The following is a 56,605-nucleotide window of genomic DNA, read 5'->3' on the forward strand; positions in this document are numbered from 1 at the left end:
CCTCGATTTGCCCGGCGATCTTGATCCACCAGAAGTCCAGGCCCATGGACAGGTTGCGCACTGGCTGGTAGACGAAGCCCAGGGTGACGTTGCGCGCGGTCTCGGGCTTGAGGTCCTGGTTGCCGCCGGTGCTGTTGAGGAATTGCTGGTTGCAGTCGCGGCCACCGTTGCCGCCCGGGCGCACCACGCCGCCGGCGCACAGGGTCGGGTCGTTGTAGTTGCCTTGGGTGAAGGTGGTGTAGGTGGGGTTGTTCAGCTCATACAGCGATGGGGCACGGAAGCCTTCGCTGTAGGCGCCGCGCATCACCAGTTCCTTGAACGGCTGGAAGCGGAAGGTGTACTTGGGGTTGGTGGTGCTGCCGAAGTCGCTGTACTTGTCGTGGCGGATCGCGGCACCCAGTTCCAGGCTGTCGATCACCGGCACGTTGATCTCGGCGTATTCGGCGCTGATGCTGCGCTCGCCCGACACCGAGCTGTTGGGGTCCACGCCCAGGCTGGACAGGTCACCGGCCCAGTCGGCCACCGACTCGTGGTATTTCTCCTTGCGGTACTCGCCGCCCAGGGCCAGGCCCACGGGGCCGGCGCCGAACCAGTCGCCGATCTCGCGGGTGACCTTGCCGTCCAGCGAGGCCACGCGGCCGGTGGAGACGGCGTAGGCGCCGTGGTAGGCGTTGTCGTCGATGTACTGCTGGCCGGCCGCGCTCTGGGCGCCAAACGGGTTGAGCAGGCCGCTGTCGAGGCCGGCGGTCAGCGCCGAGTCGCTGACGTAGCCGCCGGTGACGCTGTTGACCACCCGGTTCTGGTTGTAGCCGGCGCCGACGTTGTAGTCCCAGCCGCCGACGCTGCCGTCGAAACTCAGCAGCAGGCGCTGGCTGGTGTTCTGGTCTTTCGATTCGCGGTCGCCGGCGGCGGTTTCACGCCAGTTCACGCCCACCGGTTGCGTGGGGTCGAGGGCGAAGCCGGTGGGCAGCGGGGTGATGCCGTTGCCGGGGTAGTAGGGCGAGCTGGGCGCAAGGCTCAAGCCGGTGAGCGGCGCCGGAGCCACGGTGGTGCTGTTGTCGTTGCGGCTCCAGAAGTATTCGAGGTTGACGTTGTGGTCGTCGGCCAGCTTGCCGGTGGCCTTGCCGAAGAACGAGGTGGATTCGGTCTGCGGCAGCAGGTCGATGGAGTTGCGCGTGCTGTAGCGGCATACGCCGTTGCTGGCGATCAGGTTGGCGCCGCTGCAGGCGCTGCCCAGCGGGTTGGCGGCGTTGCCGTTCTGGCTGTAGTTGGCCGGGAAGGCGGTGCCCGAGGTGTTGTCCAGGCCGCGGCCGGGCACGTAGTCCTGGTCGAAGCTGCGGTCCTTGGCTTCCAGGTTCTGCTGGGTGCGGTAGTTGAACACGCCCATGACGTTGAAGCGGTCCTTGTCCAGGTCGCCGTAGCCCCAGCTGCCGCTCATGTCCTTGCTGCCGCCGCCACCGCTGTTGGTGGGGTCTTCGCCGCCCAGGGTGAGGGTGCCGTCGGTGAGCGATTTCTTGGTGATGAAGTTGATCACCCCGCCAATGGCGTCGGTGCCGTACAGCGCCGAGGCGCCGTCGCGCAGCACTTCCACGCGGTCGATGGCGGCGAACGGAATCATGTTCAGGTCCACCGCGCCGCCTTGGCTGTTGGTGCCGGACATGGCGTTGTTGGCCAGCCGGCGGCCGTTGAGCAGCACCAGGGTCTTGTTGGCGCCGATGCCACGCATGTCGGCGAAGCTGGCACCGCCGGTGGCGGCGCCCACGGAGCCGGCGGAGTTGCCGATGGAGTTGTTGCCCGTCACCCGCTGCATCAGCTCGGCGGTGGTGGTCACGCCCTGCTTCTCGAGGTCGGCGGCGCGCAGGATGGTCACCGGCACGGCCGTCTCGGCGTCGACCCGGCGGATGGCCGAGCCGGTCACTTCGACCTTCTGCAACTGGGTGGTGGCCGGCGCGACCACGGCGGCGGTACCGGCGTCATCGGTGGTTTCGGCTGCCTGCACGGTGCTCATGCCCATGGCCATCACGCACAGCGGCACCATGCTGCGTCGTTGCAGGGTGGCCGCCAGTGGTTTGAGGGTAAAACGTTGCAAACTCATCAACATGGTAATTTCCGACTTTTTCAGACGTTTAGTGAAATGGCCTTGTGAGCCCTCTTGTTCCGGATGGGTTATGCCGGCCCCGGACGAAACTCCTCTGCTTCAAGCCAGCCGCTCCCCTGCAGCGCCCAAAGGGGCACCGCACAGGTGTGGAACGACCGTTTACCGCAACGCCTGGCCGGGCTGTCTCATCCCCCGCCCGGCCGGCGTGTCACCGCGAGGTCATCACCGAGATTTTGGTGATGCCCGAGCGCTCGATGGAGGCCATGGCCTTGGCCACTTGCCCGTAGTTGACGCTGGTGTCGGCCTGCAACTGCACCCGGACTTCCGGGTCCTTGGCCTTCACGTCCGAGAGGCTTTTTTCCAGCAGCTCGGGGGCGATTTCGCTCTTGGCCAGGAAGAACTTGCCGTCCTGGTCGACGCTGACCACCACCGGGTCCTTTTTCTCGGCGGGGGCCACGGCGTCGGTCTTCGGCAGGTTGACCTTGATGGCGTTGGTCATCAGCGGCGCGGTGACGATGAACACCACCAGCAGCACCAGCATCACGTCCACCAGCGGCGTGACGTTCATTTCGCTGAGCACTTCGTCGCTGTCTTGGGTAGAGAAGGCCATGTCAGCTCGCCTCCTGCACGCGGGCGGCGTGCTTGTGGGCGATGGGCTCGCGGCTCACGGCGAAGGCGCTGCGCTGGGCCAGGCTGTCGAAGTCATGGGCGAAGTCGTCCATGTCGGCCATGGCCAGCTTCAGGCGGCGCAGGAAAAAGTTGTAGATCAGCACCGCCGGCACGGCGACGGCGATGCCTACGCCGGTGGCGATCAGCGCGTGGCCGATGGGCCCGGCAACGGTTTCCAGGCTGGCGGAACCGCTGGCACCGATGCTCTGCAGCGCTTCCATGATGCCCCACACGGTGCCGAACAGGCCGATGAAGGGCGCGGTGCTGCCGATACTGGCCAGAATCGCCTGGCCGGCTTCCAGGGTGCGGCGTTCCTTCTGGATCTGCTGGCGCAGGTTGCGCTCCAGGCGGTCCTGGCGGTTGATGGTGTGCGCCAGTTGCTGGGCGTTGCGCGGGTTGTCATCGCTGGCCATGGCTTCGAAGCCGCTGTTGGCGATGCGCGCCAGGGCGCCGGGGTACTGGGTGGAGTGCTCGGCGGCGGTGAGCAGGTCGGGGGCGGCCCAGAAGGCGCGGGTGAACTGCTTGTTCTGCGATTTCAGGCGCAGGTACTGGGCCGACTTGATCAGCAGCAGGCCCCAGCTGAGCACGGAGAACAACACCAGGGCCCAGAGCACGCCCGGGACGATCATTGCGGACATTGAAGCATTCATGATTTCTACCTCGCACAACGTGAATAGGGTTGAGTTCGTTTACTGCGGCAACTTGAAGTCGATGGTCTGGGTGGCGAAGCCTTCGATTGGCGTGTCGCCGCGCTTGGCCGGAATGAACTTCCAGTTGCGCACCGCTTCCACCGCCGCTTCATCGAGCTGCGGCTTGCCGCTGGATTTGGTGACCTCGACGCTGCCGGCGCGGCCGTTGGCCAGCACCTTGATGCGCAGCACCACCGTGCCTTCCCAGTTGCGGCGCAGGGCCAGCGACGGGTATTCGGGCGGCGGGTTGCCCAGGCTGGCCAGGCCGGAAATGGCCGCCGACTCTTTCACCGGGCCGGGCGCTGCCGCAGGCGCCGCCGGTGCCGGGGTGGGGCTGGGCGGCGCGCTCTGCGCAGGCGTCGGCGCCGGGGCCGGCGGGGTCGGTGGCGCAGGCTTTTTCAGCGGCTGCGGCTTGGGCACCGGCTTGGGCTTCTCGACCTTCTTCTCCACCGGCTTGGGCGGCGGTTTCACCGCGTCCGGGTCTTCCTCGGGCGCCGGTGGCGGCGGAGGGGGCGGCGGTGGTGGTGGTTCCGGCGGTGGCGGCTCGGGCGTGGGGGGCGTCGGGCTGGTGAGCTCCACGGTCATTTCCGGTACTTGCGGGGCAACTTCCGGCACGGGCGCCTTGGCCTGTTGCATCAACCACCAGGCGCCACCGTGCAACAGCACGGACACCGCCACCAGTATCAGCACCTGTTGTTTCTTCAATATGCCCGGGCGCGACGAATTGGGCCGGAATGGAATACCGGGCCACGGCGTGGCGGGAACTATTGAAGTGGGCACCTGGGGTGGCTTCTTTTTTACCGCGTCATTCATCAAGTCTCCCTCGAATAAAAAGAAGGGCAAAGCGGTACCGCTCAAACATTTAATTAATGTTCGACTGTGGGCGGCGCAAGTAGGCGGTCATACTGAAGTCTGCCAGTACGTGTCAGAATTCAGTCTTCTGCAATTAAGTAGAGGTGGCTGTGTACGGTTTCATGACGCCTTCCTTTTTATCGTATGTACAAGGTTGTACGGGAATGTGGCTGAGCTAATACAGAGCAACCGCTGTGCCAGAACCTGCGCTGTAGAGCGTTTGGCGCCAATTTACACACACCATGTCGCATTCTTGTACGTTTGTTCCAGCACCAGGCCGCACGGGGTCCTGACGGGCAATCGAGCGGCCATCACTGGGCAAGTTTCGGGCTGCACGAGGCCGTGATCACGATGTGGGTTAAACATCGAATCGGCACGGTGCAGGGTATTAGTTGGGTGTGCACCAAACCGGCAAGTGCGGTTTTATTTGGTGCGTGCTTGAGGTGTTTATTTATTCAATAGTTAGGTCCCGGGTGGTGCTGAAGTGAAGTTGTAAAAAATAAAAGCCTGCGACCGTTAGTGAAAACAGTCTTTCAAGTTGGCGTCAGGCACACAGGCGAATAACAGTAATAAAAAGCCCCTGGGGCCAGGCCTGGCCCCGGGGTCTACCGCACGGTCTACAGCGTGAGGGTGAAACGCTCGATCAACGCGCCCGGCAGCAGCAGGGTCTGGGCGTCGCGTTGCGAGTAGGTGCTGGTGCTGATGCGCAGGCTCTGCTCGCGGGTCAGGGCCAGCAGGTTGGCGCCGAACAGGTCGTAGACGCTGTCATCGAAACGCATGGTGTCGATGGGCGCGACGATCTTGCCGTCTTCCACCCAGAAACTGGCGAAGCGGGTCATGCCGGTCATGCGCGCCAGGCCAATGTCGGAGTAGTTCAGGTACCACAGGTTGCCGATGTACAGGCCGGTGCCCAGCGCTTGTAGCACCTCGGCGCTGGGCAGGTCGCCGCCGGCCATCACCAGCGAGGAAGGCTTTTCATAGGTGTCGGCGCCGTTGGCTTCCAGGTGGTATTCCTGGGCCGAGCGCGAGCTGACCATTTGGCCCACCAGGTGGCCGTGCTCGATCAGCGCCTGGTCCTGGCGCAGGCTGCCTTCGCTGTTGAACAGCGGCTCAAGGCCGGTGGAGGCCATCTCACTGATGCTGACCTGGGGCGACAGGCTGGCGGTTTTCAGCTGCAGGGCCTGCAGCGGGCTGTGGCGGGTGGCCAGGGCGCGGGCGGAGAAGCCGTCCCATTGCAGCATGCCGATGATTTCTTCCACGGCGGCCGGCGCCAGGTAGGCGCGGTACTGGCCGGGCGCCAGGGTCTTGCGTGGCTTGCCCAGGTGCGCCAGTTGCTCGCGGCCTTGGGCGAATTGCGCGGCCAGTTCGTCGGCGTCCCATTCGCTGGCAGCGTAGGTGATCTTCACCGCCTCGCCGTTCTCATGGAACAGGCTGAAGTCCAGGCTGGCGCTGATCGCCACGTGCCAACCGCGGCCGCCCCAGGAACTGGCGAAGCCCCGGTACATCGGGCCGCCGGCGTAGATGCCGACCATGTCCAGGCCCTGGCTGAGCGCACCCACTTGCTCGATCAGCGCGTCGGCGCTGGGCAGGCTGCCCTCGGGCACGCGGTCGCTGGCGAACACCTGGTTGTCCAGTTGCAGGTACGGGTCGGGCGGCAGCACTTGCAGCAGCGTGCGCAGGCCAGCCAGGGCTTCGCCCAGGCGCTCGCGGTCGGTGGCCACGTCGCCGGTCAGGTTGAGCGTGTCGCTGGCATGGCGCTCGTTGTGGATCAGGCGCAAGGTGGCGTCGATCTGCAGCACCTGGCTGGCCTGGCGCACCTGGCCGTGGTTGAAGCGAATGAACTGCGAGTCCTCGGCGCTGAACCACAGCGAGAAATGCTCGCCCGCGGCCAGTTGGGTGTGCAGCCATTGTTCCAGCATGTCGAAGGAGCGGCGGTAGAGAGTGTGATTCATCACGCTTGCCCCCCGAACACGTCGATCTGCTTGAACACGCAGGGCGGCGACGCGTGCCCCACGGTGACCGCCTGGTTGGGTTCGCCCTTGCCGCAGTTGGGGGTGCCCATCACCTCGAAGGTGGAACGGTCGCCAACGGCGCTGAGGTTGCGCCAGAACTGCGAGGAAATACCGCGGTAGTTGGGGTTCTTGACCACGCCGGCCAGCTCGCCGTTTTCGATCAGCTGGGCCCATTCACAGCCGAACTGGAACTTGTTGCGGGCCTGGTCGATGGACCAGGAGCGGTTGGTGGCCATGAGGATTCCGTGCTCGATGTTGCCGATCATCTGCGCCAGGCTCTGGTCGCCGGGCTCGACGTTGAGGTTGGCCATGCGGTCGATGGGCGGGCGGTTCCAGTCGCAGGCGCGGCTGTTGGCCACCCCGGCCAGGCCGCTGCGTGCCTGGGACAGGGCGCCGCCCAGGGGGCGCTTGAGTACGCCGGCTTCGATCAGCAGGTGCTTGTGCGCCGGCGTGCCTTCGTCGTCGTGGCTGTAGCTGGCCAGCTCGTCCGGCACCTGCGGGTCGAAGCTGACGTTGAGCAGCGGCGAGCCGTACTGGTAGCTGCCGAACATGTCCTGGGTAACGAAACTGGTGCCAGCGTAGTTGCGCTCATCGCCCAGGATGCGGTCCAGCTCCAGCGGGTGGCCGATGGACTCGTGGATCTGCAGAATCATCTGGTCAGGCATCAGCAGCAGGTCGCGCGGGCCTTCCGGGGTGTTGGGCGCAGCCAGCAATTGCAGGGCCTGGTCGGCCACCTGTTCGATCTGGCCGATGAAGCCCGACTCATGCACCAGCTCGCTGCCACCCTGGCGGGCGATGGCCCAGGTGCGGCGCTGGCTCTGCTGGCCGTCGAAGGCGGTCACGTCCAGTTCGGGGAAGAACAGCCGCTTGTGGCTGGCGATCTCGCTGCCGGTGCTGTCCACGTACAGCTGCTGGCTGTCGGTGATGCCCAGGCTGGCCGACCAGTTCACCAGGCGTTCGTGCTGCGGCACGCGCGCCGATTCGGCGCGCAGCACCTCCAGCCAGTGCCCGGCATCGGGCAGCGGCTGGTCGGCGGCCGGCGAGCTGTAGCGGGTGTGCACGGCGTTGCCCTGCAACGGCGGCAGGCTCAGCAGGGCGCGCTGGCCCATGGCGTGGGCCAGCAGCAGCGCCTGGTCGTAGGCGTGCTCCAGGCCTTTTTCGGTGAGGTCGCTGGTGGCGGCGAACGCTTCGTTGCCGTTGACCCGCACGCACAGCATCACGCCGCTGCTGCGGTGGCGGCGCGGTGGGTCGACGACGTTACGGGTGACCGACAGGCCCAGGCTGTCCTGGCGGACGTAGCGCAGGGAGTGGAAATGGCCCGCGTGGGCCTGGCTGAAGCGGGACAGCAACAACCTGATTGAGGACGGCACTTCGAACATAGATCCGACTTCCTGTTCTACCGCTTTTGGCGGAATTTCTGCACTGGTAATGGACAGGGTAGCTGCCCGTTGTTAGCAAATGGTGCATTGTGTGCACCTGCGGATCCAATGAAAAGGGGATCCTGACACCGCGGTCGAAAACCATTAGAAAGAAGTGTGCCAATTGTTGCACCTTCGTACCAGAATTGAATAAAAGGTCAGGAATATCTCGATGCCCACGGCCGCGACACCGCTGCGTAGCCGCTGCCGCCAGGCTGCGCTGGCCCTCGAGTACACTGAAGATCTCCAGCGTGGGCAAGGGCCAGCGCAGCCTGCGGCAGCGGCTACGGTGGTTCGCGGGGCGTTATTGTGGCGTCAGCAGGGTTTGCGGGCCCTGGGTGAGGGCTTCCTTGAGGAATTCGATACACACGCGAATCTTCTCCGACTCGCCGCCGCGCGCGGTGGTTACCGCCCACACGTCCGCCGGCTGGCGGTAGCCGGGCAGCACCTGCACCAGCTCGCCGGCCTTGAGGCTGGCGGCCACGTCCCACACCGAGGCCATGATGATGCCGTAGCCCTCGTGGGCCCACTGGCGCACCACGTCGCTGTGGTTGGAGGCCATGGGCCCGGTGACCTTCACGCTTTCCTCGCCGGCGCTGCCGTGCAGGCGCCATAGGCCGAAGCGCTGGTCGCGCTCGCGGAACAGCAGGCAGTCGTGCTGGGCCAGTTCGGCCAGGCTGCGCGGGCTGCCCATGCGTTCGATGTAGGCGGGGGCGGCGCAGAGGATGCGGTAGCTGCTGGTGATGCGGTGGGCGATCAGGTGCTGTTCCAGCACCTCGCCCACGCGGATGTCGATGTCGAAGTTCTCGGCGATCAGGTCGGCGCGCCGGTCCAGCAGTTCCAGCCACACCTCCAGCGCCGGGTAGCGCTGGCGCAGGCGCGCCATCACCGGCGCGATGTACTCGCGGCCCAGGCGCAGGCTGGTGCTGATGCGCAGGGCACCGCGCGGCTCGTTGCGCACCCCGGACAGCGCCTGCAGCATGTCGTCGACGTTGCCCAGCAGGGTCTGCGCCCAGGTGAAGGCGGTCTCGCCGTCGGCGGTGATGTTGACCCGGCGCGTGGTACGCTGGAACAGCTTGACCCCCAGCGATGCCTCCAGCAGCGCGATGCGCTTGCTCAGGTGGGCCGGGGAGATGCCGCTCTCCTGGGCCGCCGTGACAAAACTGGCATGCCGGGCCACGCTGCAAAACAACTGCAGGTCGCGCAGGAAAGGTGAATTGTTCGCTAATTGCGCATTCTGAATCTTCATAATGGCCGATTATGTCCTGATCGCGATTGATTAAGCTATGGCCATTGCTCAGCCAGAATAATCCCCAAGAATAATCAGAGCCCCTTATGTCCCTTCTTCGCATTGCCGTAGCCGGCGCCGGTGCCATCGGCCACTTCCATATCGAACAGATCCAGGCCAGCCACGAATGCCAGCTGGCGGCCATTGTCGACCCATCACCGGCCGCGGTGGAATTGGCGGCGCGCCTGCAGGTGCCGTTGTTCACCTCGCTGGAGGCGCTGTTCGCCGAGTTTCGTCCCGATGGCGTCATTCTCGCCACGCCCAACGCCTTGCACGTGCCCCAGGCCTTCGAGTGCCTGGCCGCGCGGGTGCCGGCGCTGATCGAGAAGCCGCTAGCGCACACCCTGGAGGAAGGCGAGCGGCTGTACGCGGCCAGTCGCGCCGCGGACACGCCGTTGCTGGTGGGCCATCACCGCGCCCACAGCCCGATCCTGGCCCAGGCCCGGCAAGTGATCGCCGATGGCCTGCTGGGCAACCTGGTGGCGGTGATGGGCACGGCGCTGTTCTACAAGCCCGATGAATACTTCGCCGCAGGCCCGTGGCGCACCCAGGTCGGCGGCGGGCCGATTTTGCTCAACCTGATCCACGAGATCGGCAACCTGCGCTCGCTGTGCGGCGAGATCGTCGCGGTGCAGGCCATGGCCTCCCACGCCACCCGCGGCTTCGAGGTGGAAGACACGGTGGCCATCAGCCTGCGCTTCGCCAGCGGCGCGCTGGGCAGTTTCCTGCTCTCGGACACCGCCGCCAGCCCGCGCAGCTGGGAGCAGACCAGCCAGGAGAACAAGACCTACAGCCACTACGATGACGAGGACTGCTACGTGATCACCGGCACCTTCGGCCAGCTGTCGGTGCCCACCATGCGCCTCAAGCGCTATGGCAGCCCCGAGGACCGTTCGTGGTGGAAGCCGTTCATCAGCGAACAACTGCGCCAGGACCGCGCCGACCCGCTGGCGCGCCAGCTGGCGCATTTCTGCCAGGTGATCCGCGGCCAGGCGCAGCCGCTGGTGAGCGTGCGCGACGGGTTGCAGAACCTGCGGGTGGTGGAAGCCATCGCCCAGGCGTGCCACAGTCATGAACAGGTCGACGTGCGCCAGGATTGATCGCGAGGCTCCCGTAGCAGCGGCCGCAGGCCGCGCCCAAAAGGAAACCAGTCGTTGCTAGACGTGCTCGCCATCACCGCACCGATCTTCATCATCATCGCCCTGGGCTACCTGGCCACGGCGCTCAAGCTGCTGAGCCGCGAACAGGTGCGCGGCGTCGGCACCTTCGTCATTGTCTTCTGCCTGCCGGCGCTGGTGATCCGCGCGCTGGCCCAGCGGCCCATCAGCGAGGTCTTCAACTACCACTACCTGCTGGCCTACGGCCTGGCGTCGCTGGGCAGCTTCGCCGCCGGCTTTTTGGTCTTCCGCCGCTTGCGCCAGGCCAGCGTGGCCAACGCTGCCATCGCCGGCATGGGCATGTCGGTGTCCAACAGCGGCTTCATCGGCTACCCCATCGCCGCCATGGTCGCCGGGCCACCGGCGGTGGTGGGGCTGGCGCTGGGCATGGTCATCGAGAACCTGGTGATGATCCCGCTGGCGCTGGCCATGGCCGAGGCCGGGGAGCAGCAGGGCGGCTCGGCGCGGCGGGTGATGGTCGAAACCCTCAAGCGCCTGGGCCGCAACCCGCTGATCGTGTCGATCATCGTCGGCGGCGCGCTGTCGCTGGCGCGGGTGCAGATCCCGGTGGCGCCGCTGAAGGTCATCGATATGCTGGCCCAGGCCTCGGCGCCGGCGGCGCTGTTCGTGATCGGCGGCGTGCTGTACGGCACCAAGGTGCGCGGGCAGCTCAACGAATTGGGGCTGATCGGCGCCGGCAAGCTGCTGGTGCACCCGCTGCTGCTGGGGCTGATGTTCTGGCTGCTGGCCGACGTGCCGGCGCCGATGATGCTGGCCGGCGTGGTGATCGCCAGCGCGCCGATGATGAGCGTCTACCCCATCCTGGGGCAGCGCTTCGGTTTGGAAGGGCGCTGCGCGGCGGCGCTGGTGCTGACCACGCTGGCGTCATTTCTGAGCATCAGCGCGGTGTTGCTGCTGGTGCACCCTTGAATTACATGCTGCGCCGCCGCGAACGCACCAGGTGCTTGAAGCCTTCGATGATCAGCACCACCACCGCCAGCCAGATCGGGATATACGTCCACCACTGGTCACGGGCGATGCTTTCGCCCAGCAGCAGCGCCACGCCCACCAGCAGCACCGGTTCCACGTAGCTGAGCAGGCCGAACAGGCTGAACGGCAGGAGGCGGCTGGCCATGACGTAGGACACCAGCGCCAGGGCGCTGATCATGCCCAGCACCGGAATCAGGCCGTACAGGGCCGGGTGCTGGAGCATGTCGGCAGCCGACAGCGGGCCGGTGGTGACGAACCAGGTGGCCGGGATCATCATCAGGCACATGTCGGTCCACAGGCCGCCCAGGTGGTCGGTCTGGCATTTGCGCCGCAGCACGAAGTAGGCCGGGTAGCCGGACGCCACCAGCAGGGTCTCCCAGGCGAAGCTGCCGTGCACCCACAGTTCATGCCCTACGCCGCACAGGGCGAAGCCCACCGCCACCTTCTGCAGGTACGACAGCCGTTCGCCGTAGACCAGCCGCCCGGTCAGCACCATGGTCAGCGGCAGCAGGAAATAGCCCAGTGACACCGGCAGGCTGCGGCCATGCAGCGGCGCCCAGAGAAACAGCCACAGCTGCACGCCCAGCAGCGACGCGGTGCCGATGCTGCCCAGCAGCAGGATCGGCCGCTCGCGCATGCGCTTGAGCAGGCCCACGGCCAGCTTGAAGTCGCGGGTGATCAGCAGGAACAGCGTCACGCAGGGCACGGTCAGCAGGATGCGCCAGCCGAAGATTTCTTCGCCGGTGAGCGGGGTGAGCAGCGAGGTATAGAAGTACATCACGGCGAACAGGCTGGACGCTGTGACGGACGAGATGATGCCTTTGGACAAGAGAGCCTCTGGAGCGCGGGGTGGAACGGGCAGGTAAGGCCGGCAATGATCTCATTGTGGGGCAGGGCGTGTCACCAAAATGGGGCGCGATGCCTCATTTTGTGGCGGGGCGCCGCCTGCGGCAGCTGCTACGGGGTTCGCAGGGTTTGCAGGAAGGCGTCGATGGGCATTGGTCTGCCGAACAGGTAGCCCTGCAGGAACTCCACCTGCCGCTGCACCAGGTACTCGCGCTGCACCTCGTCCTCCACGCCCTCGGCGACGATGCCCAGGTCGAGCTTGCCGGACAGTTCGATGATGCTGTCGACGATGTGCCCCGACAGCGCATCCTTGCCGATGGTGGCGACGAAGCTCTGGTCGATCTTCAGGTAGTCCACCTTGAACTCGCGCAGGTAGGCCAGGCTGGAGTGGCCGGTGCCGAAATCGTCGATGGCGATCATCACGCCCAGGTTGTGCAGGGCCTCGAACAGCTGGTGGGTGACGGCGCTGGGGCGGATCAATTCGCGTTCGGTCAGTTCCAGCACCAGGGTGATGCGCCCCGGTGGGAAGCCTTGCAGGAAGTCGCGGCAGTCGTCCAGCAGGGCCAGGTCCTGGCAGTGCTCGGCGCTGATGTTGATGCCCAGGTGGAAGTCGTCTTCCAGCAGCTCGGCGTGGGGGCGCAGGTCCTCGGCCACCTGGCGCATCAGGCGGCGGGTCATGGGCACGATCTGCCCCGAGTGCTCGGCGAAGGGAATGAACAGGTCCGGCGGCACCAGGCCTTCACGCGGGTGCTGCCAGCGCATCAGCACCTCGGCGCCGGACCAGCGCCCGGTGAGGCTGCGCACCACCGGTTGGTAATAGGGCAGGAACTCGTCGGCCTCCAGCGCCCGGGCGATTTCCGCGCGGTGCGACTGCGGGCGGTTCAGCAGCCAGCGGCACAGGCCGCCGGCCAACACGCCGAGCAGCACCAGCAGGGCCAGCAGCAAGGGGTATTGCGCGCTGACCCAGCGCCAGGGCTCGCCGGCCGGGTAGCCGGTGCTCACGCTTAGCGGGTAGCGGCTGGAGCCCAGGTGCGTGGGTGCTACCGGGAACGCCGGCAAGGGGGCGTCGTGCACCTGGCCGTCGGGGGCCAGCCAGCTGTTGCCCACCTGCAGCAGCACCGGCTGCTCGCGGCCGATCATGCGCAGGGCGTTGGCCAGGTGGTAGCCGTCCAGGGTAGCCAGGGCGGTCTGGTCGTCGTCGAAGGCGCGGTACACCAGCAGCGCGTGGCCGGGGGTGACCGGGTTGCCGTCCATCAGCCACAGGTGGCCGTCGACGTAGTCGCCGGGGTTGATGGGCTCGCTGAACTCGCCGAACAGCGAGCTGCAATACAGGTGGTCGTCGAGCGCCAGGTTGGTGGAGCGCACGAAAGGCCGGCGGGTGACCTGCTCGCGCAGGGCCAGGGTGGCGTCGGCGCAGGGCTGGCCAGCCAGGGGCAGCAGCGCGTTGGCGGATTCGGCAACGTTGTCCAGCATCAGGTCGAACTGCGCCAGGGCCTGCTCGGCGGTGTCCTGGGCGTTGGCCGCAAGGTCGCGCTCGGCCTGCCAGTACAGAATACCCAGGCCCAGTACCAGCGGCAGCGCCCCGGCAAGCCAAGGGGCCAGCAGGCGCAGGGGGCGGGGCGGGCGTGGCGTTTTGGCGAAGAACGGCATTGGGCGGCTGGAATCCTTTTAGGGCCGGATGCCAAGCATGATAGCTGCTTTCCCTTGTGGGAGCTGGCTTGCCAGCGAGCTTTTATGGCCCCAACAACTCGCTGGCAAGCCAGCTCCCACAGGTTGTAGCAGCTGCCGCCAGGCTGCGTCGGTAACACCGCGGTGCCCGGAAGTGAATGCATAACAGTTGCTGTTACGGGGCGGGGCGCGCGGCGGTGGCCTTGGCTGTGAGCTGTTCGCGGCAGTAGTCGGCGAACAGCTGCGCCGGCTTGGTCAGTTGCCCGCGCTTGAGCCAGGCAGCCACCAGGCCGGAGCCGGTGACGTCCTCGACGATGTCCACGCACACCACCTTCTTGCCGTCGTAGGTGCATTCCGAGTGCGGGCGGGTGACCAGGATCGAGAAGCCGAAGCCCTGGCCGACCATGCCGCGGACCATCTCGATGGACGGCGAGCTGAAGGCGATGCGCGGGGTCAGGCCCAGCTCTTCGAACAGGCTGACGAAATAGGTACGGCTGGGCTGCACGTCGAGCAAAATCATCGGTTCGGTGGCCAGGTCGCGCAGTGACACCTGGGCCTGCTGGGCGAACCGGTGGTCGGCGGGCAGCAGGGCGTAGGGGCGCTGGGCCGGCATCAGCGGCTCGGTTTCGATGGTGCTGTCCAGGTCGTGCTTGTAGAGGATGGCCAAATCGAAGCTGCCCGAGGTCAGGCCTTGCACCAGCTCCTGTTGTTCGCCGTCGCGGATGCGGATCTCGACGCCGGGGTAGAGCGCGCTGAAGCCGGCGATCAGCTGCGGCAGGTACAGCGGCGCCACGGTCTCGAAGCAGCCGATGTCGATCTGCCCGGCCACCACGTCATTATCGGCCAGGGCGTTCTGCTCGAACTCGCGGGCCATGCGCAGCAGTTCCTGGGCCTTGCGGTAGAAGCGCGCGCCGCTGGGGGTGAGGGACACGCCCTGGGCGTGATGGCGGATCAGCAGTTGCACGCCGAAGCTGTCTTCCAGCGCCTTGATGGCGGTGGAGATCGACGGCTGGGCGATGTACAGCTTGCGCGACGCCTCGGCGACGCTGCCGTATTCGACGGTGGTGATGAAGTACTTCAGTTGACGCAGGTTGTAGGCAGCCACGGCGGACCTCGATGTTGGCAAGTGGCAGGCAACCAGCAAGTCGCGTACCACGGCTCCAGACCAGCTGGAACAATACCAACCCCAGGGGCTGCCGTGGGGGGCTTGCAGGCCAGTTTTTTCATGGCCTGCAAGCAGGTTTTTTATCGCCAGTGGCTCAGAACTGCAGCTCGGCCGCCGCCGCCACGCGGGCGATCGGGCCGTGCAGGGTCTGGTTGTGGTGGGCGATGATCACCTCGGCGGCCAGCAGGTCGGTGTCCATGCAGCTGTGGCCGTCGGCCACCAGCACCGGCTTGAAACCCAGCTGCGCGGCGGCGCGGCAGGCGCTGTCGACGCAGTACTGGGTCTTGAGGCCGACGATCACCAGGTCCTCCACCTGCTCGGCCTTGAGCCACTGCTCAAGGTCGGTGCCCTGGAAGGCGCTGGAGGCCTGCTTGTCGAACAGCCGTATGTTGCCGTGGGCCAGGTTCAGCTCGGGCGCCACCTGCCAGAACGGGCTGCCCTGGGCGATGGGCGAACCGGCGGGACCGGTGTGGCGCACCGCCAGGATCGGCGCGCCGGCGGCCTGGGCCTGGGCGATGACCTGGTTGATGGTGGCCAGCAGGCGTTCGCCTTGCCAGGGCTTTTGCGGGCCGTGGATCAGGCCGACCTGGACGTCGACGATCAGCAGGGCGGGGCGGTTGAGCTTCAATGCAGCCATGGTGTTGCTCCTTGAAATGACCAGCGCCGGTGCGGCACAAAAAAGGCCCCGACCATTGCTGGCGGGGCCTTGGGTGTTGCGTGTCAGGTGTTGCTCACGCCTCGCCGCACGGCCCGCCGGTGGCGGTCGTGGTGGTGCGGGTCGAGGTGGTGCGCAGGGCGTTGTTCATGGCGTTACGGTGCCCCATGCCGAGCGGCGGCGTCAACCCATGGAAAATGAAACTCGACTGCTCGGGTGAAATTGCCCCTCACTGTTATGGGACGTCATGCCCCGTCACGCGTACGCTGGCGGTTCAATTTCCAGGGCAAGGACGCGACATCATGATCTCCCTCGATACGCTGCCAGTGTTTTTCCTGGCCGTAATTCTGTTGCTGCTCTCGCCGGGGCCGAACATGGCCTTCGTGCTCAGCCAGGCCATCGCCCGCGGTTGGCGCGGCGGCTTGATGGCGGCGCTGGGCATCACCATCGCCGACCTCAGCCTGGCAGTGCTGACTGCCACGGGCGTGACCGCGCTGGTGGCCAGCTGGCCGCCGGCGTTCGACCTGATTCGCTACGCCGGGGCGCTCTACCTGCTGTGGCTGGCGTTCAAGACCCTGCGCGGTGGCGGCCTGGGCGCGTTGAATCGCGGCGAGCAACTGCCGCTGGCGCGCATTCTGTTCTCGGCCACGCTGAACAGCCTGCTCAACCCCAAGGCGCTGCTGTTCTTCATGGTGTTCCTGCCGCAATTCGTCGAGCCTGCGCGCGGCCAGGTGGGCTGGCAGCTGATTCAGCTGGGGGTGATGCTGGCGCTGACCGCCACGGTGTTTCATTCGTTGCTGGCGGTATTCGGCGCGGCTATTTACCGGCGGCTGGCGGCCAACGGGCGCTGGGCCAAGGTGCAGTCGCTGGGGCTGGCGACGGTGCTGACCATGCTGGCGGTGCGCCTGGCGTTGTTGAGTCGCCCTTGATTGTGTGGGAGCTGGCTTGCCAGCGAGCTTTTGGGCCTCAACAGCTCGCTGGCAAGCCAGCTCCCACAGGTCACGCTTGCGCTGATCAAGGCGCGCGCGGATAATCCGCAGCGTGTATATCCAGCCGAGTCCGCCCTCCATGTCCCAGCAAGTCTTCCTGCGCGATGCCATGCGCCGCCTCAACTTCACCCGCGACGCCCTGGCGCAGCGCATTGGCGTGTCTCGCCGGGCGTTGGACAGCTGGTTGCTGCCGGACGAGTCGCCGGAAATGCGCAAGATGCCCGACATCGCCCAGCGCTTCATGCTGGAGATTCTGAAAGGTGTGGCGCTGGATACACAGGGTGTACACGTTCACGCCGCCAACAGCGAAATGGGCCATCACCTGCTTTCCGTGGACGGCTACACTCGCGACTCGGTGGAAGACCTGCTGCGCGTGGCCGATATCATGCAACCCATCGCCCGCCGCCAGAAGACCACCCGCGTGCTGGAAGGCGCGGTGTTGGCCAACCTGTTCTTCGAGGCCAGCACCCGCACGCGCCTGAGCTTCAGCTCGGCGTTCGCGCGCCTGGGCGGCTCGGTGTGCGACACCACCGGCTTCACCTTCTCGTCGATGGCCAAGGGCGAGTCGATCCACGACACCAGCCGCGTCATCGCCGGCTATGCCGACGCCATCGTGGTCCGCCACCCCGACCTGGGCGCGGTCGCCGAATTTGCCCAGGCCACCCACGTGCCGGTGATCAACGCCGGTGACGGCCCTGGCGAGCACCCCAGCCAGGCGCTGCTGGACCTGTACACCATCCAGCGCGAGTTCTCGCGCCTGGACAAGCTGATCGACGGCGCGCACATCGTCTTCGCCGGCGACCTCAAGTACGGCCGCACCGTGCACTCGCTGAGCAAGCTGCTGGCGCTGTACCGCAACCTGCGCATCACCCTGGTGTCGCCGCAGTCGCTGATGCTGCCGACCCACCTGGTGGAATACCTGGCCAGCCACGGCCACCACGTGGAGCAGTCCCACGACCTGCACACCGCGCTGAAGGGCGCCGACGTGGTGTACGCCACGCGCATCCAGAAAGAGCGCTTCGCCCAGGACGAGACCCTGGAAGGCTACAGCGCCGACTTCCAGATCAACCAGGCCCTGGTCAACGCCACCTGCGGCCCGCACACGCTGATCATGCACCCGCTGCCGCGCGACTCGCGCCCGGGCGCCAACGACCTGAGCGTGGACCTGAACCACGACTCGCGCCTGGCCATCTTCAAGCAGACCGACAACGGCATCGCCGTGCGCATGGCCATCTTTGCCACCCTTCTGGGCGTGGAGAACCAGGTGCAGCATTCCCTGCGTGAAGTGGGCTGGCGCGTGCCGGTGTACCTGGGGCCGGAAGAAGATATGCCGTACCGCGATCAATGATCGCTGGACGCGGCCTTTGGCCGCTGCTACAGGTCCTGTAGCAGCGGCCGACGGCCGCGTCGCCGTCATGAACCTGTTGTAGCAGCGGCCACAAGGCCGCGTCGCCACTCCTCGCGGCGCAATTCCCACAACTGGCGCTGCAGCCTCCCGCACACGAACTCCCCCTGCGCTTCACCCACCAGCCGCATCCCCTCGCGCTCCGACACCCGTCGCGAGCCGGCGTTGGCCACTGCCTTGGGCACCCGCAGCACGGGCCGGTCCAGCACCTCGAACCAGTAGTGGGTCACCACGCTGCAGGCCTCGCTCATGTAACCCTGGCCCTGCCACGCGGGCGCCAGCCAGAAGCCCCGGTGGTTGTCGGTTTGATCCATCAGGCCGATGCAGCCGATCAGCGACTGCGGCGCGCTGCGCAGGCGAATCGCCCACTCCCACTGCTTGCCCGCGGCCACGGCTGGCAGCACGCAATCACGCACCCAGCTCAGGGCGCCATCGGCGAGGTAGGGCCACGGTACGTGGCTGTCGAGGTAGCGCACCACTTCCCACTGGGGAAACAGGCGCTGGATGTCGGCGGCGTCGCTCAGTTGCAGCGGCGTCAGCAGCAGGCGTTCGGTGTGCAGCTCAGGGGGCATGGCGGGGACTCCGTGTCAGTCCCCGCAGTGTAATCAAGGGGTGGCGGCAGGCCAACGGCTGTTCTTGTACGGGTTCTGCGACGGCTGCGGCGCGCTGTCGCCCGCCAGCGGCGCCAGCGACAGGGTGCCGTGGTCGCTGAAGCGCACGGTGCCGAACACGCCGTTGGCCAGCTTGCCGTGCAGCTCGTAAGGCAGGTTGTCCAGCGACTGGGTCTGGCTCAGGCCCAGGGTCTGGCGCAGCACGCTGAAGGCGGTGACGCTGACCGGCACGGTGACGATGGTCTCGGAGAACCGCGCCAGGGTGCCGCTTTCATTGCTGACGCCCGACGCCAGCGGGCGGCCGTTGACGTCCAGGTTCAGGGCCACGCCGTTGTAGGTGTAGCTGTCTTCATTGGGGTTCTGCAGGCGGATCTTCACCGCGAAGCGCACTTCCAGGTCCTGGCCCTGCAACGGCTCGATGCCCACCACGTTGATGTTGATCGGGTCCTGGGGTGGCAGCAGGGCGCAAGCGCTCAGGCCCACCACCATCATCAGCAGCAGGTAGTGGCGCAGGGCGGGCAGTACGAATCGACGCATGATCACATTCTCGAGACAGGTGTTGTTGTCTGCGTCAGACCACCACCAAGCCCCCGCGTTCGCCGCAGTAGCCCGATGCTGGCCACAAAATGTTACGACTCTGACGCAGGTTTCATCGAACGCTCACCCAGGCAGCGGTTCCAATGGGCCTATAGTCAGGATTCGTCAACGGGAGAAGGCACCATGCGAGCATTACCGCCCATCCTCGCCCTGCTGCTGGCCGCCACGGCCGCCAGCGCCTGGGCCGACACCAGCAACCCCTACAACAGCGCCGTGCGCCGCGCCAACCCCAACAGCATGCAGGGCACCCGCCCGGTCACGCCCACCTCGCCAGCCCTGCGCCAGCAGGTCAACCCCAACCCGCCGACGTTGCAGAACGGCGGCATCGGCAATGGCAACAACCTGCGCAGCACCCCCGCCAAGCCCGACTTCGACAGCCAGCGCCCCGCGCGCGATGACAACCGCTGAAAGGAATAGCCCATGCTTCGTCAGATTCTGTTGAGTGCCTTGCTAAGCCTGCCCTTCGCCGTACACGCCGCCACGGCACCTGCCACCTACCCCAGCGAACAAGGGCCCTTGAGCGTTACCCCGGTGGCCGAGGGCCTGCACCACCCCTGGGCCCTGGCCTTCCTGCCCGACCACAAGGGCTTCCTGGTAACCGAGCGCCCGGGCACCCTGCGGGTGGTCAGCCCCGAGGGCAAGCTGTCGGCGCCCATCAGCGGCGGCCCCAGCGTGTGGGCGCACGGGCAGGGCGGCCTGCTGGACGTGGCACTGTCGCCACAGTTCAGGGAAGACCGCCTGGTCTATTTGTCCTTCGCCGAGGCCGGGCCGGACGGCAAGGCCGGCACTGCCGTGGGCCGCGGCAAGCTCTCCGATGACCTGACCCGCCTGGACAACTTCCAGGTGATCTTCCGCCAGCAGCCCAAGCTGTCCACCGGCGAGCACTTCGGCTCGCGGCTGGTGTTCGACCGCGACGGCTACCTGTTCATCGCCCTGGGCGAGAACAACCAGCGGCCCACCGCCCAGGACCTGGGCAAGCTGCAGGGCAAGGTGGTGCGCATCTTCCCCGACGGCCGCGTGCCCGACGACAACCCCTTCGTGGGGCAGAAGGGCGCGCGCCCGGAGATCTGGTCCTACGGCCACCGCAACCAGCAGGGCGCGGCGCTGAACCCCTGGACCGGCACCCTGTGGACCCACGAGCACGGGCCACGCGGTGGTGACGAGATCAACGTCATCGAGCGCGGGCAGAACTACGGCTGGCCGCTGGCCACCCATGGTATCAACTACAACCTGGCGCCGATTCCCGAGGCCCAGGGCAAGACGCTCAAGGGCGCCAAGGACCCGCTGCACGTCTGGGCAAAATCCCCGGCCATCAGCGGCATGGCGTTCTACGACGCCGACCGCTTCAAGGCCTGGCAGCATGACCTGTTCATCGGCGCGCTGGCCGACCAGTAACTGATCCGCCTGACCTTCGACGGCGACAAGGTCAGCCACGAGGAGCGCCTGCTGGGCGGCCTGAAGGCGCGCATCCGCGACGTGCGCCAGGGCCCGGACGGCTTCCTCTACGTGCTCACCGATGCGGACGACGGCCAGCTGCTTAAAGTAGGATTGCAGCAATAACCGCCAACCCGTAGCAGCTGCCGAAGGCTGCGTCATGGCCAGCACAGTGCGTCAGGTAGTGCGCGGGGCCAGGACGCAGCCTTTGGCGGCTGCTACGGGAGTATCTACAGGACGTTTTATGCTTGAGCCACTCACCGCCTACCAGCAAGCCCTCAGCGCCCGCGGCTACGCCGACGACCCCGCCCAGGCCCGTGCCGCCCAGGCGTTACAGGCCTGTTTCGCCGCCGTGGAAGCCGGCCAGCCGTGCCCCGGCGTGTACCTGTGGGGCCCGGTGGGCCGCGGCAAGACCTGGCTCATGGACCTGTTCCACGGCTGCCTGACCGTGCCCGCCCGGCGCCAGCACTTTCACCATTTCATGGCCTGGGTGCACCAGCACCTGTTCCAGCTGGACAGCGTGCGCGACCCGCTGAAGGTGCTGGCCGGCAGCCTGGCCAAGGACATCCGCGTGCTGTGCTTCGACGAGTTTTTCGTCACCGACATTGCCGACGCCATCATCCTCGGCGGCCTGATGACCGCGCTGTTCGACGCCGGGGTGACGGTGGTCGCCACCTCCAACCAGCCGCCGGACCAACTCTACGCCGACGGCTTCAACCGCGAGCGCTTCCTGCCGGCCATCCGCGCCATCCAGGCGCACATGCAGGTGGTGGCGGTGGACGGCGACCAGGACCACCGCCTGCACCCCGGCGCCGCGCTGCAGCGCTATTGGGTCAATGATCCTGGTGCCCTGGCCAGCACGTTCGAGGCGCTGAGGGGCGAGGAGGCGGCCTCGCCGCAGCCGCTGGCGGTGGGCTATCGCCAGCTGCCGGTGGTGCGGGCGAGTGAACACGTGCTGTGGTGCACCTACGCGCAGCTGTGCGAGCAGCCGTGGGCGGCCATGGATTTCATGCAGCTGTGCGACCGGTTCAGCGCCATCCTGCTGGGCGAAGTCCCGGCCCTGGGCGCCGAGCAGCGCGCGGCAAAAATCGCCCGCGGCACCGAGGACGGCGTGGAGCGGGTGGTGGCCGGCGACCGCGAGCTGCCGCAGCTGTCGCCCAACGACGACGGCGTGCGCCGCTTCATCGCCCTGGTCGACGAGTGCTACGACCGCAAGGTGCCGCTGTACATCGAGGCGCGGGTGGCGCTGGATGCGCTCTACACTCAAGGGTACCTGGCATTCCCGTTCCGGCGCACCCTGAGCCGGCTGCGCGAGATGCAGTTGCAACGCTTCAGCTGAGGAGGAGCACGCGATGGCCGATCCCTTGTCTCATTACCTGCTGGCCCAGGCCTACAACAACGGCTGGGCCAACCACCGCCTGTACAAGGCCTGCCTGCAACTGAGCCAGGACGAGTTCCTGGCGCCGCGCAGCAGCTTCTTTCCGTCGATCAAGGCCACCCTCAACCACATCCTCACGGTGGACTGGTTCTACCTGCAGGCGCTGGAATGCGAACAGGGCGGCGATGCCCCGGAGCTGGACAGCGAGCGCTTCTTCGAGCCCGAGGAGCCGTTCAACACCTGCCTGGCCCTGCACCGCGAGCAGGCCCAGGCCGACCACCGGCTGATCGCCTATTGCCGGCTGCTCAAGGACGACAGCCTGGGCCGCCACGTAACCATCCTGCGCCCCGACCGCACCCAGCGCGACACCCGCGTGCGCCTGCTGGCGCACCTGTTCGAGCACCAGGTGCACCATCGCGGCCAGGTCCACGCCATGCTGGCCGACACCGACATCAAGCCGCCGCAGCTCGACGAATTCTTCTGCGAAGGCGAGGCGCACCTGCGCGCCCGCGATTTCGCCGAGCTGGGCTGGACCGAGGCCCAGGTGTGGTCAGGCCAGTAAGCGGATGGGCGCGCCGGCGTGCCATGCGAGGATGTCCTCGATCATCTGGCTATAGAACAGCCGGTAGTTGTTGGCGCTGACGTAGCCCACGTGGGGCGTGGCCAACACGTTGGGCAGGGTGCGGAACGGGTGGCCGGCGGGCAGCGGCTCGACGCTGAACACGTCCAGCGCGGCGCCGCCCAGGCGGTTGGCCTTGAGGGCCTCCACCAGTGCGTCTTCGTCGACGATCGGCCCGCGCGCGGTGTTCACCAGCAGTGCCCGGGGTTTCATCCAGCCCAGCGCCTCGCGGTCCACCAGGCCGCGGGTGCGGTCGCTGAGCACCAGATGCACGCTGAGGATGTCGGCCTGGGCGAACAGTTCCTGCTTGCTCACCCACTGCACGCCGACGCTGGCAGCGTGCTCGGCGGTGAGGTTCTGGCTCCAGGCGATGACGTTCATGCCGAACGCCTTGCCGAAGTTCGCCACCTTCTGGCCGATGCTGCCCAGGCCGAGAATGCCCAGGGTCTTGCCGTGCAGATCGCCGCCCAGGCCGATCTGCCAGCCGCCGGCCTGCAGCGAGGTGGCTTCGGCCAGCAGGTTGCGGGTCGAGGCCATGATCAGCGCCCAGGTCAGCTCGGGCGCGGCGTGCTTGTAGCTGTCGGTGCCCACCACCGGCACGCCCAGCGCCTTGGCGGCGGCCAGGTCAATGGCGGCGTTGCGCATGCCGCCGGTCACCAGCAGCTTGAGGTTACCCAGGCCACGCAGCAGCGCCGCGTCGAACAGGGTGCGCTCGCGCATCACGCAGATCACCTCATAGGGCGCCAGGCGCGCCACCATGGTCTCGGTGTCCGCCGGGTAGTCCGGCAGGAAATCCACCTGGCCCAGCGCCTGCAACGGCGCCCAATCCACCACGTCACTGGCCACGTCCTGCCAGTCATCAATCACGGCTATGCGCACGGCGTTTGCTCCTTGAAGGTCAGTTTTTCGACAGCCAGGCCAACAGGGCCTTGTGGAACTGCTCGGGTTCTTCCATCTGCGGGGCGTGGCCCAGGCCATGGAACTCCACCAGGGTGGCGTGGGGGATGACCTGGCTCACCTGCTTGCCCAGCACCGCGTAGTGGCCGATGCGCGCCTTCACCTCGGGCGGCGCGATGTCGCTGCCGATGGCGGTGGTGTCGGCGTCGCCGATCAGCAGCAGGGTCGGCATCTTCAGGTCCTTGAACTCGTAGACCACCGGCTGGGTGAAGATCATGTCGTAGATCAGCGCCGAGTTCCACGCCACCAGGTTGTGCCCCGGGCCCTCGTTCAGGCCGGCGAGCATGGTCACCCATTGCTCGAACTCGGGCTTCCAGCGCCCGGCGTAATAGGTGCTGCGCTCGTAGTTGCGGATGCCGTCGGCGTTGAGCCTGGCCTCGCGTGCGAACCACTGGTCGACGGTGCGGTAAGGCACACCCAGGGCTTTCCAGTCTTCCAGGCCGATGGGGTTGACCATGGCCAGGCGCTGCACCTGGTCGGGGTAGAGCAGGGCGTAGCGGGTGGCCAGCATGCCGCCGGTGGAGTGGCCCAGCACCGTGACCTTGTCCACGCCCAGGGACGCCAGCAGCGCGTGGGTGTTGTTGGCCAGCTGCTGGAAGCTGTACTGGTAGTAGTCGGGCTTGCTGGAGGTGCAGAAGCCGATCTGGTCGGCGGCCACCACCCGGTAGCCGGCCTCGGTCAGTGCCTTGATCGAGGTGCCCCAGGTGGCGGCGCAGAAGTTCTTGCCGTGCATCAGCAGCACGGTCTGCCCGTTGGCATGGCCCTTGGCGGGCACGTCCATGTAGCCCATCTGCAGGGACTTGCCCTGGGAGTCGAATTCGAAATGCTTGAGCGGGTAGGGGTAGTCGAAGCCTTGCAGCTCCGGGCCGTAGACCGGCGCCTGGGTGGCGGCGTGGGTGGCGCCGGCGAGCAGGCAGGTGAGGAGGAAGGCGGGCAGGCGCAGCATGGGTGGTCCTTGCAGGGGAGCGGTAGGCTGGACTTTACCGCGCCGGGCCCCAAGTCCGAAACCACCACCGCACCGTAGCCGCTGCCGCCAGGCTGCGCTGGCCCTCATGTGCACTGCAAATCTGCCGTGAGGCACAGGGCCAGCGCAGCCTTCGGCAGCGGCTACGCGATGGGGTAGGATGCGTTATCCGTCCGACGAGTTCGCCCATGGCGCAAAAAGACACCATCTCCATGCAAATGGTCCGCGAAGCCTTGCAGCAAAGCGGCGTCGACCCCGTGGCCTTCCTGGCGGAAGTCGGCATCGACCCGGCGCTGCTGCAGCAGGCCGACGCCCGCGTGCCGGTGCTGCTCTACGCGCGGCTGTGGCGCCACCTGGCGTTGCGCCGGGACGACGAGTTTTTCGGCATGGACCCACGCCCGCTGCGCTCCGGCAGCCTGGCGTTCCTGTGCCGCGGCGCCATGGCCCAGCCGGCCCTGGCGGCGGCACTGGACAGCGCCCTGGGCTTCCTGTCGCTGATGCTCCAGGACCTGCCCGCGCAGCTGGTGCGCGAGCACGGCCTGGCGGCTATCGTCATCGACGACGCCGCGCTGCCACCGCGCCGCGCGTTCACCTATTTCACCTACTGGATGATCGTCCACGGCGTGGCCTGCTGGTTGGCCGGGCGGCGCATTCCCATCCTGGCGGTGGAGCTGCGCGGCCCGGCGCCGGCCTATTGCGACGACTACCGGGTGATGTTCTCGCACAACCTGCGTTTCGAGCGGCCGCGCACGCGCATCATCTTCGCCGCCGACTGCCTGGACCTGCCGGTGCGGCGCACGCCGCAAGAGCTGCAGCGCTTCCTCAACCGCGCCCCGGCAAACATCCTGGTCAAGTACCGCGACCCCGACAGCCTGGCCCGGCGCCTGCGCCAGCAGCTGCGCGAGCAGCCGCCGCACAGCTGGCCGGAGGCCGAGGAACTGGCGCGCCAGCTGCACCTGTCGGCGGCCACCCTGCGCCGCCGCCTGGCCGAGGAAGGGCAGACCTGGCAGGGCCTGAAGGACAGCGTGCGCCGCGAGCTGGCCATGGCCTGGCTGGCCGAGGCGCCGCTGTCGTTCGAGAGCATCGCCGAGCGCCTGGGCTTCGCCGATGCCAGCTCGTTCTACAAGGCTTTTCGCAAATGGTCGGGGGCAAGCCCGGGGCAGTACCGCAGCCTGATCCTGGCCGGTACTGGCCAAACCGCTCACCCCGGCTGAGCGCTTTGGCCATTGCCGCGCGGGCAGGGCGGGGCCATATTTCAGGGAGACGCCAACAACAATAAGGACGCGCTCCATGCAACTTGCCCAACGGACTTTCCTGGTCAGCGGTGCCGCCTCGGGGCTCGGCGCCGCCACTGCGCGCATGCTCGTCGAGGCCGGCGCCAACGTGGTGCTGGTCGACCTCAACGCCGACGCCGTGGCCGCCCAGGCCCAGGCACTGGGCGACCGTAGCCGCTGCGCGGTGGCCGACATCCGCCGCGAAGACCAGGCCGAGGCCGCCGTGCAACTGGCGCTCAGCCATTACGGCGGCCTGCACGGCCTGGTCAACTGCGCCGGCGTGGTCACCGGCGAAAAAATCCTCGGCAAGCAGGGCCCCCACGCCCTCGACAGCTTCAGCCGCCTGCTGGACATCAACGTGGTCGGCAGCTTCAACCTGATGCGCCTGGCCGCCGCGGCCATGGCCGAGGCCGAGGCGGGCGAGGACGGCGAGCGCGGGGTGATCATCAACACCGCCTCCATCGCCGCCTACGACGGCCAGGTCGGCCAGGCCGCCTATGCCGCCTCCAAGGGCGCCATCGTCAGCATGACCCTGCCGGCCGCCCGCGAGCTGGCGCGCTTCGGCATCCGCGTGATGACCATCGCCCCAGGCATCTTCGAGACGCCGATGATGGCCGGCATGAGCGACGAGGTGCGCGCCTCCCTGGCCGCCGGCGTGCCGTTCCCGCCGCGCCTGGGCCAGCCGAGCGAATACGCGGCGCTGGTGCGCCACATCCTCGAAAACCGCCTGCTCAACGGCGAGGTGATCCGCCTCGACGGCGCCCTGCGCATGGCCGCTAAATGAAGGGCCGCGACATGAAGGAGCGCAACATGAAGGAGAGCACCATGAACCACGACCCGGTTGTCATCGTCAGCGCCGTGCGCACGCCCATGGGCGGCCTGCAAGGCGACCTGCACAGCCTGACCGCGCCGCAGCTGGGCGCCGAGGCCATCCGCGCCGCTGTCAGCCGCGCGAGCCTGGCGCCCGACGCCGTCGACCAGGTGCTGATGGGCTGCGTGCTGCCCGCAGGCCTTGGCCAGGCCCCGGCACGCCAGGCCGCGCTGGGCGCCGGGCTGCCCCAGGCGACGCCCTGCACCACGCTGAACAAGATGTGCGGGTCGGGCATGCAGGCGGTCATCCTCGGCCACGACCAGCTGCTGGCCGGCAGCGCCAGCGTGGTGGTGGCCGGCGGCATGGAAAGCATGAGCAACGCTCCCTACCTGCTGGACAAGGCCCGCAGCGGCTATCGCATGGGCCACGGCCGGGTGCTGGACCACATGTTCCTCGACGGCCTGGAGGACGCCTACGAGCCGGGCCGGCTGATGGGCACCTTCGCCGAAGACTGCGCCCAGGCCAACGGCTTCAGCCGCCAGCAGCAGGACGACTTCGCCATCGCCTCGCTGACCCGCGCGCAGCAGGCCATCGCCAACGGCCAGTTCAAGGACGAGATCGTGCCGCTGAGCGTGCGGGTGGGCAAGGACACCCGGCTGGTCAGCGACGACGAGCAGCCGCCCAAGGCGCGCCTGGACAAGATTCCCAGCCTCAAGCCGGCGTTCCGCGAGGGCGGCACGGTGACTGCCGCTAACGCCAGTTCCATCTCCGACGGCGCCGCTGCGCTGGTGTTGATGCGCGAGAGCGAAGCGCGCCACCGTGGCTTGCAGCCACTGGCGATTATCCATGGCCACGCCGCCTTCGCTGACGCGCCGGGGTTGTTCCCGACCGCGCCCATCGGCGCTATTCAACAGCTGGTCAAACGCACCGGCTGGGACCTGGCCGAGGTCGACCTGTTCGAGATCAACGAGGCCTTCGCCGTGGTCACCCTGGTGACCATGCAGGCCCTGGACTTGCCCCACGCCAAGGTCAACGTGCACGGCGGCGCCTGCGCCCTGGGCCATCCCATCGGCGCCTCGGGCGCGCGCATCCTGGTGACGCTGCTCAACGCCTTGCGCCAACGCCAGCTGCACCGCGGCATTGCCGCCATCTGCATCGGCGGCGGCGAAGCCACCGCCGTGGCCATCGAATGCGTCTATTAAGGAATTGCCATGCTAGCCAATGACGAACAACGCCAGATCAGCGACGCCGCCCGCCAGTTCGCCCAGGAGCGCCTGCGGCCGTTCGCCGCCCAGTGGGACCGCGACCACAGCTTCCCCCGCGAAGCCCTGGCCGAGATGGCCGAGCTGGGCTTCTTCGGCATGCTGGTGCCCGAGCAGTGGGGCGGCTGTGACACCGGCTACCTGGCCTACGCCATGGCCCTGGAGGAAATCGCCGCCGGCGACGGCGCCTGCTCCACCATCATGAGCGTGCACAACTCGGTGGGCTGTGTGCCCATTCTCAACTTTGGCACCGAGGCGCAGAAGGCCCTTTACCTGCAACCCCTGGCCAGCGGCGCCATGCTCGGCGCCTTCGCCCTCACCGAGGCCCAGGCCGGTTCCGACGCCAGCAACCTGCGCACCCGTGCCCGCCGCGACGGCGATCATTACGTGATCAACGGCAGCAAGCAGTTCATCACCTCGGGCAGCAACGCCGGCATGACCATCGTCTTCGCGGTCACCGACCCGCAGGCGGGCAAGCGCGGAATCAGCGCCTTCATCGTGCCCACTGACAGCCCCGGCTACCAGGTGGTGCGGGTGGAGGAAAAGCTCGGCCTGCACGCGTCCGACACCTGCCAGCTGGTGTTCGAGGATTTGCGCGTGCCGGCGGCGAACCTGCTGGGCAGCGAAGGGCAGGGCTACAAGATCGCCCTGGCCAACCTCGAGGGTGGGCGCATCGGCATCGCCGCCCAGGCGGTGGGCATGGCCCGCGCCGCATTCGAGGTGGCGCGCGACTACGCCCGCGAACGCGAAAGCTTCGGCAAGCCGCTGCTCGAACACCAGGCCGTGGCTTTCCGCCTGGCCGACATGCACACGCAGATCAGCGTTGCCCGGCAGATGGTCTACCACGCCGCGGCGTTGCGCGATGCCGGCCAGCCGGCGCTGGTGGAGGCATCGATGGCGAAGCTTTTCGCCTCGGAAATGGCCGAAAAGGTCTGCTCGGACGCGTTGCAGACCCTGGGTGGGTATGGTTATCTCAATGACTTTCCGCTGGAACGCATCTACCGCGACGTGCGCATCTGCCAGATTTACGAAGGCACCAGCGACATCCAGCGGATGGTCATTGCGCGCAACTTATAACAAGGAGATAGCTTGATGGCGTACCACACCCTGCTGCTGGAAACCCGTGGCCATGTCGGCCTGGTCACCCTCAACCGGCCCGAGGCGCTGAACGCGCTCAACGCCCAGTTGATCAGTGAGCTGAACCAGGCCCTCGACGTGCTGGACGCGGACCGTGACATCGGCTGCATCGTCATCACCGGCTCGGCCAAGGCCTTTGCGGCCGGCGCCGACATCAAGGAAATGGCCGAGCGCACCTACCCGCAGATCTACCTCGACGACCTGTTCAGCGAGACCGACCGCATCGCCAACCGGCGCAAGCCGATGATCGCCGCGGTAGCCGGCTTTGCCCTGGGCGGCGGCTGCGAACTGGCGCTGATGTGCGACTTCATCCTGGCCGCCGACACCGCGCGCTTCGGCCAGCCGGAAATCAAGCTCGGGGTGCTGCCGGGCATGGGCGGCACCCAGCGCCTGACCCACGCCGTGGGCAAGGCCAAGGCCATGGAACTGTGCCTCACCGGGCGCCTGATGGACGCGGTGGAGGCCGAGCGCGCCGGCATCGTCGCGCGCATCGTGCCGGCCGAGCAGTTGCTGGAGGAAGCCATGGCCTGCGCCGCGCAGATCGCCGCCAAGTCGCTGCCGGTGGCCATGATGGTCAAGGAAAGCGTCAACCGCGCCTTCGAGGTCAGCCTCAGCGAAGGCGTGCGGTTCGAGCGTCGGGTGTTCCATGCGGCGTTTGCCACCGAGGATCAGAAAGAAGGCATGGCGGCGTTCATCGCCAAGCGCGAGGCGCGGTTCAAGGGGCGTTGAGCCCCGGGCGCATGGAGGCAGCTGCTACATGAAAGCCCACGCTTGCACCGGTCCTGATCAGGTCGCGCTGTGTGGGCGCGCGGCGAGATCAATTCCCAGGGCTTTCATTACTGCCAACAAGGTTTTCAAGGTCGGGTTTCCCTGATCGCTGAATGAGCGGTAAAGCTGTTCCCGCGACAAGCCGGTCTCCCTCGACAATTCGGTCATGCCCTTGGCGCGCGCCACCACGCCCAGGGCCTTCGCGACGTACCCGGCATTGCCGGTTTCCAGGGCGTCGTTCATGAACTCGGCAATCGCTTGGGGCGTGGTGAGGTATTCAGCGGGATCAAAGTCTTTGAAGGTCTCAGTCATGTTGTGCTCTCCACGCTTGCAGGATTTGCTGGGCCGCCTCGATGTCACGGCTCTGGCTTCCCTTGTCACCACCGCAAAGCAAAATGATAAATGTGTCGCCTTGCTGGTGAAAATACACCCTATAGCCGGGCCCGAAATGAATACGTAATTCCCACACCCCTTGGCCGACCGAAGCAACGTCGCCAGGTAGCCCCTCTGCCAGTCGGTTGATCCGTGCGGTAATACGGGCTCGACCTATGTCGTCCTTCAGCTTGGTAAGCCAGGATCGGAATTTGCTGGATTCGATCTTTTTCAATGATGCCACTGTAGTCTATAAAGTACGGTTTAGACAAGGCCGGTGTGCCGGTGATGGAAGGGTGATGAGCTCCCCGAATGGGCTGGCAGGGTATCCAAACCTTGCCTGAAGGAATGGAAATAATCGTAAGCGTTTCTTTCGTAGGCAGTGGTAGCGTGCCGGACGCAGCCTGGCGGCAATGGCCTGAACGTGCCGGCCCAGGTCAACGCCGGGCTGGCACGCATTGCCCAGGCGCCGCCGGCCTCGCTGTGCGAAGGTGACGACAAGCCCCTGTAGCAGCGGCGCCGCGCCGCGTCGAAGGCCGCCTAACTATCTATGCCATTGCCTGCCCGGTGAACTGCTTCACTGTTGCCCCGCCTGCCGTACTTCCACGGCAGGCCCGGCAGATGGAGCTACCGGCATGTCCCTTGATCTACTCCCCGACGAACGCACGCCACACCGCGCGCTGATAGACGCCGTGCTTCCGGCCTGGCTGATCCGCGCCCCGGCGGCGTTGCGCCAGCGCTATTTCGACAGCAGCGCCCTGAGTTCCCGCTCGACTGCCGCCGCCCGGCCGCTGATGGACCAGCTCCAGGCCCCGGCGGCGTTTTGCGCACCGTTGCTGCAGGCGGAGCTGGACCGCCAGTACCCAGCGCTGAAGCTCAACGTCACCGAGCATGAGCTGGTGCGCATGACCCGTGACGCGAATGCGCTGTACAGCCGCCTGCGGCCGCAACGGCAGACGCTGCTGGAAGCTGCGATGCAGAACTTCGCCCCCGGCGACGCCCAGGCGGATGGCTTCGAGCGCGGCTCGGTAATTCTCCCGGCAGGCGTTTTCGGCTTCGAGGTGACCGATAAAGGCAGCCTGCGCTACACCTACTCGCAATCCAAGGTGGTCGACCTTGCCCCCCATGCCTTCGCCCAGCTATGCCGCCGCCTGGACTTGGGCGAGCAGTACCAGGGCCACGTCGAGGCGGTGTGTGGCATGGGTCGCTACAAGGCCCCCGGCCAGGACCTGGCGCCGCAGAAGCAGCGCACGCTGCTCAAGTTCCACCTGCGCGACCGCCTGGAAGTGGAGGCGGTCACAGCATTCATGAAAGGTGACCTGTCCGAGACGGCTTATCAGATGCTGTTGCAATTCACCCAGCCGCAATCGGCCAACCAGGTGCCGATGTGGGATGGGCAGAAGGCCTACGTGGAAAAGATCAGGCTGCTGCGCACGCGTTATCACGAGCCGGTGGAGCTGCTGGGCGCCCTGTGCATCAGCCGCCGCTACGTGGGCAAGGTGCCGGGGCCGTGCGTGGTGTATTTGCCCGGCGACCCCGACCAGCCGTTGAAGCAATACCCCAACCGCACGGCGTTCGAGCACGCCCTGCGCGAGAAGCTGCGCGACCGGGGCTACCAGCGCTATTTCGAACGTTTTCTCGACCATCAGCAGGCGTCGGGCTTCTTCGAACGGCTGAACAACACCCTGAAACCGCCGCCGGTGCTGCTGCCAGGCCAGTTCCCACGTCCCGGCACCCCGGATCCCGAGGCTGACATCGGCCTGGTGCTGCCGGGGCAGAAAATCAGCCTGACGCGGTTGCTGTTCAAGATGTACGTCGACCTGGTGCAGCGCAACGCCCTCGCGCAGATGGTGCCCACCGCCCAGCACGATGAGCAGGCGCGCCGGGCACGGGTGGCCTGGTGGCAAAGCGCGGGCCTGAACCTGCTGAACCTGGCCGCCTTCGCCGTGCCCGGGGTGGGTGCGCTGATGGCGGTGGTAGGCGCCGAGCAGTTGGTTCGGGACCTGTGCGTGGGCGTCGATGACTGGCAGCACGGCCAGACCGAAGAGGCCATGGCGCACTTCGCCAGCGTGGCAGAGAGCCTGGCCATGGTGGCGGCGGGGGTGGTGGGCGGCGTGGCCATCGCGCGCTCGCCGTTCATGGAAAGCCTGGTGCCGGTGGCGGATAGCAGCGGCGCAGCCAGCCTGATTCACCCTGACCTTGCGCCCTACGCCAGCGACCTGGCACTGCCGGAAGGCTTGCAGCCCAACGCCCAGGGCCAGTACGAGATCAACGGTGGCCACTACATTACCCTGGATGACCGGCTGTACCAGCAGGCCTGGGACCCGCACAGCGGCCAATGGCTGCTGGAGCACCCCCGGCTGGCCGGGCGTTACCGGCCGGTGCTGCGGCACAATGGCGGCGGTGGTTGGCAGCATGTGCTGGAGGATCCGTTGCAATGGGAAGGGGCAACGCTGGTGCGCCGTTTCGGGCCGCTGACCGACGGTTTCACTGACAAAGAGTTGTTCCGCGTGCGCCGTGCCTGCGGGGTGGCCGACCGCGAGCTGCGCGCGCTGCACGTCAACCGTGCGCCGATGCCAGCGTTGCTGGAAGACAGCTTGACGCGGCTGCGCGGCGAGCGCCAGGTGGACGTGCTGGTGGAGCAACTGGCCGGCCAGCGGCCGCTGGGCGAGGGCAGTGATTATGTGATGCCGCTGCTTGCCCGGCTGCAGCCGTGGCCTCGCAGCCTGGGCTTGAGCATTGCCCTGGAGGACGGGCGCGTGCTGGATTACCGGCTGCCGGGTGAGGGCGGTGGGCGGGTGGTCCTGCGCCGTGAAGACTGGTTGGCCGGTGAGGTGGCCCCGCAGGTACTGCGCCAGTTGACGCCGGGGCAACGCGCCGAGCTATTGCCCCAGGTCCTCGGCGCCACACTCCACGCCCAGGCTGCCGCCCTCGCCGATGCACTGGCGTTGCAGGCCGAGCGTGCCCGTGCGGAGATCGTGGCGGGCATTGTCGCGCGCCAGCAACCACGGTTGCTGCCTGCTGCCGAACCGTTGCGGCGGGATTTTCCCGGCCTGCCGGTGCGCGTTGCCAACGAGATTGCCGTTCAAGCCACTGAAGTGGAGTACCAGCAGCTGGGTACTGCCGGCAAGGTGCCCACCCGCCTGGGTGAACAGGCACGCCTGGAGCTGCGCGAGCTGCGCTTGAATCGCGCCATGGAAGGCCTGGTGGATGGCCGTCGGCCGTCGCCGGACCGCGATGTGCTGGTGTTCGGTTTCCTCGACACCCTGGCTGGCTGGCCAGCCGATATCCGCTTCGAACTGGTGAGTGAAACGTTGTCGCCCCTGGCCGCGGCGGGGCCGGAAGCCGCCAGCCAGGTCATCCGCGTGGTACGGCGCGAAGGCGTGTACCAGGCGTTCGATACGCAGGCGCAGCCGCTGTCGCTGGCCCAGGACCTCTTCGAGGTCATCGCCCAGGCCTTGCCGCCGGAGGTGCGCCAGGCCATGGATATCTCGTCCGCCAAGCGTCTGCGCCTGCAGCTGTTGCGCCAGGCGGCCACCCGTCGTGAGCGCGCCGCCTTGCTGTTGGGCCAGCGCCGGCTGCGGCCATGGTTCCAGGCGCCGACGCGCCAAGGCCAGCACATCGGCTATGTGCTTAGCGGCCGCGGCCAGGCGGGGTGGTGGCAGCGTATGCGCGTGCGGCGGCTGTTTCCCTGGGTCGGCGAGAATAATCAGGAAGAGTTGTTCGCCTGGATCCGCTCACGCCATGCCGATTTCGAGGTGGCCCTCACCGGCCTGGAGCAGGAGTTGCGGGTGCTTGAACGCAGCCTGGACGAATGGGTGCAGGCCAATACCAGCCCGGACCAGGGCGCCGTGCGCATCCACTTTCGCCAGGAGTTGCTGGGGGTCTGGCGTTGGGAAAATCGCCATCTCAGCCTCAGTGGCTGGCGGGGCGTGGGTGAGTTGCCGGTGCTCACTGCCCAGTTCCCGTACGCCCGTAGCCTGGGTATGGCTCGCCTGGCTTTGGAGGAGGACCCTTCGGCCTTCCTGCGCCAGTTTCCCAACGTCACCGATGTGGCCCTCAGCGACAACCGCCTGACGCAAATCCCCGCGGCCTTGGGCAGCCTGCAGCGGCTGCGGGTGGTGCGGCTGGACGGCAATGTGCTGGAAATGCCTGATGATGTGTTCGAAGGCCTGTTCCCTGAAGGGCGCGAGAGTGCCATCGCCCGCCTGGAGCTGGACTTTGCCTTTCGCACCACGGTTGAAGAGGGCGTGCCGCGGCCCCGTGCCTTGAGCGCCACGGCGCTGGCCCCGTTGCGGCGTGCCAGGGAACTGCGCTGGCTCGACCTGTCGAGCAACGCCATTACGCTGGATGACGCGGCATTCGAGGTGCTCGGCGAGCTCGATACCCTTGTCGACCTGCGCCTGCGCCGCACCTGGGTTGACCTCAACGCCACACGGCAGGCAGCGCTGGCCAGGCTGGTAAACCTGCGCTGGCTGGACCTGAGCGACAACTTCCTGATCGTCCCGCCGGACGTTGGCAGCTTCCACCAGCTTCGTACCCTTGGGTTGTGGAACAGCGGCCTGCTGGACATGCCGCCCGGTTTGGACACGTTGCTTGAACGCAACCCCATGGAGCTGCGAGACATTAACCTGGGCGACAACCAGATGGTCGACGTGGGGCCGCTGCCAGTCGATGTGCTGGCAGGCCTGGGCGACAATATCATGGTCAATTTCAACGGCAACCCATGGTCGACCGAAAGCCTGGCTACCCTGCGCGCTGCGCGCATCGGGATTGTCGGCCCCGAGCTGGCCCCTGCGCCACGGCCGGCCCTGAGCCGCGGCTGGCTGGAAGGGGCAGCCGCAGACCTGGTCGCCCGCAGCGAGGCCGACCGCCTGCTGCCCGAAGCGCAGAATTTCTACCGGGTGCTGGACCAGGTGCCCAATACCCATGGCTACACCCTGGACCCGAACGGCGTGCGCCGGCGCATGTGGGCCCTGGTGGACGCGGTGGTGCCTGCCGCCGATGCCCTGCCCGGCGATGGCCTGGGCCTGGAGGATTTGCGCACGCAATTGTTGGCCCAGGCCGACTTGGTGATCGACACCTGCGGCGACGGCATCAGCACCCTGGTGGACGAACTGGAAACCACGTTGCAGGCCTGGCAGGCGGCGTCGTCGGCCATCGAAGGGGGCGAGGCGATGATCGATCCGCTGGCGCACCTGGGCTGGCGGCTGTTCCGCCAGCGCCTGGTGGACGACCTGGCCCGGCTGATCGAGGCGGCGCGCGAGCGGCGGCGCACCTGGTTATGGGGCGTAGGCCCGGAAGCGCCGCTCGAGCCGCTGGACGACATCAGCGATGAGGACCTGCTGGACTACACCCCTGACGAGGTCGAGATGCGCCTCTACCTGCGCCATGCCCTGGTCACCGAACTGCGGTTGCTACCCCAGCCCCCGCGCCTGTACGCCGCCCACGCCACCGAGGCCATGATTGCACGCGTGGCAACTGCGGTGCGGATGCAGGACACCCCGGCCGCCTTCGGCGACTGGTTGGTGCAGCAACCGTTCTGGAACCGCTACTGGCGGCAGGTGCGGCCCGCGCCGTTCACGGCAGTGCAGCAGCGCTGGGACAACGTGTTGACGGCCTTTCTCGATGCGACCAGCGAGGCGGCCAACTTGCAGGACCCAGCCTTCGATGCTGCTACCATCGTCGACAGTTTCGACCTGTCGGGCGCCGACCTGGAGGAAGCCGTGGCGGTGCTGGGCGAATTTACCTCACCGTTGCTGCAGGCGCCCATCCCCTGGCGCAACGCCGAGGGGGTGCCGCAGCATTTGCGCATCACCCTGAGCGACGGCGTGGAACTGCAGATCTATGACTGGTTCAGGGAGCAACAGCGGTTGCAGGATGAAGCCGAGCTGCTGCGCGTGACCCAGGAATGGCTTGAGGGCAACCGAGTCGATGGTTGAAGCGGGCCTCACACCCCTTCGAAAAACTGCTGCACCTGCTTGCGGTCCAGCAACTCCAGGGTGGCTGGCCGCCAGCGCGGTTGCTTGTCCTTGTCTACCAGCAGCGCCCGCACCCCCTCCAGCAGGTCGCCATGGGCGAACCACTGGCGGTCCAGGTGCATTTCCATGGCGAAGCAGGCTTCCAGGCTCAGGTGGCGGCCCCGGCGCAGCATTTCCAGGGTGACCGACATGGCCAGTGGCGAGCGCTGCTTCATCAGCTGCGCGGTGGCGTCAGCCCACTGATGGCTGTCGGCGACGGTAACCTGATGCAGCTGCTCGATCATGCTGGCGATGTCGGGCAGCGCGAAAAAGTGGTCGATGGCCGGGCGCAGGCGGTCCAGCGGCGCGTTGGGCAAGGTCTGCACGCCCAGCTTGGCCAAGGCGCTTTGCAGGTCTTTCAGCGGGTAGTCGGACCAGCTGATCTTATCCAGGCGCTCATCCAGGGTGGCCAGCTTGCCGCTGTCCACGTACCAGTCGGCCAGGCCGCAGTACAAGGCGTCGGCGGCCTGGATCTGCGCGCCGGTGACCCCCAGGTAGATACCCAGCTCGCCAGGAATGCGCGGCAGGAAGTAGCTGCCGCCCACGTCGGGGAAATAACCGATGGCCACCTCGGGCATGCCGATGCGGCTGCGCTCGGTGACGATGCGCAGGTCAGCGCCCTGGGCCAGGCCCATGCCGCCACCCAAGGTATAGCCGTCCATCAGTGCCAGCACCGGCTTGCGGTAGTTATGCAGGCACTGGTCGAGGGCGTACTCCTCGGTGAAGAAGGTTTCGTGGCGCTGGGTGCCGTCCAGGTAGGTGTCGTACAGCCAGCGCACATCGCCGCCGGCGCAGAAGCCACGGCCGGTGCCGCGCAGCATGACTGCGTGGATATGCGGGTCGCTGGCGTAGGCGTCGAGGTAGCCCTGCACGGTGCGCACCATGTCCAGGTTCAGCGCGTTCAGCTCGGTGGGGCGGTTGAGGGTGATGTGGCCGATGCGGTTGCGCACCTCGCCGATCACTTGGTCATCCAGCGCACCGAGGCTCAAATTGAGGGTGCCAAACGCCGCTGCGGTCATCGCGTACTCCCTGTTTTGGTAAATATTCCAATGGCTTGCCGACCCTGACGGCATTCGGGAAGCGGCGTCCAGCAAGCATAGACCGGATTTTGGCGGCTCGCGCCCCCGTAGCAACTGCCGAAGGCAGCGTCCGGCCCCGCCAACGGTGTACCTGAAAGCACGCGGCGCCGGGGACGCGGCCTGGGGCCGCTGCTACAGGCACGATATGTGGCGGCTTATTTGAGAAGGGTGGCGAAGCGGTCGATGGCCAGGGTGTAGCCCTGGGTGCCGAAGCCGGCGATCACGCCCAGGGCTACCAGCGAGACATAGGAGTGGTGGCGGAAGGCTTCGCGCTTGTGCACGTTGGAGATGTGCACTTCCAGCACCGGCACTTCGCTGGCGATCAGTGCGTCGTGGATGGCCACCGAGGTGTGGGTCCAGGCGCCGGGGTTGATGACGATACCGGCCACGCGACCGCGGGCCTGGTGAATCCAGTCGATCAACACGCCTTCGTGGTTGGTCTGTTTGCACTCCACGGTAAAACCGTGCTCCTCGCCGCGGCGGGTGGCCATGGCTTCGACGTCGGCCAGGGTCTCGTGGCCGTACACGGTCGGCTCGCGCAGGCCGAGCATGTTCAGGTTGGGGCCGTTGAGTACCAGGATGATCTTGGACATTATGGGTTCCTTGTAATGGGCAGGCGAAAAGCAAAAGCGTGGCGCAGCGCGCGAACGACGCTCAGGATAACGGGAAAAGCAGGGCAATACGAACCGTCGGGGGGATGACAGATTTTTCATCTGCGGTGGCAAAAGATGTTATATCATAACCAACATTGCCCGCTGACACTGCCCAGACCCATGCCATTGCCCTTCTTCTATTGCCCGCTTCGTTCCGGGGGCCGCCCTTGATCACCTGCCAACACCTGCAATGGGGCCCGGCCGCGCGCCCGCTGACCCCGCCCCTGGACCTGCACCTGCCGGCCGGCAGCCTGACCGCGGTCATCGGCGGCAACGGCTGCGGCAAGAGCAGCCTGCTCAAGTGCATCGCCGGGCTGCAGCGGCCGCTGGCGGGCAGCCTCAAGGTTGACGCGCGCACCGGCGGCATCGGCTACTTGGTGCAGCAGCAGGCCATCGACCGGCAGTTCCCCATCAGCCTGGGCGAGCTGGTCAGCGCCGGCTTCTGGGGCAGCCGCCTGAGCCGTGCCGAGCGCCGCGTGCGCCTGGGCCGGGCCATGGACGACTGGCGCCTGGGTGGCCTGGAAAACCGCCACCTGCAGGCGCTGTCGGGCGGCGAACTGCAGCGCGCGCTGCTGGCGCGCCTGAGCCTCACCGAGGCGCCGTTGCTGCTGCTGGACGAACCCGACGCCAGCCTGGACGAGGCCAGCCAGACCCTGCTGTGGCAGCAGATGCTGCAATGGCACCACCAGGGCCGCACCCTGGTGCTGGTGTGCCACGACCTGGCGGCGGTGCGCGAGCGCATCGACCAATGCCTGCTGATCTCGCCCCAGGGCTGCCGGCTGGACCAGAGTGAACAGCTGATCGCCGGCGCCAGCCTGCGCAAGGTGGCCTGATGCTGGCGCACCTGTGGCAACCCTTCGTTGAATTCGCCTTCATGCGCCGTGCCTTGTTCGGCGGCCTGCTGCTGGCCGCCAGCGCCGCGCCGCTGGGGGTGTTCCTGGTGCTGCGGCGCATGAGCCTGATCGGCGACGCCATCGCCCACGGCATCCTGCCCGGCGCGGCCACCGGCTTCTGGATCGCTGGCCTGTCGCTGCCGGCCCTGACCCTGGGCGGGCTCACCGCCGGCCTGGCCGTGGCGGGGCTGGCGGCGTGGATCAGCCGCAACACCGGCCTGCGCGAAGACGCCAGCCTGGCGGCTATCTACCCCATTTCCCTGGCCTCCGGGGTGCTGATCCTGGGCCTGGCGGGCAAGCGCCTGGACCTGCTGGGCCTGCTGTTCGGCTCGGCGCTGGCGGTGGACAAGACCACCCTCGACGCCATGGTCTGGGTGGCCATCGGCAGCCTGGCGGTGCTGGCGCTGATCTACAAGGCGCTGGTGCTCGATAGCCTCGACCCGCTGTTCCTGCGCAGCGTCAGCCGCTTCGGCCCGCTGGCCCATGGCCTGTTCCTGGGGCTGGTGGTGCTCAACCTGGTGGTCGGCTTCCAGGCCATCGGCGCGTTGATGATGGTCGGCCTGATGATGCTGCCGGCCACCGCCGCGCGCTTCTGGAGCCGGCGCCTGCCGGTGCTGCTGCTGTGCGCGGCGCTGATCGGCTCGGTGTCGGTGTGGCTCGGCCTGCTGGTCTCCTATTACCTGTCGCTGCCCAGTGGCCCGGCGATTGTCGTGGTGGCCGGTGCCGGCTACCTGTTGTCCGTGCTGTTTGGCCCGGTGCATGGCGTGTTGCGCCGTGACGGGTCGCCCATCCCCCAGTGAGTCGAACCATGCGCGCGTTGATCCTGCTGTTGTCCGTGTTGTTGCCCGTTTTCGCCCAGGCCGCCGACAAGGTGAAGGTGGTGACCAGCTTCAGCATTCTTGCCGACATGACTCGGCAGATTGGTGGCGACTACATCCAGCTGGACAACGTCGTGGGCGCCGACCAGGACGCCCACGTCTACGAGACTTCCCCCGACGACGCCAAGCACGTGCAGCAGGCTGACCTGATCATCGAGAACGGCCTGTCGTTCGAACCCTGGCTAGACCGCCTGGTGACCAGTAGCGAGACCCGCGCCAAGGTGATCAAGGCCAGCCAGGGTGTGCTGCCGCGCACCCTCGATGAAGAAGGCCAGACCGTGCCCGACCCGCACGCCTGGAACAGCCTGGCCAACGCCGAGATCTATGCCGGCAACATCCTGCGTGGCCTGGTCCAGGTGGACCCGGCCCACGCCAGCCAGTACCAGCATAACCACGACCTTTACGTGGCACAGATCCAGGCGCTGCTGGCCGTGGCCAAGCAGACCTTCGACAGCCTGCCCGAGGGCAACCGCCGCATCGTCACCTCCCACGACGCCTTCGGCTACCTGGGCCAGGCCTACGGCATCCAGTTCCTGGCGCCCCAGGGCCTGAACACCGAGCGCGAGCCGTCGGCTGGCGAGGTGGCGGCGCTGATCCGCCAGATCCGCGCCGACCATATCAAGGCGGTGTTCATCGAGAACATCGAGGACGCGCGCCTGCTCAAGCAGATCGCCGAGGAAAGCGGTGCGCGCATCGGCGGCACCCTGTACTCCGACGCCCTCACCGCCAGCGGCCCGGCCAGCACCTACCTGGGCTTCTACCGCGCCAACATCGAGACCCTGGGCAAGGCCCTGAAGGATTAAGCCGACAGGCCGCGCCACGGTATTGCGACGGGACGCCCAGCCCCCGTAGCAGCGGCCGCCAGGCCGCGTCCCCGCCGCGCCACCGTATCGGCGGCGAAGACGGCCGCGGCTCACACCAGCTTTTCGTGAATCTGTTTGGTCAACGTCTCCACCCGCTCGGCCAACTGGCGGGTGGTCTCGGTCAGTTGGGTGTTCTGGTCCATCAGCTGCAACAGCAGCGCGGTATTCTTTTCCGCCCGCTCCTGGCGCTCGACGTTGGCCTTGGCCAGGTCCTCGCGGTGCAACGCGTCCGCCTCCGATTGCGCCTTGTCCCGCGCTGCCTGGCGGGTCTGTGCCAGCAAAATCAACGGCGCGGCATAGGCCGACTGCAGGCTGAAGGCCAGGTTCAGCAGAATGAACGGGTAGACGTCGAAGGTCGTCAGCCCGGTGACGTTGGCCAGCACCCACAGCGCCACCACCAAGGTCTGCGCGCCCAGGAAGGTCGGCGTGCCGAAGAAGCGCGCAAACGCCTCGGCCTTGAGGGCAAAGGTGTCATTGCCGAACGTAGTGTTCAGGTGATCGTGTTCGCGGTGAAAGCGCAGGTGGTCTTTAAGGGACGAGGACATGGCAGCTCCGGCAAGGCTAATGGGCACAGCCCTCATCTAAGCACAGCGCCGGCACGGCCATCATGAAGCCATGGGGATGCATTACGCCTGCCGCCGCGGGGGCCAATCATGCACTTTGCATGACGCTTTTCCCGACGGGATTAGTAAGTGCTTGAATTAAAAGACAACAAGTTTCCGCCGCCGCTGGCATGAGGCCTGCACCACTCCCTGTGCATGTCTCACTGACTGTTTGCCGGGAGCACCACAATAATGATCACGAACGCTGAACTTGCTAGCACTGCCGCCGAGGGGTCCAACCACTCGGGCGTTTCATGGGCAGCGATATTCGCCGGGGCCGCCGCGGCCGCCGCGTTGTCGCTGATACTCGTGCTGCTGGGCTTCGGCCTTGGTTTCTCGGCGGTGTCGCCGTGGGCCGGGGAGGGCGCCAGCGCCAAGACCCTGGGGGTGTCGGCCATTGTCTGGCTGGCCCTGACCCAGATCATCGCCTCGGGCATGGGCGGCTATATCGCCGGCCGCCTGCGGGTGAAGTGGGCCACGGTGCACGGTGACGAGGTGTACTTCCGCGACACCGCCCACGGCTTTCTGGCCTGGGCCGTGGCCACCCTGGTGACCGCCACCCTGGTGGTGGGTTCGGTCAGCGGCGTGGTCGGTGGCGGCGTGAAAGCCGGCGCCACCATGGCCTCCGGCGCCGTGAATGCCGCCAGCGCCTCTGCCGGCGCCCAGGCCTCGGGCAACAGCGACCCGTTCGGCTACTTCGTCGACACCCTGTTCCGTGACGACCGCCCGGCCGCCGTCAGCGATGACGCCGCCCACGCCCAGGTCACCCGCGTATTCGCCCGCACCGTCAACAACGGCGGGCAACTGAGCGCCGAGGACCGTGCCTACCTGGCACAGCTGGTGGCCCAACGCACCAACCTGACCCCCGAGCAGGCCCAGCAGCGCGTGGACCAGGTCTACGGCCAGGCCCGCCAGGCCGTGGAAGACGCCAAGGTCGCCGCGCAGAAAGCCGCTGATGCCGCCGCCAAGGTCGCCGCCTACACCTCGCTGTGGATGTTCGTCGCCCTGCTGTGCGGTGCCTTCTTCGCCAGCCTGGCGGCTACCTACGGCGGTCGCCGCCGTGACGCCGTGGTGATCATCCCTGCCACCGCGTACACCACCACCGCCCCGATCCGCTAACAGGAGAACCACCATGCGCTCACTACTGCTGTTTTTCCTCGGCGTGCCGATCCCGGTCATCATCCTGATCGCGCTGTTCATGCACTGAGTCGAATGCCGTAACCCGCGACCGCCTCCTGTTTCAGGGGGCGGTTTTTTTTCGTGCGGCGCGGCACGTCCGTACCATTTTTTATTGACGGGGCGTTGAGCTTTGTACAGGTCTTGTATAGGATCTGGTGAGTATTGGCACATTGCTATCAACTCCCCGACACGACGCTGCAGTGGCCCCCGGGCCAGCGATCGACATGTACGTCTGTCTGCTCAAGGTCGAGCATCAACCTCACCTTGCGTATACGAGATGCGACCATGTTCTTCAGCTCCCGCCTGCGGCAGGCCAATGCCGACCTGGAACAACGCCTGGCCCAGCAGACCAGCCTGCTGGCCGCCATCGAACGCAGCATGGCGGTGGTCGAGTTCGACCTCGACGGCGTGGTGCTGCGCGCCAACGACAACTTTCTCCGCACCCTGGGCTACCGCGCCGAGCAGGTCATCGGCCAGCACCACCGCCTGTTCTGCAGCCCCGACTACGCCCGCAGCGCCGGGTACAGCCAGTTGTGGGCGCGGCTGAGGGCCGGTGAATTCATTGCCGACACCTTCCAGCGCGTGGACGCCAGCGGCGCGCCGATCTGGCTGGAAGCCACCTACAACGCCGTGCGCGACGCCCAGGGGCGGGTGGTGAAAGTGGTGAAATACGCCACCGACGTGACGGGCCGCGTGCAGCGCGACAACGACGCCCAGGGGCGCCTGCACGCCATCGACCGGGCCATGGCGGTTATCGAGTTCGAGCCCGACGGCCGGGTGATCAGCGCCAATGACAACTTTCTCGCCGTGACCGGCTACAGCCTGGGGGAAATCCGTGGCAAGCACCATGGCCTGTTCTGCCCGCCCGCGGTGCTCAAGGGCAAGGACTACCAGAGCTTCTGGCAGCGCCTGAACAAGGGCGAGTTCTTCAGCGGCCAATTCGAGCGCGTGGGCAAGCGCGGCCAGGTGTTGTGGCTGGAGGCCAACTACAACCCGGTATTCGACGCCAGCGGGCGGCTGGTGAAGGTGGTCAAGTTCGCCTCCGACATCACCGCGCGCATCCTCAAGCAGGCCGAAGACGGCCAGAGCGCCGCCCGTGCCTATCACATTTCCCGTGACACCCGCCGGGCGGCGGAGCAGGGCACCGAGGTGATCCACCAGGCCGCCGGGCAGATGCGCGAGATCGCCACTAACATCGACCATTCCTCGCAGATGCTCGGCCACCTGGGCCAGCGTTCCGAGCAGATCACCACCATCGTCAACACCATTCGCGGTATCGCCGACCAGACCAACCTGCTGGCCCTGAACGCTGCCATCGAGGCCGCGCGCGCCGGCGACATGGGCCGTGGCTTTGCCGTGGTGGCGGACGAAGTGCGGCAGTTGGCTGGGCGTACCAGCGGCTCCACCGCGGAGATCTCGGCGATGATCGAGCGCATCCAGCAGGAAACCCGCTCGGCCATCGCCAGCATGGACGCCACCCGCGAGCAGGCCGGTCGCAGCGTGGCCCTGGCCGACCAGGCAGGCGAGGTGATCGTGCAGATCTGCGAGGGGGCGGGCAGGGCGGTGGAGGCGGTGAGCGTGTTCGCCGGCGAACAGCCCTGATCACGACACCGCCAGCACCGGCTGCGAGTACTGCGCAAACCGTACGTTGTCGCTCTGGTCCACCAGCTTTTTCAAGCGCTCGTTGAATGCCCGGTTCACCCCATACTGCCCCCCGGATATGGTGCGGAACTGGGCCGTCAGGGAGATGCCGTTGAGGTCCATCTTGTCGACCCCGAACACCTGCAGCGGGCCCTGCAGGTTGTGCTTGAGCACGATGTCCTCGCTGATGGAGCGCCCGGCCTCGCGGATCAGCTCCAGCGCGGTGTCGATGTCGCTGTCGTAGCTGACCTGCACCGAGAAGAACGCGTAGGCGAACTGCCGCGACTGGTTGGTGACCGCTTTGATCTGCCCGAACGGCACCGAGTGCACGAAGCCCTTGCCGTCGCGCAGGCGCAGGGTGCGGATGGTCAGGCTTTCCACGGTGCCGGCGTGGCCGGAGTCGAGCACCACCCAGTCGCCGATGGCGATGGTGTCCTCGATCAGGATGAACAACCCGGTGATCACGTCCTGTACCAGTTGCTGGGAGCCGAAGCCGATGGCCAGGCCCACCACCCCGGCGCCCGCCAGCAGCGGCGCGACGTTGATGCCCAGGTTGGCCATGGTGGTGATGGCGCAGATCACCACCAGCACGATCTTGGTGGCGTTGCGCAGCATGGGCAGGATGGTCTTGACCCGGGTGCTGGGCTCGCGGCCGGCGCGCTTGCCCACTGCCGGGGTCAGCGCCTCCTGGATCGCGGTGTCGATCACCACCCACAGCAGCCAGGTCACCAGCAGGATCAGGCCGATGCTGCTCAACGAGTCGCTGATGGCCCGGCCCAGGGAGTTCTGCGCGGCAAAGGTGAGGATCGACACCCCCCAGATGCGCCCCAGCAGTTCGATGAAGGCGATGGCCATGGCGATGCGCGACAGCGCGTGAGCCAGGCTGCGCAACAGTTCCAGGTAGGGCCGGCGGCTTTGCCGCGGAGCGTTTTCGCCAGGCTTGAACAGGTGCTGCAGCAAGGTGCTGAGGAACACCGTGCCCACCAGCAGCAGGGTAGTCAGCAGGGCGCTTTGCAGCGCCTGCTGGCTCTCGGCCCCGGCGCCGATCAGGTGCACCATGGACACCAGGATCATCAACAGGATGGGCAGGTACCACACCCCGGAGAAGATGCGCAGCGATTCCTGCACGGCGCGGTGCTCCAGGCGTTGCTTGAGCGAGCGGTCGCGGATCAGGTGCGCCACCGGGCGGCGCATGCGAATCACCAGCACGGCGAAGGCCAGGGTGGCCAGCAGGCCGCACAGCACTGCCAGGCTGGCGGTGATGTTGCCGCCCAGCTGGCGGGCGATCTGCGGGCTGTTGAGGGCATCGCCCAGGGCCGCCAGGAAGCCGATCACGAACAGCCGCCGCGGCGCGCGCTGGCGCAGGATGCGCACGGCGGTCCGGCGGTGGCCGCTGTCGAACAGCACGATCAGGCAGAGGATGATGGAACTCGACACCAGGCCGCTGCTGGTGGCGTAGGCCAGGCACAGGGCCAGGGCGCGAGCCACGGAGCCGTCGAGGTTGTGGCTGATGGTCAGGGTCAGGGGCAGGCTGATCAGCGCCGGCACGGTGAACGGCAGCAGGTAGTCCAGCAGGCCCTGCACCCGCGGGCGCTGGTGGATGAAGCGCTGGCGCGCCGCGCGCCGGGCGATCCAGCGGCCCAGCAGGCTGAGTACGGCGAAGATACCCACCCAGCACAGGGTCAGCAGGGCGAAGTCGCCGGCCAGGCTCAGAGCCGAGCGCGCCGAATGCTGGTTGACCAGGTCGCCGACTTCATCGGCGGCGCGGTCGGCGCGCAGGCGCCAGCTGTCGGCCAGGTGGCCGTCCAGGTCGAGGCTGTCCTGCACCTCGTCGATCCCCGACGACAGGGTGCTGAGCAGGCCGCCCTGCACCAGCACCTCGGGTTTCGCCGGCGCTGGGGCTGCTGGGGTGGCCGCGGTAGCGAGGTTGACACTGAGCAGCAGGCCCAGCACCCAGGGCAGAAATGTTTTGGCCTTCATGGATAGCACCCGATTTCTCCTTGCTTGCCGACAGGGGTCTTAGGAACTGATCGACAAAAGCCCTGCAAGTTCGCAAGACATTTGTGTAACCGCGGGACGCGGTCTTCGGCCGCTGCTACGGGGAAAATGCGCAAATTGCCCGTAGCAGCTGCCGCCAGGCTGCGTCGGGGGGGGGTAACGCCTTGGGCGGGGGTTGCAATTTTTTTGGGGCGCCACCAAGGTAGTTCGCACATTTCCGTTCAGCGAGATAAGGCTGTCTCCCCATGTCTTCCACTTCTTCGGCAATCCAGGCGGAGCCTGGCAAGCAGGAATTCTTTTCCACCCGCGTGGCCTTTTTCATCGCCGGTTTCGCCATGTCGTCGTGGGCGCCGCTGGTGCCCCTGGCCAAGCTGCGCGCCGGCCTCGACGACGGCATGCTCGGCCTGTTGCTGCTGTGCCTGGGCGCCGGCTCGATCCTGACCATGCCGGTGGCCGGCTACCTCACCGCCCGGGTCGGCTGCCGCCGAGTGATCCTGGTGGGCAGCGCGGTGATGTGCCTGGTGATGCCGCTGCTGGCCACCGTGGCCAACCCGTGGCTGCTGATGGCGGCGATCTTCTGCTTCGGCGCCGGCATCGGCGCCCTGGACTGCGCCATGAACATCCAGGCGGTGCTGGTGGAACGCGCCAGCGGCCGGGCGATGATGTCGGGTTTCCACGGCCTGTTCAGCGTTGGCGGCATTGCCGGGGCGGCGGGCATGACCGGCCTGCTCAGCCTGGGCCTTGAGGCGCTGCCCGCGGTGCTGTGCGTGGTGGCCTTGACCGTGCTGGCGCTGTGGGCCGCTGCCCCGCACCTGCTGACCAGCGGCAACGGCGAGCCCGGCCCGCTGCTGGCGCGTCCCCGGGGTATCGTGCTGTTCCTGGGCGTGCTGTGCTTTATCGTGTTCCAGGCCGAAGGCGCGGTGCTGGACTGGAGCGCGGTGTTCCTGGTGGGCGACCATGGCATGGACCCACGCTACGCCGGCCTCGGCTACGCGGCGTTCGCCACCACCATGACCATCGGCCGCCTGACCGGCGATGTGATCGTCACCCGCCTGGGCGGCGCGCGCGTGGTGATCGTCGGCGGCGCACTGGCGGCGGCCGGCCTGGCGTTGTCGATCCTGGCGCCGAACTGGGCGTTGGCCCTGGTCGGCTACGCGCTGGTGGGCGCCGGCTGCTCGAACATCGTGCCGGTGCTGTTCACCGCCGTCGGCCGGCAGAAGACCATGCCCCAAAGCGTCGCCATTCCGGCCATGACCTCGTTGGGCTACGCCGGCATCCTCATCGGCCCGGCGGCCATCGGCTTCATCGCCCACGCCAGCAGCCTGGCGGTGGCGCTGGGGGTGATGGTGCTGTTGCTGACGTTCGTCGCCGCCAGTGGCCGGGCCTTGCGCACGGTGTGAACGGCGCGGGTTGCCCGGTGGTCTAGAGTAGCAACGCTTAACCACCGGGGAGTCCCGCCATGTTGCTCGAAGGTTCCTGCCACTGCGGCGCCGTCACGTTCAGCCTCCAAAGCCAGCACCCCTATCCGTACCAGCGCTGCTACTGCTCCATCTGCCGCAAGACCCAGGGCGGTGGCGGCTACGCCATCAACCTGGGCGGCGACGCCGCGTCCTTGCAGGTCAAGGGGCGCAAGCACATCAGCATCTACCATGCGCGCCTGAACCAGACCGACGTCAGCAGCGCCGAGCGGCACTTCTGCAGCCGGTGCGGCAGCGGGCTGTGGCTGTTCAGCCCGGAGTGGCCGGAGCTGATCCACCCCTTTGCCAGTGCCATCGACACACCGCTGCCGGTGCCACCGGAGCACACCCATCTGCTGCTCGATTCCAAGGCGCCGTGGGTGGAGGTGCAGGTGAAGAAGGGCGACCAGCAATTCCAGGGTTACCCGCAGGAGTCGATCGCCCAGTGGCATGAGCGGTTGGGGTTGGTTGCCGACGAGTGATGGCTATTTGGTTCCTGTCAGTTCTGTCAGTTGTGGCTTTCAGGCCAGTGCCGCTTAATGGAACTTCTGTCCATTGACCTCTGGAATGTAGCGACCATGACTGATTATCGCAGTGGTGAAGAAGACCCGCTTTTTTACGGGGGCACTAACGGTGTGCTCCCCCATCTCACCTACGGCGCAACGTTCGATAACAATGCGAGTTTTAAATCAATCTACCTGACTGGTCAGTGGAGTAATCCCAACTATTTCTACATCGCACAGCATTACGACTACGGTTTGCCGACAGGTAAGGAGTATTTCGGTCTCCCCCATGGAGCGGTCACTGCATGTGGCCTGGATTTATTCCTGCAGGCGGATGGCATAGTTGCGCTGGGGGCGTTTACCCTGCCGGATCGTGAAGGATATTTCCCGTTCCTGGGCAAAGTGACTCGTGAACTCGGCCTCGTGACGTCATTTGGCGATTCAGCCACCCCAGGGTATGCCATGCTCGGCCCCGCTTCTGGCGTCCGCAGCGTTGAGGCCTTGGACCGGTTGGTGGTTCGGGTAACGCCGGACAGGATCTACATCCTTGCCGCCGGCGGAGCTTCTCAACCCAATCAGGTGATCTGCCTCGATCTGCAGGGGCGGCTCGATCCTGCATTCAATGGGACTGGCATGTTGGATATCATTGGCCAGCCACCTAAGGATCTGCACTTGCAATCGCTGGAAATTCCAGAGCCCTACAACCGTATCATCCTGGCAGGCCATGAAGCCGCAGTAGCCGGTGCACCACCAGCGGGCGTCTTTGTAGGCGTCACGCCTGACGGCACGCTGGACGAGGGCTTTGGACCAGGGGGCTTTGTTTACCCGGCTACTCCTGTGACAGGTGTCGAGGTATTTGGGACCTTCCTCAAACATGCCTTGACCTGGGCCGTGGTCGCCGTCGGTAAAGGGCTGGCTGATAGCAAGGATTCCGGATTGCTGATGAGCGTCAATCAGGATGGCAGTCAGGATATCGATTTCAACGGCGGGCAGCCGTTGCTGTTGGGGGATGAGCTGGGCGAGCTCACCTGGCTGCGTGGCGCACAGGATCCGCGAAATGGCGTCATTGTCGGGGGATACCGGCTCAACCCGGTGAATCCGAATGCGAGCCTGCCCGCATTTGGCCGCATTGGTGTGAATGGTAAATTCGATGCAACGTTTGGCGAGGGGGGCGTAGTGACGATCAGGAATCAGCGTTATTACCCCGGCACCAACAGGGTGTTGGCCATGTTTGTGCAGACTGACAACCGCGTTGTGGTGGTAGGTCTTGTCTCCCAGTCGGGCGACAGGTCCTTCATGCTCGGGTATTTCCTGAAAGACACCGTCATCTTGCAGCCGCCTGCCGCCACTGGCGGGGACTCACCCCTGACCAGCGCTTGAAGGCGCGGGAGAAGGCACTGGTTTCCGAGTAGCCAAGCAGCGGCGCCAACTCGGAAATGGACAGGTTCTGCTGGCGCAGGTACTGCCGGGCCAGGTCCTGACGGGTCTGGTCCACCAGTTGGCTGAAGCTCAAACCGCAGTCGCGCAGCCGGCGTTGCAGGCCCGAATCAGTGAGTTCCAGCTGTTCGGCAATCAGTTCCAGCACCGGTTCGCCCTGGTGCAACACCGCGCGAATGGCCTGGCGGGCCTGCTCCAGCAAATCCGGGCCGGCGTCGGCGTCGCCCAGTTGGCGGATGGCATCCATCACCAGCATCAGCAGCACCGGGTCATGGCCGGGCATGGGCTTGCCCTGCAGGTCCTGCTTGGGAATCAGGATGGCGTTGCACGGTTGGTCAAAGCGTACCGGCGCGTCGAACACCGCGCGGTGCTCCTGCCAGTCCATGGGCCGTGCGTGCTCGAACTGCACCTCGCGCGGCGCCCAGTGCTGCCCCAGCACGTGGCGCACCAGGTTCATGGCCATGCCCATGGTCAGCTCGGCGTCCTGGCGCTTTTCGAGGATGGCGCCGTGGCGCACCTGATAGTCGAAACGGTAACACTCGCCCTGGTCCACCAGCTGGATCAGGGTGCTGTGCTGGTGGAAGGGGAAGGCCTGGGCGAAGTTGACCAGCGCCTCTTCCAGGGTGGCCGAACACAGGCCCACGTAGCCCAGCAGCCCCAGGGCCTGGGGCTTGAACTGCTCGCCGTAGCGCAGGCCGAAATTATCGCAGCCGGTCTGCCGTGCGGCTTCTTCCAGCACCTGGCAATAGTTGGGCAGCGCCAGGCTCAGCGTGGGGTGGCGTAGCTGTTCAGCGTCGATGCCGGCATGGCCGAACACCCGGTCCAGGTCGCCGCCGTGGTGGGTGATGAACTGGTCCAGGCCGTTGGCCGCCGCCGACAACACCCCACGGTTGTTCGCCCGGGAGCCTGGGTGCGCGGCGGGGGAAAACAGCGAAGGGGTCATGGCGGTTACCTTGTCAGCGGGGGCATCATGAAAAAACTTCAAGCAAGAGTTGTTCCGGGTTCATGTTTCCGGCGGTGTAGAGGCCTGAACGGCCGATAAGCTGCAATCACCGGCCCCTGACTGGGAATTCCGGTAACCCTGTGGGAGCGGGCTCTGCCCGCGAAGGTTGCACTGCAGGCTTTCTGACGGACCGTGGTGTGTTCTTCGCGGGCAGAGCCCGCTCCCACGGTACGCCGAGGGCCGTTGTGGTGCGTCGGCCGCAGGCCATGCCCCGCCATTGCGCACCCTTCGCCAAACTTGACCGCAGGGCACAAAAGCCGGTTTTACCGGTCAAGTCTTGTAAGCAAATGCTTCGATATGCTGGGCCCCAGGCATCCTCTCGAAGGTACGACACAATGAGCAGCACGCAACTCAAACCGACATTGGGCACCCTCCATCTGTGGGGCATCGCCGTGGGCCTGGTGATTTCCGGCGAGTACTTCGGCTGGAGCTACGGCTGGGGCACCGCCGGCACCCTGGGCTTCCTGGTGACCACGCTGATGGTGGCGGTGATGTACACCTGCTTCATCTTCAGCTTCACCGAACTGACCACCGCCATCCCCAACGCCGGCGGCCCGTTCGCCTACAGCCTGCGCGCCTTTGGCGTGGGCGGCGGGATGATCGCCGGCCTGGCCACCCTGATCGAGTTCGTGTTCGCGCCACCGGCCATCGCCATGGCCATCGGCGCCTACCTGAACGTGCAGTTCCCGGGGCTGGACCCCAAGTGGGCCGCCGCCGGCGCCTACCTGGTGTTCATGGGCCTGAACATTATCGGCGTCAACATCGCCGCCACCTTCGAACTGGTGGTCACGGTGCTGGCGGTGCTGGAACTGCTGGTGTTCATGGGCGTGGTAGCGCCGGGCTTCAGCTTCAGCAACTTCGTGCTGGGCGGCTGGGCCGGCAGTGACACCTTCAGCCTGGGCGCGCTGTCCGGCGTGTTCGCGGCCATTCCGTTCGCCATCTGGTTCTTCCTCGCCATCGAAGGCGCGGCCATGGCCGCCGAAGAAGCCAAGGACCCGAAGAAGACCATCCCGCGTGCCTACATCACCGGCATCCTCACCCTGGTGGTGCTGGCCATCGGCACCATGGTCTTTGCCGGCGGCGTGGGCGACTGGAAGGCCCTGTCCAACCTCAACGACCCGTTGCCACAGGCCATGAAGACCGTGGTGGGCAACAACTCCAACTGGATGCACATGCTGGTGTGGATCGGCCTGTTCGGCCTGGTAGCCAGCTTCCACGGCATCATCATGGGCTATTCGCGGCAGTTCTTCGCCCTGGCCCGTGCCGGCTTCCTGCCGGCTGGCCTGGCCAAGCTGTCGCGCTTCCAGACCCCGCACCGCGCCATCCTCGCCGGCGGCGTGATCGGCATCGCCGCGATCTTCAGCGACGGCCTGGTGAACCTGCAGGGCATGAGCCTGACCGCGGCGATGATCACCATGTCGGTGTTCGGCGCTATCGTGATGTACATCATCAGCCTGCTGAGCCTGTTCCGCCTGCGCAAGATCGAACCGAACCTGGAACGCAGCTTCCGCGCCCCGGGCTATCCTGTGGTGCCGGGCATCGCCCTGGTGCTGGCCGTGGTCTGCCTGATCGCCATGGTCTGGTTCAACGGCCAGATCGCCTGTGTGTTCGCCGGCCTGATGATTGCAGGTGCGGTATTCTGCAAGGTCGTGCTGGGCCGCGGCGGCGCCCGTGTCGCCCTGGCCGGCAACGCTTGAGAAAGGAGTCCTGAAATGAGTGGTTTCGTGCATACCGTGGGTGGCCTGGCCTGGCGTTTCGACAGCCTCAAGGAGCTGATGGCCAAGGCCAGCCCGGCCCGGTCTGGTGACTACCTGGCCGAAGTCGCCGCCGGCAGCGATGCCGAGCGCGCGGCGGCGCAGATGGCCCTGGCGGACGTGCCGCTCAAGCACTTCCTCAACGAAGCGCTGATCCCTTACGAAAGCGATGAAGTGACCCGGCTGATCCTCGACAGCCACGACGCTGCAGCCTTCGCCCCGGTCAGCCACCTGACCGTGGGCGGCTTTCGCGACTGGCTGCTGGGCGATGCGGCTGACGAGGCCACGCTGCGTGCCCTGGCCCCGGGGCTGACCCCGGAGATGGCGGCGGCGGTGTCGAAGATCATGCGCGTGCAGGACCTGGTGCTGGTGGCGCAGAAGATCCGCGTGGTCACAAAATTCCGCAACACCGTGGGCCTGCGCGGGCGGCTGTCCACGCGGCTACAGCCTAATCACCCCACGGACGACCCCGCCGGCATCGCTGCCAGCGTGCTCGATGGCCTGTTGTACGGCAACGGCGACGCCATGATCGGCATCAACCCGGCCACCGACAGCCTCAGCGCCATCAGCGACCTGCTGCGCATGCTCGACGGCGTCATCCAGCGCTACGAGATTCCCACCCAGTCCTGCGTGCTCACCCACGTCACCTCGTCCATCGCCGCCATCGAACGCGGCGTGCCGCTGGACCTGGTGTTCCAGTCCATCGCCGGCACCGAGGCGGCCAACGCCAGCTTCGGCATCAGCCTGGAACTGCTGCGCGAAGGCTACGAGGCCGGCCTGAGCCTGAAGCGTGGTACCGTCGGCCAGAACCTCATGTATTTCGAGACCGGGCAGGGCAGCGCGCTGTCGGCCAACGCCCACCACGGCGTCGACCAGCAGACCTGCGAGACCCGCGCCTATGCCGTGGCCCGGCATTTCAAGCCGTTCCTGGTCAACACCGTGGTCGGCTTCATCGGCCCCGAGTACCTGTACAACGGCAAGCAGATCATTCGCGCCGGCCTGGAAGACCACTTCTGCGGCAAGCTGCTGGGCGTGCCCATGGGCTGTGACATCTGCTACACCAACCACGCCGAAGCCGACCAGGATGACATGGACATGCTGCTGACCCTGCTGGGCGTGGCCGGCATCAACTTCATCATGGGCATCCCCGGCTCCGACGACATCATGCTCAACTACCAGACCACCTCGTTCCACGACGCCCTGTATGCGCGCAAGACCCTGGGCCTGCGCCCGGCGCCAGAGTACGAGGAATGGTTGGCGCGCATGCAGATCATGACCCAGGGCGACGGCACGCTGCAGCTGGGCAAGAGCCTGCCGCCGGCGTTCCGCCAGGCGCTGGCACAGTTGAAGTGAGGGCAAGCCATGAGCGATGACCGCAAGCAACCGGCCCAGGCCGACCCCTGGCAGCAACTGCGCAGCCTGACCTCGGCACGCATCGCCCTGGGCCGCGCCGGCACCAGCCTGCCCACCGCTGCGCAGCTGGATTTCCAGTACGCCCACGCCCAGGCCCGGGACGCGGTGCACACGCCGTTCGACCGCGAGCTGCTGGCCGCCAGCCTGAATGGCCAGGCGCTACTGCTGCACAGCGCCGCCAGCGACCGCCACGTCTACCTGCAACGCCCGGACCTGGGGCGGCGGCTGGACAGTGCCTCGGCCAGGCTGCTGGACGAACACCGCCAGCTCAACCCCGACGGCTATGACCTGGCCGTGGTGATCGCCGACGGCCTGTCGTCACTGGCGGTACGCCGGCATAGCGTGCTGATGCTGCAGTTCATCGACGAAATGGCCGCTGCCGAAGGCTGGCGCCAGGCGCCGGTGAGCCTGGTGGAGCAGGGGCGGGTGGCGGTGGCCGACGAGATTGGCGAACGCCTGGGCGCGCGCATGGTGGTGATCCTGATCGGCGAACGGCCGGGCCTGAGTTCGCCCGACAGCCTGGGGCTGTACTTCACCTACGCGCCGCGGGTCGGGCTTAACGACGCGGCGCGCAACTGCATCTCCAACGTGCGGCTGGAGGGCATGAGCTACGCCATGGCAGCGCACAAGCTGTTGTACCTGATGCGCGAGGCGTGGCGGCGGCAGCTGTCGGGGGTGAACCTCAAGGATGAGGCGGTGGTGCCGGTGGTGGAGGGCGGAACCGGCCCAGGCAACTTCCTGCTCGGCCCCCATCACGCCTCGTAGCCGCTGCCGCCAGGCTGCGCTGGCCCTACGCCTCGCTGGAAATCTCCTGGGTTCACACCGGCCAGCGCAGCCTGCGGCAGCGGCTACAGCACGTGCGGTGTTGCGCTACCGACCGTAGCGCCGCACCACGCTGGTGTTGGCCAGGATATGCCCCTTGATCCGCGCCAGCAGGTCATCACGGGTCAAGCCGGCCGGCAGCGCATCCGCCGCCAGGTCCAGCGCATAGAGCTGAATCACGTAGTGGTGCGGGTTTTCCCCCACCGGCGGGCACGGCCCGCTGTAGGTGGCCAGGCCCTTGCTGTTGCTGCCGCCCACACCTTCGATCTTGCCCTTGAGGCTGGCGTCGGCGCCCACCTCATGGGTGCTGGCCTTGATGCCATAGTGCACCCAGTGGTCCACCCCCAGGCCTTTCTGGCCGTCAGGGTCGTGAATGGTCACGGCGAAGCTTTGCGTGCCCTGGGGCACGTTGCTCCAGCTCAGCGCCGGCGATACGTTCTCACCGCCGCAGTCCCCGGTGTTGCCGGCATTGGCCTGGCGCAGCAGGGCGTTGTCGTCGCCATCCGGGGTTCTGAGCGTGAACGGCGCGGCCTGGGCCAGCAGGGGCAGGCACAGGCAGGCGGCAAGGGCAATCGAGTGTGGCAACATGGAACCTCTCCTTTTATCCCGTTGCCAGCCAGTCTAGTCGGCCTGGGCGAAAGCCTTGAGCGAATCGCCGGCCAGGCGGTAGCGAATCCACTCCGGCTGGGCGGCGGCGCCAATCGATTCGTAGAACTTGATCGCCGGCTCATTCCAGTCCAGCACGCTCCATTCCAGGCGGCCACAGCCGCTGTCGTGGGCAATCTGCGCCAGGTGCTTGAGCAGCGCTTTGCCGGCGCCCACGCCGCGATGTTTCGACGACACGTACAGGTCTTCCAGGTAAATGCCCTTGCGGCCCAGCCAGGTGGAGTAGCTGAGGAAATACAGGGCAAAGCCGACCGGCTCGTCGTCCAGCGAGCACACCAGGGCGCGGGCGTAGCCTTCGGGGTCTTCGAGGCTGCGGCGGATATCGTCGACGTTGGCGACGACCTCATGCTCGGCTTTTTCGTAGATGGCCAGTTCAGTGATGAAGCCCAGGATCAGTTCGGCATCGGCGGGGGTGGCGGGGCGGATGTGCAGGGGCAAGGGGGCATTCCTTGAGGGCTATTAAAGGCTGACATTGTGCCTGACTGTGCGAGGGCAGCACATCACGCCATCACGCCATCACGCCTTCGAGCCATCACGCCGGCCGCCCTTGATCTTGATCCCGTGAGGCCGTTGATCTTGATTGTGTGCCCCATAAAGCGCCAGGGCCGACTGGAGGCGTTGGCCAAGCGGTCCCCGGCGTAGCCGGGGAAGACGGAACCGGAGGCGCTTCTATTCCGGGCCGTCGGCCGCTTGGGCGACGCCGGAGGGAGGGGACCCGCAGCGAAGCGTAGGGACCAAGCAGGGGCAAGCCTTTTTTGCTTACTTTTTGTGGCGTTTGACAAAAAGTGAGCCGCCGTAAGGGCGGAAAGGTGATTCTGCATCACCCTTGATATTGGATATGTGCATGGCTTTCGAATGTCGCTTCTGAGGGATTCGAACATATCCATTTTCGCGGGGCGACCACCGACCGTTTCGGCCTTACGCCGACTCACTTTTTGGCAGTCGCCCCAAAAAGTAAGCAAAAAGGGCTTGCCCCTGCTTGGGCCCTCCGCTGCGCTACGGGTCCCCTCCTTCCGGCGCCGCTCAGCGGGCAGACGGCACCCGCTATAGAAGCCTGCGGGTTACCGTCTCTTCGGCCTGCGGCCTCGGCCCTTCGGGCAGCCCGTTGAGCGACGCCTCCAGTCGGCCCGGGCGCTTTACGGGGCATACAATCAAGATCAAAAGCAAAATCAAAAGCCAGATCAACAGCCAGATCAACAGCAGATCAAAAGCCGGATCAACAGCAGGTCACAAGCCTGCTGGGTGGTGTACGAAGATGTTTGTTCTGTCATCAATTTGTCATTGATTTGCCATATAAATTTCCCGGCCAAGGATGGCAAATGGCCTGCCGACGAACTGCATTCAAGTCCTCGGCAACGCCGCCGATGCGTGGCATGAAGCATCGTTTTTTACTGCATGAAGAAAGGGACGTCTTCGACACCGCGCACCCTTGGCGCGGTGGTTTATCCCTGTCATGAGTACCTCTCGATGGTCGTGCGCAAATCCCTGAAAGCCCAAATGCTCACCCTGATCGGCGGCAGCCTGCTGGCCATGCTGTTGATCGCGTTGTCCTGCTTTCACTTGTTGGCCAATGGTGTGAAGGACTATCACCAGCTGATCGAAGGCCCGTTGCGCACCTCGCAACTGATCGATGAGGCCAACCTGCAATTCAAGATCCAG

The 56,605-nt window shown here is 66.5% G+C and carries 48 protein-coding genes and 1 pseudogene (1 of these 49 cut by a window edge); 25 read left to right on the top strand and 24 right to left on the bottom strand.

Annotation, left to right across the window (positions count from 1 at the left end):
* From AC0J42_RS10800 to AC0J42_RS10830, 7 genes are all read right to left on the bottom strand, one after another.
* Positions 1-2,101, bottom strand: partial view of a TonB-dependent receptor gene (locus AC0J42_RS10800; protein ID WP_473006125.1) — the 5' portion only. It extends 599 nt beyond the left edge of the window; the window shows 2,101 of its 2,700 coding nt (coding positions 1-2,101); it begins with the start codon at positions 2,099-2,101; its stop codon lies off the left edge, out of view.
* A gap of 205 nt (positions 2,102-2,306) precedes the next feature.
* Positions 2,307-2,708: an ExbD/TolR family protein gene (locus AC0J42_RS10805; RefSeq protein ID WP_416423555.1), complete on the bottom strand. Its 402-nt coding sequence runs from the start codon at positions 2,706-2,708 to the stop codon at positions 2,307-2,309.
* A gap of 1 nt (position 2,709) precedes the next feature.
* On the bottom strand, positions 2,710-3,396 hold the full coding sequence (locus tag AC0J42_RS10810) for a MotA/TolQ/ExbB proton channel family protein (RefSeq protein WP_473006841.1): 687 nt from the start codon (positions 3,394-3,396) through the stop codon (positions 2,710-2,712).
* Between the two features lie 60 nt (positions 3,397-3,456).
* Positions 3,457-4,269 (bottom strand): energy transducer TonB, encoded by an 813-nt coding sequence (locus tag AC0J42_RS10815; protein WP_473006126.1) that lies wholly within the window; start codon positions 4,267-4,269, stop codon positions 3,457-3,459.
* 656 nt (positions 4,270-4,925) lie between these two features.
* Positions 4,926-6,260 (bottom strand): TldD/PmbA family protein, encoded by a 1,335-nt coding sequence (locus tag AC0J42_RS10820; protein WP_473006127.1) that lies wholly within the window; start codon positions 6,258-6,260, stop codon positions 4,926-4,928.
* Positions 6,260-7,699: a TldD/PmbA family protein gene (locus AC0J42_RS10825; protein WP_416423558.1), complete on the bottom strand. Its 1,440-nt coding sequence runs from the start codon at positions 7,697-7,699 to the stop codon at positions 6,260-6,262. Before AC0J42_RS10825 ends, AC0J42_RS10820 begins: the two co-directional genes overlap by 1 nt.
* A gap of 343 nt (positions 7,700-8,042) precedes the next feature.
* Positions 8,043-8,987, bottom strand: coding sequence for a LysR family transcriptional regulator (locus AC0J42_RS10830; protein WP_473006128.1), 945 nt, complete (start codon positions 8,985-8,987; stop codon positions 8,043-8,045).
* 86 nt (positions 8,988-9,073) lie between these two features.
* Here AC0J42_RS10830 and AC0J42_RS10835 point away from each other — a divergent pair, with 86 nt between their 5' ends.
* Together AC0J42_RS10835 and AC0J42_RS10840 are read left to right on the top strand one after the other, a co-directional pair.
* Positions 9,074-10,126, top strand: coding sequence for a Gfo/Idh/MocA family protein (locus tag AC0J42_RS10835; RefSeq protein WP_473006129.1), 1,053 nt, complete (start codon positions 9,074-9,076; stop codon positions 10,124-10,126).
* Positions 10,127-10,180: 54 nt separating this feature from the next.
* A complete protein-coding gene (locus AC0J42_RS10840) occupies positions 10,181-11,113 on the top strand; it encodes an AEC family transporter (RefSeq protein ID WP_473006131.1) in 933 nt (310 codons plus the stop codon).
* Between the two features lies 1 nt (position 11,114).
* On the opposite strand, the gene rarD is transcribed toward AC0J42_RS10840, so the two are convergent.
* The 4 genes from rarD to AC0J42_RS10860 all read right to left on the bottom strand — a co-directional run bounded on the left by rarD (position 11,115) and on the right by AC0J42_RS10860 (position 15,489).
* Complete coding sequence (gene rarD / locus AC0J42_RS10845) at positions 11,115-12,002, bottom strand: EamA family transporter RarD (RefSeq protein ID WP_473006132.1); 888 nt, start codon at positions 12,000-12,002, stop codon at positions 11,115-11,117.
* Positions 12,003-12,130: 128 nt separating this feature from the next.
* Positions 12,131-13,669, bottom strand: coding sequence for an EAL domain-containing protein (locus tag AC0J42_RS10850; RefSeq protein WP_473006133.1), 1,539 nt, complete (start codon positions 13,667-13,669; stop codon positions 12,131-12,133).
* 193 nt (positions 13,670-13,862) lie between these two features.
* Complete coding sequence (locus AC0J42_RS10855; RefSeq protein WP_416423564.1) at positions 13,863-14,792, bottom strand: LysR family transcriptional regulator; 930 nt, start codon at positions 14,790-14,792, stop codon at positions 13,863-13,865.
* 154 nt (positions 14,793-14,946) lie between these two features.
* On the bottom strand, positions 14,947-15,489 hold the full coding sequence (locus AC0J42_RS10860; RefSeq protein WP_473006134.1) for a cysteine hydrolase family protein: 543 nt from the start codon (positions 15,487-15,489) through the stop codon (positions 14,947-14,949).
* Between the two features lie 320 nt (positions 15,490-15,809).
* Between AC0J42_RS10860 and AC0J42_RS10865 the strand changes: the two genes are divergently transcribed.
* On the top strand, positions 15,810-16,436 hold the full coding sequence (locus AC0J42_RS10865) for a LysE family translocator (protein WP_416423566.1): 627 nt from the start codon (positions 15,810-15,812) through the stop codon (positions 16,434-16,436).
* 139 nt (positions 16,437-16,575) lie between these two features.
* Positions 16,576-17,844, top strand: coding sequence for an aspartate carbamoyltransferase (locus tag AC0J42_RS10870; RefSeq protein WP_416423567.1), 1,269 nt, complete (start codon positions 16,576-16,578; stop codon positions 17,842-17,844).
* 65 nt (positions 17,845-17,909) lie between these two features.
* On the opposite strand, the gene AC0J42_RS10875 is transcribed toward AC0J42_RS10870, so the two are convergent.
* A complete protein-coding gene (locus tag AC0J42_RS10875; protein ID WP_473006135.1) occupies positions 17,910-18,473 on the bottom strand; it encodes a GNAT family N-acetyltransferase in 564 nt (187 codons plus the stop codon).
* A 33-nt stretch (positions 18,474-18,506) separates the two neighbouring features.
* Complete coding sequence (locus AC0J42_RS10880; protein ID WP_473006136.1) at positions 18,507-19,049, bottom strand: LEA/WHy family protein; 543 nt, start codon at positions 19,047-19,049, stop codon at positions 18,507-18,509.
* A 183-nt stretch (positions 19,050-19,232) separates the two neighbouring features.
* Here AC0J42_RS10880 and AC0J42_RS10885 point away from each other — a divergent pair, with 183 nt between their 5' ends.
* From AC0J42_RS10885 to AC0J42_RS10900, 4 genes and pseudogenes are all read left to right on the top strand, one after another.
* Positions 19,233-19,517 (top strand): hypothetical protein, encoded by a 285-nt coding sequence (locus AC0J42_RS10885; protein ID WP_416423570.1) that lies wholly within the window; start codon positions 19,233-19,235, stop codon positions 19,515-19,517.
* A 12-nt stretch (positions 19,518-19,529) separates the two neighbouring features.
* Positions 19,530-20,669 (top strand): annotated as a pseudogene (locus AC0J42_RS10890) (PQQ-dependent sugar dehydrogenase).
* Positions 20,670-20,787: 118 nt separating this feature from the next.
* On the top strand, positions 20,788-21,882 hold the full coding sequence (gene zapE / locus AC0J42_RS10895) for a cell division protein ZapE (protein ID WP_473006137.1): 1,095 nt from the start codon (positions 20,788-20,790) through the stop codon (positions 21,880-21,882).
* A gap of 13 nt (positions 21,883-21,895) precedes the next feature.
* Positions 21,896-22,483, top strand: a complete 588-nt coding sequence (locus AC0J42_RS10900; protein WP_473006138.1) for a DinB family protein — start codon at positions 21,896-21,898, stop codon at positions 22,481-22,483.
* Here the strand turns inward: AC0J42_RS10900 and AC0J42_RS10905 are convergent.
* Together AC0J42_RS10905 and AC0J42_RS10910 are read right to left on the bottom strand one after the other, a co-directional pair.
* A complete protein-coding gene (locus AC0J42_RS10905) occupies positions 22,472-23,419 on the bottom strand; it encodes a D-2-hydroxyacid dehydrogenase family protein (RefSeq protein ID WP_473006139.1) in 948 nt (315 codons plus the stop codon). The two genes, AC0J42_RS10900 and AC0J42_RS10905, sit on opposite strands and share 12 nt — an antisense overlap.
* A gap of 19 nt (positions 23,420-23,438) precedes the next feature.
* Positions 23,439-24,443 carry an alpha/beta fold hydrolase gene (locus AC0J42_RS10910; protein ID WP_473006140.1) on the bottom strand — a complete coding sequence of 335 codons (1,005 nt, stop codon included), beginning with the start codon at positions 24,441-24,443 and terminating at the stop codon, positions 23,439-23,441.
* 206 nt (positions 24,444-24,649) lie between these two features.
* On the opposite strand from AC0J42_RS10910, the gene AC0J42_RS10915 reads away from it, so the two are divergent.
* From AC0J42_RS10915 to AC0J42_RS10935, 5 genes are all read left to right on the top strand, one after another.
* Positions 24,650-25,675 (top strand): AraC family transcriptional regulator, encoded by a 1,026-nt coding sequence (locus tag AC0J42_RS10915; protein WP_473006141.1) that lies wholly within the window; start codon positions 24,650-24,652, stop codon positions 25,673-25,675.
* Positions 25,676-25,751: 76 nt separating this feature from the next.
* Positions 25,752-26,519, top strand: a complete 768-nt coding sequence (locus tag AC0J42_RS10920; RefSeq protein WP_473006142.1) for an SDR family NAD(P)-dependent oxidoreductase — start codon at positions 25,752-25,754, stop codon at positions 26,517-26,519.
* A 41-nt stretch (positions 26,520-26,560) separates the two neighbouring features.
* On the top strand, positions 26,561-27,748 hold the full coding sequence (locus AC0J42_RS10925) for an acetyl-CoA C-acyltransferase (RefSeq protein WP_473006842.1): 1,188 nt from the start codon (positions 26,561-26,563) through the stop codon (positions 27,746-27,748).
* A gap of 9 nt (positions 27,749-27,757) precedes the next feature.
* Complete coding sequence (locus AC0J42_RS10930) at positions 27,758-28,885, top strand: acyl-CoA dehydrogenase (protein WP_473006143.1); 1,128 nt, start codon at positions 27,758-27,760, stop codon at positions 28,883-28,885.
* A gap of 15 nt (positions 28,886-28,900) precedes the next feature.
* Complete coding sequence (locus AC0J42_RS10935; protein WP_473006144.1) at positions 28,901-29,674, top strand: enoyl-CoA hydratase; 774 nt, start codon at positions 28,901-28,903, stop codon at positions 29,672-29,674.
* Between the two features lie 57 nt (positions 29,675-29,731).
* On the opposite strand, the gene AC0J42_RS10940 is transcribed toward AC0J42_RS10935, so the two are convergent.
* Together AC0J42_RS10940 and AC0J42_RS10945 are read right to left on the bottom strand one after the other, a co-directional pair.
* The gene (locus AC0J42_RS10940) at positions 29,732-30,025 is read right to left on the bottom strand and encodes an addiction module antidote protein (protein ID WP_416423581.1); all 294 of its coding nucleotides are present in this window, start codon (positions 30,023-30,025) and stop codon (positions 29,732-29,734) included.
* A complete protein-coding gene (locus AC0J42_RS10945) occupies positions 30,018-30,320 on the bottom strand; it encodes a type II toxin-antitoxin system RelE/ParE family toxin (RefSeq protein WP_416423582.1) in 303 nt (100 codons plus the stop codon). Before AC0J42_RS10945 ends, AC0J42_RS10940 begins: the two co-directional genes overlap by 8 nt.
* Positions 30,321-30,720: 400 nt before the next feature.
* Between AC0J42_RS10945 and AC0J42_RS10950 the strand changes: the two genes are divergently transcribed.
* Positions 30,721-36,027 (top strand): dermonecrotic toxin domain-containing protein, encoded by a 5,307-nt coding sequence (locus AC0J42_RS10950; protein ID WP_473006145.1) that lies wholly within the window; start codon positions 30,721-30,723, stop codon positions 36,025-36,027.
* Between the two features lie 8 nt (positions 36,028-36,035).
* Here the strand turns inward: AC0J42_RS10950 and AC0J42_RS10955 are convergent, their stop codons facing one another.
* A complete protein-coding gene (locus AC0J42_RS10955) occupies positions 36,036-37,124 on the bottom strand; it encodes an enoyl-CoA hydratase/isomerase family protein (RefSeq protein WP_473006146.1) in 1,089 nt (362 codons plus the stop codon).
* 215 nt (positions 37,125-37,339) lie between these two features.
* Entirely contained in the window at positions 37,340-37,777 is a 438-nt protein-coding gene (gene aroQ / locus AC0J42_RS10960) for a type II 3-dehydroquinate dehydratase (RefSeq protein WP_416423585.1), read from the bottom strand.
* Positions 37,778-38,004: 227 nt separating this feature from the next.
* Between aroQ and AC0J42_RS10965 the strand changes: the two genes are divergently transcribed.
* The 3 genes from AC0J42_RS10965 to AC0J42_RS10975 are packed head-to-tail and all read left to right on the top strand — an operon-like array spanning position 38,005 to position 40,411.
* Positions 38,005-38,670, top strand: a complete 666-nt coding sequence (locus tag AC0J42_RS10965) for a metal ABC transporter ATP-binding protein (RefSeq protein ID WP_416423586.1) — start codon at positions 38,005-38,007, stop codon at positions 38,668-38,670.
* Positions 38,670-39,530 (top strand): metal ABC transporter permease, encoded by an 861-nt coding sequence (locus tag AC0J42_RS10970; protein ID WP_455925730.1) that lies wholly within the window; start codon positions 38,670-38,672, stop codon positions 39,528-39,530. Before AC0J42_RS10965 ends, AC0J42_RS10970 begins: the two co-directional genes overlap by 1 nt.
* 8 nt (positions 39,531-39,538) lie before the next feature.
* Positions 39,539-40,411 (top strand): metal ABC transporter substrate-binding protein, encoded by an 873-nt coding sequence (locus tag AC0J42_RS10975; protein ID WP_416423588.1) that lies wholly within the window; start codon positions 39,539-39,541, stop codon positions 40,409-40,411.
* Between the two features lie 110 nt (positions 40,412-40,521).
* On the opposite strand, the gene AC0J42_RS10980 is transcribed toward AC0J42_RS10975, so the two are convergent.
* Complete coding sequence (locus tag AC0J42_RS10980) at positions 40,522-41,016, bottom strand: DUF1003 domain-containing protein (RefSeq protein WP_416423590.1); 495 nt, start codon at positions 41,014-41,016, stop codon at positions 40,522-40,524.
* 249 nt (positions 41,017-41,265) lie between these two features.
* Between AC0J42_RS10980 and AC0J42_RS10985 the strand changes: the two genes are divergently transcribed.
* Complete coding sequence (locus AC0J42_RS10985) at positions 41,266-42,192, top strand: hypothetical protein (protein ID WP_473006147.1); 927 nt, start codon at positions 41,266-41,268, stop codon at positions 42,190-42,192.
* 345 nt (positions 42,193-42,537) lie between these two features.
* Entirely contained in the window at positions 42,538-43,854 is a 1,317-nt protein-coding gene (locus AC0J42_RS10990) for a methyl-accepting chemotaxis protein (protein WP_473006148.1), read from the top strand.
* Here AC0J42_RS10990 and AC0J42_RS10995 read toward each other — a convergent pair whose 3' ends face one another.
* Positions 43,855-45,873 (bottom strand): mechanosensitive ion channel family protein, encoded by a 2,019-nt coding sequence (locus tag AC0J42_RS10995; RefSeq protein WP_473006150.1) that lies wholly within the window; start codon positions 45,871-45,873, stop codon positions 43,855-43,857.
* A gap of 263 nt (positions 45,874-46,136) precedes the next feature.
* On the opposite strand from AC0J42_RS10995, the gene AC0J42_RS11000 reads away from it, so the two are divergent.
* Genes AC0J42_RS11000 through AC0J42_RS11010 form a run of 3 tightly spaced genes read left to right on the top strand, consistent with a single transcriptional unit; the run spans position 46,137 to position 49,231 of the window.
* The gene (locus AC0J42_RS11000; protein WP_473006151.1) at positions 46,137-47,291 is read left to right on the top strand and encodes an MFS transporter; all 1,155 of its coding nucleotides are present in this window, start codon (positions 46,137-46,139) and stop codon (positions 47,289-47,291) included.
* A 59-nt stretch (positions 47,292-47,350) separates the two neighbouring features.
* Positions 47,351-47,830 carry a GFA family protein gene (locus AC0J42_RS11005; protein ID WP_473006153.1) on the top strand — a complete coding sequence of 160 codons (480 nt, stop codon included), beginning with the start codon at positions 47,351-47,353 and terminating at the stop codon, positions 47,828-47,830.
* A 57-nt stretch (positions 47,831-47,887) separates the two neighbouring features.
* Positions 47,888-49,231, top strand: coding sequence for a hypothetical protein (locus AC0J42_RS11010; RefSeq protein ID WP_473006155.1), 1,344 nt, complete (start codon positions 47,888-47,890; stop codon positions 49,229-49,231).
* Here the strand turns inward: AC0J42_RS11010 and qhpR are convergent.
* The gene (qhpR, locus tag AC0J42_RS11015; protein WP_473006156.1) at positions 49,176-50,231 is read right to left on the bottom strand and encodes an AraC-like transcriptional regulator QhpR; all 1,056 of its coding nucleotides are present in this window, start codon (positions 50,229-50,231) and stop codon (positions 49,176-49,178) included. The two genes, AC0J42_RS11010 and qhpR, sit on opposite strands and share 56 nt — an antisense overlap.
* A 395-nt stretch (positions 50,232-50,626) precedes the next feature.
* Here qhpR and eat point away from each other — a divergent pair, with 395 nt between their 5' ends.
* From eat to eutC, 3 genes are read left to right on the top strand one after another with little or no spacing between them, the layout of a single operon-like run.
* Positions 50,627-51,988: an ethanolamine permease gene (gene eat / locus AC0J42_RS11020; protein ID WP_473006157.1), complete on the top strand. Its 1,362-nt coding sequence runs from the start codon at positions 50,627-50,629 to the stop codon at positions 51,986-51,988.
* 15 nt (positions 51,989-52,003) lie between these two features.
* On the top strand, positions 52,004-53,398 hold the full coding sequence (locus tag AC0J42_RS11025; RefSeq protein ID WP_473006158.1) for an ethanolamine ammonia-lyase subunit EutB: 1,395 nt from the start codon (positions 52,004-52,006) through the stop codon (positions 53,396-53,398).
* 9 nt (positions 53,399-53,407) lie between these two features.
* Entirely contained in the window at positions 53,408-54,223 is an 816-nt protein-coding gene (gene eutC / locus AC0J42_RS11030) for an ethanolamine ammonia-lyase subunit EutC (RefSeq protein WP_473006160.1), read from the top strand.
* Between the two features lie 105 nt (positions 54,224-54,328).
* Here eutC and AC0J42_RS11035 read toward each other — a convergent pair whose 3' ends face one another.
* Together AC0J42_RS11035 and AC0J42_RS11040 are read right to left on the bottom strand one after the other, a co-directional pair.
* On the bottom strand, positions 54,329-54,868 hold the full coding sequence (locus tag AC0J42_RS11035; protein WP_473006162.1) for a YbhB/YbcL family Raf kinase inhibitor-like protein: 540 nt from the start codon (positions 54,866-54,868) through the stop codon (positions 54,329-54,331).
* A 33-nt stretch (positions 54,869-54,901) separates the two neighbouring features.
* Positions 54,902-55,384, bottom strand: coding sequence for a GNAT family N-acetyltransferase (locus AC0J42_RS11040; protein ID WP_416423602.1), 483 nt, complete (start codon positions 55,382-55,384; stop codon positions 54,902-54,904).
* Between the last annotated feature and the right edge of the window lie 1,221 nt (positions 55,385-56,605).

This window comes from Pseudomonas sp. Tav-5-1A (assembly GCF_055755055.1).

Bases quoted from the DNA above. Each gene is read 5' to 3' on its own strand.
- AC0J42_RS10865 (WP_416423566.1), top strand. From the start codon at position 15,810: ATGATCTCCCTCGATACGCTGCCAGTGTTTTTCCTGGCCGTAATTCTG.
- AC0J42_RS10870 (WP_416423567.1), top strand. From the start codon at position 16,576: ATGTCCCAGCAAGTCTTCCTGCGCGATGCCATGCGCCGCCTCAACTTC.
- AC0J42_RS10880 (WP_473006136.1), bottom strand. From the start codon at position 19,049: ATGCGTCGATTCGTACTGCCCGCCCTGCGCCACTACCTGCTGCTGATG.
- AC0J42_RS10925 (WP_473006842.1), top strand. From the start codon at position 26,561: ATGAACCACGACCCGGTTGTCATCGTCAGCGCCGTGCGCACGCCCATG.
- AC0J42_RS11010 (WP_473006155.1), top strand. From the start codon at position 47,888: ATGGAACTTCTGTCCATTGACCTCTGGAATGTAGCGACCATGACTGAT.
- AC0J42_RS10915 (WP_473006141.1), top strand. From the start codon at position 24,650: ATGGCGCAAAAAGACACCATCTCCATGCAAATGGTCCGCGAAGCCTTG.
- AC0J42_RS11035 (WP_473006162.1), bottom strand. From the start codon at position 54,868: ATGTTGCCACACTCGATTGCCCTTGCCGCCTGCCTGTGCCTGCCCCTG.
- AC0J42_RS10950 (WP_473006145.1), top strand. From the start codon at position 30,721: ATGTCCCTTGATCTACTCCCCGACGAACGCACGCCACACCGCGCGCTG.
- AC0J42_RS10850 (WP_473006133.1), bottom strand. From the start codon at position 13,669: ATGCCGTTCTTCGCCAAAACGCCACGCCCGCCCCGCCCCCTGCGCCTG.
- AC0J42_RS11005 (WP_473006153.1), top strand. From the start codon at position 47,351: ATGTTGCTCGAAGGTTCCTGCCACTGCGGCGCCGTCACGTTCAGCCTC.
- AC0J42_RS10825 (WP_416423558.1), bottom strand. From the start codon at position 7,699: ATGTTCGAAGTGCCGTCCTCAATCAGGTTGTTGCTGTCCCGCTTCAGC.
- AC0J42_RS10815 (WP_473006126.1), bottom strand. From the start codon at position 4,269: ATGAATGACGCGGTAAAAAAGAAGCCACCCCAGGTGCCCACTTCAATA.
- AC0J42_RS10875 (WP_473006135.1), bottom strand. From the start codon at position 18,473: ATGCCCCCTGAGCTGCACACCGAACGCCTGCTGCTGACGCCGCTGCAA.
- AC0J42_RS10990 (WP_473006148.1), top strand. From the start codon at position 42,538: ATGTTCTTCAGCTCCCGCCTGCGGCAGGCCAATGCCGACCTGGAACAA.
- AC0J42_RS10910 (WP_473006140.1), bottom strand. From the start codon at position 24,443: ATGCTGCGCCTGCCCGCCTTCCTCCTCACCTGCCTGCTCGCCGGCGCC.
- zapE (WP_473006137.1), top strand. From the start codon at position 20,788: ATGCTTGAGCCACTCACCGCCTACCAGCAAGCCCTCAGCGCCCGCGGC.
- AC0J42_RS10975 (WP_416423588.1), top strand. From the start codon at position 39,539: ATGCGCGCGTTGATCCTGCTGTTGTCCGTGTTGTTGCCCGTTTTCGCC.
- AC0J42_RS10830 (WP_473006128.1), bottom strand. From the start codon at position 8,987: ATGAAGATTCAGAATGCGCAATTAGCGAACAATTCACCTTTCCTGCGC.
- eutC (WP_473006160.1), top strand. From the start codon at position 53,408: ATGAGCGATGACCGCAAGCAACCGGCCCAGGCCGACCCCTGGCAGCAA.
- AC0J42_RS10805 (WP_416423555.1), bottom strand. From the start codon at position 2,708: ATGGCCTTCTCTACCCAAGACAGCGACGAAGTGCTCAGCGAAATGAAC.
- AC0J42_RS10930 (WP_473006143.1), top strand. From the start codon at position 27,758: ATGCTAGCCAATGACGAACAACGCCAGATCAGCGACGCCGCCCGCCAG.
- AC0J42_RS10820 (WP_473006127.1), bottom strand. From the start codon at position 6,260: ATGAATCACACTCTCTACCGCCGCTCCTTCGACATGCTGGAACAATGG.
- AC0J42_RS11000 (WP_473006151.1), top strand. From the start codon at position 46,137: ATGTCTTCCACTTCTTCGGCAATCCAGGCGGAGCCTGGCAAGCAGGAA.
- AC0J42_RS10985 (WP_473006147.1), top strand. From the start codon at position 41,266: ATGATCACGAACGCTGAACTTGCTAGCACTGCCGCCGAGGGGTCCAAC.
- AC0J42_RS10980 (WP_416423590.1), bottom strand. From the start codon at position 41,016: ATGTCCTCGTCCCTTAAAGACCACCTGCGCTTTCACCGCGAACACGAT.
- AC0J42_RS10995 (WP_473006150.1), bottom strand. From the start codon at position 45,873: ATGAAGGCCAAAACATTTCTGCCCTGGGTGCTGGGCCTGCTGCTCAGT.
- AC0J42_RS10935 (WP_473006144.1), top strand. From the start codon at position 28,901: ATGGCGTACCACACCCTGCTGCTGGAAACCCGTGGCCATGTCGGCCTG.
- aroQ (WP_416423585.1), bottom strand. From the start codon at position 37,777: ATGTCCAAGATCATCCTGGTACTCAACGGCCCCAACCTGAACATGCTC.
- AC0J42_RS10860 (WP_473006134.1), bottom strand. From the start codon at position 15,489: ATGGCTGCATTGAAGCTCAACCGCCCCGCCCTGCTGATCGTCGACGTC.
- AC0J42_RS10900 (WP_473006138.1), top strand. From the start codon at position 21,896: ATGGCCGATCCCTTGTCTCATTACCTGCTGGCCCAGGCCTACAACAAC.
- AC0J42_RS10885 (WP_416423570.1), top strand. From the start codon at position 19,233: ATGCGAGCATTACCGCCCATCCTCGCCCTGCTGCTGGCCGCCACGGCC.
- AC0J42_RS10970 (WP_455925730.1), top strand. From the start codon at position 38,670: ATGCTGGCGCACCTGTGGCAACCCTTCGTTGAATTCGCCTTCATGCGC.
- AC0J42_RS10810 (WP_473006841.1), bottom strand. From the start codon at position 3,396: ATGATCGTCCCGGGCGTGCTCTGGGCCCTGGTGTTGTTCTCCGTGCTC.
- qhpR (WP_473006156.1), bottom strand. From the start codon at position 50,231: ATGACCCCTTCGCTGTTTTCCCCCGCCGCGCACCCAGGCTCCCGGGCG.
- AC0J42_RS10920 (WP_473006142.1), top strand. From the start codon at position 25,752: ATGCAACTTGCCCAACGGACTTTCCTGGTCAGCGGTGCCGCCTCGGGG.
- AC0J42_RS10955 (WP_473006146.1), bottom strand. From the start codon at position 37,124: ATGACCGCAGCGGCGTTTGGCACCCTCAATTTGAGCCTCGGTGCGCTG.
- AC0J42_RS10835 (WP_473006129.1), top strand. From the start codon at position 9,074: ATGTCCCTTCTTCGCATTGCCGTAGCCGGCGCCGGTGCCATCGGCCAC.
- AC0J42_RS10940 (WP_416423581.1), bottom strand. From the start codon at position 30,025: ATGACTGAGACCTTCAAAGACTTTGATCCCGCTGAATACCTCACCACG.
- eat (WP_473006157.1), top strand. From the start codon at position 50,627: ATGAGCAGCACGCAACTCAAACCGACATTGGGCACCCTCCATCTGTGG.
- AC0J42_RS11025 (WP_473006158.1), top strand. From the start codon at position 52,004: ATGAGTGGTTTCGTGCATACCGTGGGTGGCCTGGCCTGGCGTTTCGAC.